The 57671-nt window shown below is 32.5% G+C and carries 52 protein-coding genes (2 of these 52 cut by a window edge); 20 read left to right on the top strand and 32 right to left on the bottom strand.

The annotated features are described in order from the left end of the window. From era to PTA89_RS04755, 14 genes are all read left to right on the top strand, one after another. On the top strand, window positions 1-538 hold the 3' portion of the coding sequence (gene era / locus PTA89_RS04820; protein WP_069469267.1) for a GTPase Era. It extends 365 nt beyond the left edge of the window; only the last 538 of its 903 coding nucleotides appear in the window; the start codon falls outside the window, past its left edge; it ends in the stop codon at window positions 536-538. A gap of 66 nt (window positions 539-604) precedes the next feature. Then, the gene (gene recO, locus PTA89_RS04815) at window positions 605-1387 is read left to right on the top strand and encodes a DNA repair protein RecO (RefSeq protein WP_034983167.1); all 783 of its coding nucleotides are present in this window, start codon (window positions 605-607) and stop codon (window positions 1385-1387) included. A 169-nt stretch (window positions 1388-1556) separates the two neighbouring features. Beyond that, the gene (locus PTA89_RS04810) at window positions 1557-1706 is read left to right on the top strand and encodes a teichoic acid D-Ala incorporation-associated protein DltX (RefSeq protein WP_003706303.1); all 150 of its coding nucleotides are present in this window, start codon (window positions 1557-1559) and stop codon (window positions 1704-1706) included. Window positions 1707-1721: 15 nt separating this feature from the next. Next, window positions 1722-3248, top strand: a complete 1527-nt coding sequence (dltA, locus tag PTA89_RS04805) for a D-alanine--poly(phosphoribitol) ligase subunit DltA (RefSeq protein ID WP_160993532.1) — start codon at window positions 1722-1724, stop codon at window positions 3246-3248. Further along, a complete protein-coding gene (gene dltB / locus PTA89_RS04800) occupies window positions 3248-4450 on the top strand; it encodes a D-alanyl-lipoteichoic acid biosynthesis protein DltB (RefSeq protein WP_014568414.1) in 1203 nt (400 codons plus the stop codon). Before dltA ends, dltB begins: the two co-directional genes overlap by 1 nt. 20 nt (window positions 4451-4470) lie before the next feature. Then, window positions 4471-4698, top strand: a complete 228-nt coding sequence (gene dltC, locus PTA89_RS04795; RefSeq protein ID WP_003701982.1) for a D-alanine--poly(phosphoribitol) ligase subunit 2 — start codon at window positions 4471-4473, stop codon at window positions 4696-4698. 2 nt (window positions 4699-4700) lie between these two features. Then, on the top strand, window positions 4701-5975 hold the full coding sequence (gene dltD / locus PTA89_RS04790; RefSeq protein ID WP_087251208.1) for a D-alanyl-lipoteichoic acid biosynthesis protein DltD: 1275 nt from the start codon (window positions 4701-4703) through the stop codon (window positions 5973-5975). 80 nt (window positions 5976-6055) lie between these two features. Next, window positions 6056-6469, top strand: a complete 414-nt coding sequence (locus PTA89_RS04785) for an arsenate reductase ArsC (protein WP_081534558.1) — start codon at window positions 6056-6058, stop codon at window positions 6467-6469. A 258-nt stretch (window positions 6470-6727) separates the two neighbouring features. After that, complete coding sequence (gene rpsA / locus PTA89_RS04780) at window positions 6728-7921, top strand: 30S ribosomal protein S1 (RefSeq protein WP_276489508.1); 1194 nt, start codon at window positions 6728-6730, stop codon at window positions 7919-7921. Between the two features lie 85 nt (window positions 7922-8006). After that, window positions 8007-9317, top strand: a complete 1311-nt coding sequence (gene der / locus PTA89_RS04775; protein ID WP_003710150.1) for a ribosome biogenesis GTPase Der — start codon at window positions 8007-8009, stop codon at window positions 9315-9317. 120 nt (window positions 9318-9437) lie between these two features. After that, on the top strand, window positions 9438-9713 hold the full coding sequence (locus tag PTA89_RS04770; RefSeq protein WP_003701976.1) for an HU family DNA-binding protein: 276 nt from the start codon (window positions 9438-9440) through the stop codon (window positions 9711-9713). Between the two features lie 370 nt (window positions 9714-10083). Beyond that, on the top strand, window positions 10084-10689 hold the full coding sequence (locus PTA89_RS04765) for a GNAT family N-acetyltransferase (RefSeq protein ID WP_276489507.1): 606 nt from the start codon (window positions 10084-10086) through the stop codon (window positions 10687-10689). A gap of 92 nt (window positions 10690-10781) precedes the next feature. Further along, the gene (locus PTA89_RS04760; protein WP_324177006.1) at window positions 10782-11678 is read left to right on the top strand and encodes an ABC transporter ATP-binding protein; all 897 of its coding nucleotides are present in this window, start codon (window positions 10782-10784) and stop codon (window positions 11676-11678) included. Beyond that, the gene (locus PTA89_RS04755; RefSeq protein WP_081559540.1) at window positions 11662-12870 is read left to right on the top strand and encodes an ABC transporter permease; all 1209 of its coding nucleotides are present in this window, start codon (window positions 11662-11664) and stop codon (window positions 12868-12870) included. Before PTA89_RS04760 ends, PTA89_RS04755 begins: the two co-directional genes overlap by 17 nt. Before the next feature lie 38 nt (window positions 12871-12908). On the opposite strand, the gene PTA89_RS04750 is transcribed toward PTA89_RS04755, so the two are convergent. Both PTA89_RS04750 and PTA89_RS04745 read right to left on the bottom strand, forming a co-directional pair. After that, entirely contained in the window at window positions 12909-13808 is a 900-nt protein-coding gene (locus tag PTA89_RS04750) for a DMT family transporter (RefSeq protein ID WP_003704634.1), read from the bottom strand. Window positions 13809-13952: 144 nt separating this feature from the next. After that, window positions 13953-14792: a metallophosphoesterase gene (locus PTA89_RS04745; protein WP_324177005.1), complete on the bottom strand. Its 840-nt coding sequence runs from the start codon at window positions 14790-14792 to the stop codon at window positions 13953-13955. Between the two features lie 122 nt (window positions 14793-14914). On the opposite strand from PTA89_RS04745, the gene glyA reads away from it, so the two are divergent. Continuing rightward, on the top strand, window positions 14915-16168 hold the full coding sequence (glyA, locus tag PTA89_RS04740) for a serine hydroxymethyltransferase (protein ID WP_003704645.1): 1254 nt from the start codon (window positions 14915-14917) through the stop codon (window positions 16166-16168). A 58-nt stretch (window positions 16169-16226) separates the two neighbouring features. Next, window positions 16227-16676, top strand: a complete 450-nt coding sequence (locus PTA89_RS04735) for an ASCH domain-containing protein (RefSeq protein WP_003706289.1) — start codon at window positions 16227-16229, stop codon at window positions 16674-16676. A 224-nt stretch (window positions 16677-16900) separates the two neighbouring features. Here PTA89_RS04735 and lepB read toward each other — a convergent pair whose 3' ends face one another. The 3 genes from lepB to PTA89_RS04720 form a co-directional block, all read right to left on the bottom strand. Continuing rightward, the gene (lepB, locus tag PTA89_RS04730; protein ID WP_324177004.1) at window positions 16901-17488 is read right to left on the bottom strand and encodes a signal peptidase I; all 588 of its coding nucleotides are present in this window, start codon (window positions 17486-17488) and stop codon (window positions 16901-16903) included. Window positions 17489-17630: 142 nt separating this feature from the next. Beyond that, window positions 17631-18503 carry a DegV family protein gene (locus PTA89_RS04725; protein ID WP_223657354.1) on the bottom strand — a complete coding sequence of 291 codons (873 nt, stop codon included), beginning with the start codon at window positions 18501-18503 and terminating at the stop codon, window positions 17631-17633. Between the two features lie 98 nt (window positions 18504-18601). Then, complete coding sequence (locus tag PTA89_RS04720; protein ID WP_003700220.1) at window positions 18602-19033, bottom strand: MarR family winged helix-turn-helix transcriptional regulator; 432 nt, start codon at window positions 19031-19033, stop codon at window positions 18602-18604. A 186-nt stretch (window positions 19034-19219) separates the two neighbouring features. Between PTA89_RS04720 and PTA89_RS04715 the strand changes: the two genes are divergently transcribed. Beyond that, window positions 19220-20908 carry an NFACT RNA binding domain-containing protein gene (locus tag PTA89_RS04715; protein ID WP_223688787.1) on the top strand — a complete coding sequence of 563 codons (1689 nt, stop codon included), beginning with the start codon at window positions 19220-19222 and terminating at the stop codon, window positions 20906-20908. Between the two features lie 45 nt (window positions 20909-20953). Here the strand turns inward: PTA89_RS04715 and parC are convergent, their stop codons facing one another. Both parC and parE read right to left on the bottom strand, forming a co-directional pair. Continuing rightward, window positions 20954-23380, bottom strand: a complete 2427-nt coding sequence (gene parC / locus PTA89_RS04710; protein ID WP_223688786.1) for a DNA topoisomerase IV subunit A — start codon at window positions 23378-23380, stop codon at window positions 20954-20956. A 24-nt stretch (window positions 23381-23404) separates the two neighbouring features. After that, a complete protein-coding gene (gene parE / locus PTA89_RS04705; protein ID WP_223688785.1) occupies window positions 23405-25426 on the bottom strand; it encodes a DNA topoisomerase IV subunit B in 2022 nt (673 codons plus the stop codon). Window positions 25427-25591: 165 nt separating this feature from the next. Between parE and plsY the strand changes: the two genes are divergently transcribed. After that, on the top strand, window positions 25592-26212 hold the full coding sequence (plsY, locus tag PTA89_RS04700) for a glycerol-3-phosphate 1-O-acyltransferase PlsY (protein WP_003703540.1): 621 nt from the start codon (window positions 25592-25594) through the stop codon (window positions 26210-26212). 106 nt (window positions 26213-26318) lie between these two features. Then, complete coding sequence (locus tag PTA89_RS04695) at window positions 26319-26690, top strand: DUF1304 domain-containing protein (protein WP_003710137.1); 372 nt, start codon at window positions 26319-26321, stop codon at window positions 26688-26690. Between the two features lie 92 nt (window positions 26691-26782). Here the strand turns inward: PTA89_RS04695 and PTA89_RS04690 are convergent, their stop codons facing one another. From PTA89_RS04690 to dnaE, 4 genes are all read right to left on the bottom strand, one after another. Further along, window positions 26783-27067, bottom strand: coding sequence for a hypothetical protein (locus PTA89_RS04690; RefSeq protein WP_081559526.1), 285 nt, complete (start codon window positions 27065-27067; stop codon window positions 26783-26785). A gap of 183 nt (window positions 27068-27250) precedes the next feature. After that, entirely contained in the window at window positions 27251-29011 is a 1761-nt protein-coding gene (gene pyk / locus PTA89_RS04685; protein ID WP_003700208.1) for a pyruvate kinase, read from the bottom strand. Between the two features lie 89 nt (window positions 29012-29100). Beyond that, window positions 29101-30063 (bottom strand): 6-phosphofructokinase, encoded by a 963-nt coding sequence (gene pfkA / locus PTA89_RS04680; protein ID WP_003706276.1) that lies wholly within the window; start codon window positions 30061-30063, stop codon window positions 29101-29103. A gap of 166 nt (window positions 30064-30229) precedes the next feature. Beyond that, window positions 30230-33523, bottom strand: a complete 3294-nt coding sequence (gene dnaE / locus PTA89_RS04675; protein WP_324177003.1) for a DNA polymerase III subunit alpha — start codon at window positions 33521-33523, stop codon at window positions 30230-30232. 148 nt (window positions 33524-33671) lie between these two features. On the opposite strand from dnaE, the gene PTA89_RS04670 reads away from it, so the two are divergent. Further along, window positions 33672-33857, top strand: coding sequence for a YjzD family protein (locus tag PTA89_RS04670; protein ID WP_003700204.1), 186 nt, complete (start codon window positions 33672-33674; stop codon window positions 33855-33857). 49 nt (window positions 33858-33906) lie between these two features. Here the strand turns inward: PTA89_RS04670 and clpB are convergent, their stop codons facing one another. The 21 genes from clpB to PTA89_RS04565 all read right to left on the bottom strand — a co-directional run. Further along, window positions 33907-36498, bottom strand: a complete 2592-nt coding sequence (clpB, locus tag PTA89_RS04665; protein ID WP_003707792.1) for an ATP-dependent chaperone ClpB — start codon at window positions 36496-36498, stop codon at window positions 33907-33909. A gap of 124 nt (window positions 36499-36622) precedes the next feature. Further along, window positions 36623-37750: a tRNA 2-thiouridine(34) synthase MnmA gene (gene mnmA / locus PTA89_RS04660; RefSeq protein WP_003707794.1), complete on the bottom strand. Its 1128-nt coding sequence runs from the start codon at window positions 37748-37750 to the stop codon at window positions 36623-36625. A 112-nt stretch (window positions 37751-37862) separates the two neighbouring features. Then, window positions 37863-38204, bottom strand: a complete 342-nt coding sequence (locus PTA89_RS04655; RefSeq protein WP_003700201.1) for a DUF1831 domain-containing protein — start codon at window positions 38202-38204, stop codon at window positions 37863-37865. A 12-nt stretch (window positions 38205-38216) separates the two neighbouring features. Continuing rightward, window positions 38217-39359, bottom strand: coding sequence for a cysteine desulfurase family protein (locus PTA89_RS04650; RefSeq protein ID WP_324177002.1), 1143 nt, complete (start codon window positions 39357-39359; stop codon window positions 38217-38219). 15 nt (window positions 39360-39374) lie between these two features. Beyond that, a complete protein-coding gene (locus PTA89_RS04645) occupies window positions 39375-40061 on the bottom strand; it encodes a 5'-methylthioadenosine/adenosylhomocysteine nucleosidase (protein ID WP_011476002.1) in 687 nt (228 codons plus the stop codon). Window positions 40062-40081: 20 nt separating this feature from the next. Continuing rightward, window positions 40082-40303 (bottom strand): hypothetical protein, encoded by a 222-nt coding sequence (locus PTA89_RS04640; RefSeq protein WP_081561453.1) that lies wholly within the window; start codon window positions 40301-40303, stop codon window positions 40082-40084. Between the two features lie 9 nt (window positions 40304-40312). Further along, on the bottom strand, window positions 40313-40849 hold the full coding sequence (locus PTA89_RS04635) for an NUDIX hydrolase (RefSeq protein ID WP_003704380.1): 537 nt from the start codon (window positions 40847-40849) through the stop codon (window positions 40313-40315). Window positions 40850-40860: 11 nt separating this feature from the next. Then, the gene (gene dapF, locus PTA89_RS04630) at window positions 40861-41838 is read right to left on the bottom strand and encodes a diaminopimelate epimerase (protein ID WP_003706268.1); all 978 of its coding nucleotides are present in this window, start codon (window positions 41836-41838) and stop codon (window positions 40861-40863) included. 133 nt (window positions 41839-41971) lie between these two features. Continuing rightward, window positions 41972-43339: a Na+/H+ antiporter NhaC family protein gene (locus PTA89_RS04625; protein WP_034982512.1), complete on the bottom strand. Its 1368-nt coding sequence runs from the start codon at window positions 43337-43339 to the stop codon at window positions 41972-41974. 359 nt (window positions 43340-43698) lie between these two features. Then, window positions 43699-44616: a magnesium transporter CorA family protein gene (locus PTA89_RS04620; RefSeq protein WP_014568398.1), complete on the bottom strand. Its 918-nt coding sequence runs from the start codon at window positions 44614-44616 to the stop codon at window positions 43699-43701. 131 nt (window positions 44617-44747) lie between these two features. Beyond that, complete coding sequence (gene aspS / locus PTA89_RS04615; protein ID WP_003707804.1) at window positions 44748-46520, bottom strand: aspartate--tRNA ligase; 1773 nt, start codon at window positions 46518-46520, stop codon at window positions 44748-44750. A gap of 2 nt (window positions 46521-46522) precedes the next feature. Next, window positions 46523-47818, bottom strand: coding sequence for a histidine--tRNA ligase (gene hisS, locus PTA89_RS04610; RefSeq protein WP_003707806.1), 1296 nt, complete (start codon window positions 47816-47818; stop codon window positions 46523-46525). Window positions 47819-48200: 382 nt separating this feature from the next. Further along, complete coding sequence (locus PTA89_RS04605) at window positions 48201-49457, bottom strand: tetratricopeptide repeat protein (RefSeq protein WP_003707807.1); 1257 nt, start codon at window positions 49455-49457, stop codon at window positions 48201-48203. Between the two features lie 81 nt (window positions 49458-49538). Then, window positions 49539-50471, bottom strand: a complete 933-nt coding sequence (locus PTA89_RS04600) for a DMT family transporter (RefSeq protein WP_003704348.1) — start codon at window positions 50469-50471, stop codon at window positions 49539-49541. A 100-nt stretch (window positions 50472-50571) separates the two neighbouring features. Beyond that, on the bottom strand, window positions 50572-51228 hold the full coding sequence (locus tag PTA89_RS04595) for a DNA alkylation repair protein (protein ID WP_081530426.1): 657 nt from the start codon (window positions 51226-51228) through the stop codon (window positions 50572-50574). 55 nt (window positions 51229-51283) lie between these two features. Continuing rightward, entirely contained in the window at window positions 51284-52525 is a 1242-nt protein-coding gene (gene pepT, locus PTA89_RS04590) for a peptidase T (protein WP_324177001.1), read from the bottom strand. A gap of 18 nt (window positions 52526-52543) precedes the next feature. Then, window positions 52544-53356 (bottom strand): Nif3-like dinuclear metal center hexameric protein, encoded by an 813-nt coding sequence (locus PTA89_RS04585; protein ID WP_049163518.1) that lies wholly within the window; start codon window positions 53354-53356, stop codon window positions 52544-52546. Beyond that, window positions 53349-54047 (bottom strand): tRNA (adenine(22)-N(1))-methyltransferase, encoded by a 699-nt coding sequence (locus tag PTA89_RS04580; protein ID WP_003706254.1) that lies wholly within the window; start codon window positions 54045-54047, stop codon window positions 53349-53351. The genes PTA89_RS04585 and PTA89_RS04580 overlap by 8 nt, the downstream gene beginning before the upstream one ends. Before the next feature lie 132 nt (window positions 54048-54179). Then, window positions 54180-55529 carry an MFS transporter gene (locus PTA89_RS04575; protein ID WP_324177000.1) on the bottom strand — a complete coding sequence of 450 codons (1350 nt, stop codon included), beginning with the start codon at window positions 55527-55529 and terminating at the stop codon, window positions 54180-54182. 430 nt (window positions 55530-55959) lie between these two features. Next, on the bottom strand, window positions 55960-56208 hold the full coding sequence (locus tag PTA89_RS04570) for a hypothetical protein (RefSeq protein ID WP_324176999.1): 249 nt from the start codon (window positions 56206-56208) through the stop codon (window positions 55960-55962). Between the two features lie 163 nt (window positions 56209-56371). After that, window positions 56372-57671 carry the 3' end of an SEC10/PgrA surface exclusion domain-containing protein gene (locus PTA89_RS04565; protein ID WP_324176998.1) on the bottom strand. Its footprint extends 2153 nt past the window's final position, so the window shows 1300 of its 3453 coding nt (coding positions 2154-3453); its start codon lies off the right edge, out of view; it ends in the stop codon at window positions 56372-56374.

Here is a 57671-nt window from a genome sequence, read left to right as displayed (position 1 = left end):
AAATAAGATTGATCAAATTCATCCAGATAAGTTATTACAAATAATGGATGACTATCGTAATACTTTGGACTATGCAGAAGTATTTCCTATTTCTGCTTTGGAAGGAAATAACTGCCCAGAATTAATTGAATCTTTGGTAAATACTTTACCTGAAGGTCCACAGTACTATCCTGCTGATCAAATTACTGATCATCCTGAAAGATTTATCGCTGGTGAGTTGATTCGTGAAAAAGTCTTAGAATTAACGCGTGAAGAAGTCCCACACTCAGTAGCTGTTGTTGTAGATAGAATCCATCGCGAAGATGATGAAAAAGTTTTAGTTCAGGCTACAATTGTAGTGGAAAGAAACAGTCAAAAGGGTATTATCATCGGAAAAGGTGGTAAGATGCTTAAACAAATTGGTGTTAAAGCACGTAAAGATATTGAATTAATGCTTGGTGATAAAGTCTATTTAGAATTATGGGTTAAAGTACAACCCAATTGGAAAGATAGACAAGTAGATTTACAAGCACTTGGCTATAAACAAGATGATTATTAATAATTAACATAATAAAGCGTTGAAGAAAATCTTCTTCGCTTTTTTTGTAAGTAGGTGCATGAAAATATGATTTACAAGAATGTGGAATTTTCGGCAATTGTTACTAAAAGAAAAAATTATCGCGAACGAGATATGCTTGTTACTATGTTTACTGATAAGTATGGATTTAAAACTTTCTTTGTTAGAGGTGTTAGAAAGCGTGGATTTAAATTGGGAGCAGCAATTTTGCCATTTACGCATGGAACATACATAGGAAGTATTAATAGTGAAGGACTATCTTTTATAACAGCAACAAAGGGTATTGATCAATTTCAAAGTATTAACCAGGATATTATTTTAAATGCCTATGCAACTTATATTTTAGAACTTGTTAAAGCTGCTTTTGAAGATTCTATTGATGTAACCAACACTTTATGGTTTGAGAAAGTATTGAAAGCTTTAAGTTTAATCAATGATGGATTTGATGCTCAAATTATTACTAATATTATAGAAGTTCAATTATTAGGGAAATTTGGTGTACAACCTAATTGGCGATCTTGCGTTATTTGCGGAGAGACTCAGAGCCAGTTTGATTATTCTGAAAGTTATGGTGGTATTCTATGCCGAAAACACTGGTATATGGATAAGAACAGGTTAAATTTAGATCAAAGGACAATGTATTATTTACGCAAATTTAGTATTGTAGATTTAAACTATCTTAACTCAATTAAAGTTAATGAAGATACTAAAAAAAGGTTAAAATTAACATTAAATGAGATTTATGATAACCAAGTAGGTATCTATGTAAAAGCACGAAGTTTCATTGATAAAATGATGAAAGTTGAGAATGATTTATTGAGAAAAGATTAAGTTAACAATTATCAATTGATTGTTAATATTATAAATTATATTCTATAAACATAAGATAATTTTAAGAATTATAGTATTGTAATATTTATGTAAAAGTTGTAATCTTATTAGTTGAAAAGACAAAAGTCAAAATTTGTCTTATCTTTAATTCTAGGGAGGTATGAGGGGAATGCGAGAGAGATTAGGAGAGCTAATGCAAAAAGATGCAGTTAAATTTGTAGGTAGAACCATCTTTTACTTTTTAATTTTAGCAGCATTAGTTTACCTATACAGTTATAGTGGTATCGATCAACCACACTTCATCTATAACGAATTTTAGTTAGGAGATATATTAATGAATATTATTAAAAAGATTGATAATTGGGGAACTACCTCTCCCAATAAAATCGCCTATGACTATCTAGGCACCACAAATACTTATGCTGATTTAAAAAATTATTCTGATAAATTAGCTACATATTTAAATCAGTTAAACTTAGATACTAAAAATCCAATTATGGTTTTTGGTGGACAAGATTTTAATATGATTGCTACATTTTTAGGAATTGTTAAAGCTGGTTATGCTTATATTCCTGTTGATACACATTCACCAGTAGAAAGACTAAATGTTATCAATGACATCGCTAAACCAGCTGCATGTATTGCTGTTGAAGAACTTCCTGAAGGTTTTAACGGCCTTGAAAGTTTACCTATTGTAGATCAAGCTAAGTTAGAAGATATCTTCTCAAATGGCAACGTAGTAATAAATGAAGAAAAATATGTTAGTGGAGATGATAATTTCTATATTATCTTCACATCTGGAACAACTGGTGTACCTAAGGGTGTACAAATTAGTCATGATAATTTGCTAAGTTTCTTAGATTGGATGGAAAAAGACTTTGGAATTAAAGAAGATGTAAACTGCATTTCTCAACCTCCATATTCCTTTGATTTATCAGTGATGGACTTATATCCAACTCTTACTAGAGGTGGAAAATTATCAGTTCTTCCCAAAGAAACAACTGATAATTTTAAAGAATTATTTGCTACTTTACCAAAGTTGCATGCTAATGAATGGGTTTCAACACCTTCTTTCATGGATCTATGCTTGTTAAATCCAGCATTTAATGAAGAAAATTTACCAGAATTGACACATTTTCTGTTCTGTGGTGAAGAATTAACTCATCAAACAGCACAAAACTTGCATACACGTTTCCCTAATGGACATATTTTTAATACTTACGGTCCAACTGAAACGACAGTCGCTGTTACACAAGTTGAGATAACAGAACAAGTTTTAGATGATTATCCACGTTTACCAATTGGTGTAACAAAAGACGATACAAAGATTGTATTGCTAGATGATAACTTAAAAGAAGTTGCTACAGGAGAAGCTGGAGAAATTGTTATTTTAGGACCAAGCGTATCTAAGGGATATATCAATAATCCTGAAAAAACTCAAACTGCATTTATTGACTTCCAAGGTCAAAAAGCTTATCGCACTGGAGATTTAGGGCAATTTGATGATAATGGTCAATTGTTATACAAGGGTCGTATCGATTTCCAAATTAAATTACATGGATTCCGTATCGAACTTGAAGATGTTGATCATCATCTCGATAGAGTTAGCTTGGTCTCTCAAGCAACAACTGTTCCAAAATACGATAAAAATCATAAAGTTCAACAATTGATTGCTTATGTCGTAGCTAAAGAAAATAATTTTGAAGATGAATTCAAATTAACTCAAGCAATCAAAAAAGAATTAAATGAAACAATGATGAGCTATATGATGCCTCAAAGATTTATCTATGTAGATTCATTGCCATTAACAAATAATGGTAAAATCGATCGTAAGTCTTTAATGAAAGAGGTCAATAAATAATGTTAAATTTGCAACCATATCAAAATCCAACTTATTTTGGTTACTTAGCAGTTGCTTTATTACCAATAATGATAGGCATATTATATGGTCGTCGCTTTAGATGGTATGAAACTCTGGTAACACTTGCTTTTCTAGTATTAACCTTTGGCGGTGATAAATGGTGGCAAGGGTTAATGTTGATCTGTTACATCATTTATGAAATGATACTAACTTTTGGTTATTTCAATTATCGAAAAAAGAAAAATAGTGGTGTTATCTTTGTTTTAGCAGTTATTTTATCTATTTTGCCATTAGTTATTGTAAAAATAACACCTGCAATAGATGCAGGTAAGGAATCGATCATTGGATTTTTAGGTATTAGTTACTTAACCTTTAAAACTGTTGGTATGATTATGGAAATCAGAGATGGAATTATCAAAGAATTAGGGTTATGGGAAACATTGCATTTTCTTTTATTTTTCCCAACAATCTCTTCAGGTCCTATTGATCGTTTTAGAAGATTTAAAAAGGATTACGATGCCGTTCCAGAAAGAGATAAATACCTATCACTTTTAGAAAAAGGTGTGCATTATATCTTTTTAGGATTCCTATATAAATTCTTGTTAGCTTATTTCTGGGGATCATACTTATTACCAATAGTAAGAATTCACGCTTTAGGACATGGTGGCATTTCTTGGTGGTTAGTTGCTTATACTTATGTATATTCCATGGACTTATTCTTTGACTTTGCAGGATACAGTTTATTTGCAGTTGGTACAAGTTACATCATGGGATACGAGACTCCAATGAACTTTAATCAACCATTTAAATCTAAGAATATTAAAGATTTCTGGAATAGATGGCATATGACTTTATCATTTTGGTTCCGTGATTACATTTATATGAGACTAGTTTTCTTCATGATGAAGAATAAACTTGTTAAAAGTAGAATAGCAATGGCTAACATTGGCTACTTAACTTTATTCTTAATTATGGGATTCTGGCATGGTGTAACTTGGTACTATATTGTTTATGGTATTTTCCATGCGTGTGCAATCATTATTAATGATGCTTGGCTAAGATTTAAAAAGAAACATCGTAAGTCAATTCCAAGTAATAAATTCACTGAATACTTTGCAATGTTCTTAACATTCAATGTTGTTTGTTTTAGTTTCTTGATTTTCTCAGGATTTTTAAATGAACTATTTTTTATGAATAAATAATTTGAAAGAGGTTTTTAAAAATGAAAGATACAGTTTTAGATATTTTAGAAGACTTAACAGGTAGTGACGAAGTAAAGAAAGACTTAGATGTAAACTTGTTTGAAACAGGTTTATTAGATTCAATGGCAACTGTTCAATTGTTGTTAGAATTGCAAACACAATTAGGTGTTGATGTACCTGTTTCTGAATTTGAACGTAGTGAATGGGATACACCTAATAAAATTATTGCAAAGGTTGAAAATAACTAATCATGAAGAAAAAACTATTTCTAATATTTGGACCACTAGTATTAGCAGCAGTCTTATTGGCAGTAGTTTTAGTAATACCATTTAATTTTACCAAACCAGATTCTGAAGAAATTCATGAAGCTTCTTTATCACAATCAAATAATATTTTCAAAGGAACTGCTGTAAAAAAAGTAGCCTTTGAACAAAATTATGTACCTTTTATGGGTTCTTCAGAATTATCCCGTATGGATGCCTTCCATCCAGCATCAATGGCTTTGAGATATCATCGAGATTATCAACCATTTTTACTGGGAGCAGCTGGTTCACAATCATTAACACAATTCTGGGGAATGCAAGGTGTTAATAATGAACTAAAAAATAAAAAAGTTGTTTTTATTATTTCTCCACAATGGTTTGTTAAGCAAGGGATAAATCCTGCTGCTTTCTCTATGTACTATTCAAATTTAGAAGCTGTTACTTGGTTAAGACAAGCAAATAATTCTAAAATGGATAGATATGCTGCGCAAAGATTGTTAAAAATACAAAAAAATCATTCAGATTCTTTTTTGAAAGATTGTATTGAACAAATTGCTAATGGTAAAAAACTTTCAGCTACTCAAAAAACTTATCTTGATTTGAAATATAATCAGTTAACTCATGAAGATCAATTTTTCTCAACTCTTTCTTTAAAAAATAGGGTTAAGAAAATTAAGAAAGCTAGTAAGAAACTACCAGCTAAAGAAGACAACGCAGAGCTTGAATCTTTAGCAACTAAGTTAGGTGAGAAAGCAACTACTAACAATGATTTTGGTATTTCTAATAAGTTTTGGAATCGAAAGCTAAAAGATAAGTATAAACGTTTAAAGGGTGAACAAAGTAACTTTGACTACGTATCTTCACCAGAATTTGGAGATTTCCAATTGGTATTGAACCAATTCGCTGAAAATAATAATGATGTTCTCTTTATAATCCCACCAGTTAATGAAAAATGGTCTAACTATACAGGATTATCAAAGAGTATGCTTCGTCAATTTGATAAGAAAGTTACTTACCAATTACGTGAACAAGGATTTAATAATATCCTTGATTTAAGTAATGATGGCGGCAAGCCATACTTTATGCAAGATACTATCCACTTAGGTTGGCATGGTTGGTTAACCGTGGATAAATCAGTTAAACCATTTTTAGATGGTAAAGATAAAGTTAATAAGAATAATAATTACAAAATTAATAACTATTTCTACAGTGATCAATGGCAAAAAGCTGAAGGTCAAGAATTAAACAATATTATTAAATAATAAAAATTGGAGGATTTGAATAAACTATTTCAAGTTCTCTATTTTTTATTGTAAAATATTATTGAAAGGTGGTATTTACTATGAAGAAACCTAAAGTAGCATTTATATGTGTTCATAATTCTTGTCGTAGTCAAATAGCAGAAGCTTTAGGTAAATATCTCGCTGCAGATGTTTTTGAAAGTTTTTCTGCTGGAACTGAGACAGTACCTCAAATTAACCAGGATGCAGTTCGTTTAATAAAGGAAATATATCAAATTGATATGGAAGAAACACAGTCTTCCAAGTTATTATCTGAGCTACCACAAGTAGATATAATAATTACAATGGGCTGCAATGTTGATTGTCCCGTAATACCATGCAAATACAGGGAAGATTGGGGACTAGATGATCCTACTGGTAAAGAGGATGCTGAATTTCTAAAAACAATCCACCTTATCCATGATAATATACTTAATTTATCAGAAAGAATTTCCAAAAATGAATTTTTTAGTTAAATAATAACAGATTGTATATACTCAATGTGTGAAATTTTTATAAAGATATGACTGATATTAATTAATAATCTAATGTATCAATTTTGTTTTAAAATTATTAAATTTTATATTTTTCAAATTACAAGATAGTGATATAATAATAAGTAAAGATGTTTTGTGGTATCAAAACGTCACAAATCGTGTATTTTGACTGGAATTTACTATTAATTTAAGTTAAAATAACATGTATAGTTATAGTCGTTAAGGAGGACATTGTCCATGAGTGAAACAGAAGCAAACTTATTAGAAGAAGCTTTGAACAGCGTTAAAGAAGTTAAAGTTGGAGACGTTGTTAAAGGTGAAGTATTAACAATTGATGAATCTAACCAAGTTATCGTTGGTATCGAAAACACTGGTGTAGAAGGTGTTGTACCTGTACGTGAATTAAGCGTAAATGCTGATAAAGTTGCTGACACATACAAAGCTGGTGACATGTTAGATTTAGTTGTTATTGCTCGCATTGGGTCAGATAAAGAAGGTGGAAGCTACTTATTGTCTCAACGTCGTTTAGAAGCACGTAGAGTGTGGAACGAAATTGAAGATAAGTTCAAAGCTGGCGAAACTATCAAGGCTCCTGTTACACAAGTTGTAAAGGGTGGTTTAGTTGTTGATGCTGGTGTTCGTGGTTTTGTACCTGCATCAATGGTATCTGACCACTTTGTTGAAGATTTAAACCAATTTAAAGGTCAAGAACTTGAACTTAAGATTGTTGAAATCGAACCAAGTGATAACCGCTTAATCTTATCTCGTAAAGAATTAGTACAAGCTGAACGTAAAGCTAAGCGTCAAGCTGTTATGGAAAAACTTGTTGCTGGTGACGTAGTTGAAGGTAAGGTAGCTCGTTTAACAAACTTTGGTGCATTTATTGACCTTGGTGGTGTTGATGGTTTAGTTCACGTTTCTGAAATTTCTTACGAACGTGTAAACAAACCTGCTGATGCATTGAAAGTTGGACAAGAAGTTAAAGTTAAGGTTCTTTCTGTAGACGCAGAAAAAGGTAGAATTTCTCTATCTATCAAACAAACATTACCTGAACCATGGGAACAAGTTCCTGAACAAGTTGCTGAAGGTGACGTTCTTGAAGGTACAGTTAAGCGTCTTACAAGTTTCGGTGCATTTGTTGAAGTATTACCAGGTGTTGAAGGTTTAGTACACATTTCTCAAATCTCACATAAGCACATTGCTACACCTAACGAAGTATTAACTTCTGGCGAAAAAGTTCAAGTTAAAGTATTGAGCGTTGACGCAGCAGATCATCGTCTAGCTTTATCTATTAAAGCATTACAAGAAAAACCAGCAGTTGAAAAGAAAGAAGCAGCTCCTAAGAAGGAAGAAAAAGTAGAAATTCCTGAAGAAGATACAGGATTTACTTTAGGTGACATTGTTGGTGACCAATTAAAAGACGAACAATAATTTGTTAAAAATTAACTTTTAACTTAGAGAGTGGAATTACTTTCCGCTCTTTTTTAATGATTATAGAATATAGGAGGCGAATTAGATGGTAAATCCAGTAGTAGCAATTGTTGGTAGACCTAACGTTGGAAAATCAACAATTTTTAATCGATTAGCCGGGGAGAGAATTTCTATTGTTGAAGATACACCTGGTGTTACAAGAGATAGAATTTATGCTCGTACTGAATGGTTAGGACATCCTTTCAACTTAATTGATACAGGTGGTATCGATATTGGTGATGAACCATTTTTAACTCAAATTACTGAGCAAGCAGAAATCGCAATCGAAGAAGCTGATGTAATTATCTTTGTAGTTAGTGTTAAAGAAGGAGTTACAGATGCAGACGAAAAGGTTGCAAGGATTTTATATCGTACCGATAAACCAGTAGTTCTAGCCGTTAATAAGGTAGATAATCCTGAATTAAGAGCTGATATTTACGACTTTTACTCACTTGGTTTTGGTGAACCAATTCCAGTTGCTGGTACTCACGGTATTGGTACTGGTGATTTACTTGATAAAATTATTAAAGAATTTCCTAAAGATGCAACTAACGAAGAAGATGATTCCATTAAATTTAGTTTTATTGGACGTCCAAATGTTGGTAAATCTTCATTAGTTAATGCTATTTTAGGTGAAAATCGAGTTATTGTTTCAAATATTGAAGGTACAACTCGAGATGCAATTGATACTCGCTTTGAAACTGAAGATGGTACAAAGTATACTATGATTGATACAGCTGGTATTCGAAAGAAAGGTAAAGTTTACGAAAATACTGAAAAATATTCAGTTTTACGTGCTATGCGTGCTATTGATAGATCTGATGTGGTATGTGTGGTATTAAATGCTGAAGAAGGTATTCGTGAACAAGATAAACACGTAGCTGGATATGCTCATGAAGCTGGACGAGCAATTGTTATTGTTGTTAATAAATGGGATACTTTGAAAAAAGACAACAAAACAATGTCTGACTTTGAAAATCTTATTAGACAAGAATTCCAATATCTAAGTTATGCTCCAATTGTTTTTGTATCTGCTAAAACAAAGCAACGACTTGATAAACTTCCTGAGTTAATTAAGCGTGTAAATGATAATCATGAACAACGTATCTCATCTGCTGTTCTAAATGATGTTGTAATGGATGCAATTGCACATAATCCAACACCAACAGATAATGGTAAGAGATTAAGAATTTACTATGCAACTCAAGTAGCAATTAAGCCACCTACATTTGTAATTTTCGTAAATGATCCAGAATTAATGCATTTTTCATATGAACGATTCTTAGAAAATCAAATTCGTGAAGCTTTTGACTTTGAAGGTACTCCAATTCATATCATTGAACGCAGAAGAAAATAATTATTATTATACAAATAATTCAAAAACATTGATATCATAGGCTTTCTATGCTATCCTAGTAAAGGATACTAAATTACATTTTGTGATTTGAGTATGACATTCTCTGAGGAGGTGGAATACATGGCAAACAAAGCAGCATTGATTGAACGCGTTGCAGAAAAGACAGGTTTAACTAAGAAAGATGCAACAGTTGCTGTTGACGCAGTTTTTGAAACAATTCAAGACGCATTAGTTGACGGTGAAAAAGTACAATTAATCGGTTTTGGTAACTTTGAAGTACGTGAACGTGCAGCTCGTAAGGGTCGCAACCCACAAACAGGAGAAGAAATCGAAATTCCAGCAAGCAAAGTTCCTGCATTTAAGCCAGGTAAATCTTTGAAAGACGCTGTTAAATAAGATTAAATAAGAAACAGGTAATGATTTTTAACTCATTACCTGTTTTTTTATATAATATTTACTTTTTAGAATCATAATTATTATCCTTAATGCGCACAGTCACTTGACTTGGTTGATTTATACGAGTATTCCATACCAAAATTCCTAAAACGACACTAGTCATAAGTAATAATACAAAGCCTAATAAATTAAGTAGCATATTAATCATCCCTTTCTTGCTATAAGTATAGCATATATAAAAATTGTAAACAAAGTATAGTCAAAATTAAAAGAATTCCTAAAGAAATTAAATAAAAGTATTTCTTATTCTTGAATTAAAAACGTTATCAATGTTAGAGTAATATTATTCAAGGGTAAGGAGAGATTTATAATGATAAAAATTCGTCCATTAAATGAGTCTGATGAAGGTGATATAGCCCAGATATTGAATAAGACTTGGAATTTTGATGGCGAGAATGATGAACTACTAGAAAGTAGAATGTATTTTCTAGAATGTATGACTAATGCAAGTTACGCTCGTGTTGCTACAGTTAATGGAAAGGTTGCTGGAGTTCTTATAGCAGCAAATTTACAAAAAGAACATCGCAATTGGAACGTAATTATGCGTAGTATCTGGCTAAAAATAAAGCAATTTTTTATTACTCAAGAAGAAGTTGTGCAAAATTGGGAAGGTGAAGAGCAAATTTTACAAACACTAGAAGAAAAACTTCCCAAGAATTATGATGCTGAATTGAATTTATTTGTTGTCAGTCCAGAATTTCGTGGATATGGTATAGGTAGCAAGTTATATCGTCAGTTTGAAATATACTTGAAGAAACAACACTTAAAATCCTACTTTTTGCATACAGATACTGGTTGTGCATATAAATTTTATGAACATAAAGGATTAAAACGAAAAGCTATGAAGAAATCATCTTGTTTTTATGCAATAAAAGATCATAAGCCTGTAACTTTCTTCATCTATGGTAATGTATAATATGTTTAAAAAGTTTTCTTTGATTAGAAAACTTTTTTTATTTATTTACATCTATTTTTAGAGTAAAATTTAACTTAAGGAGGTATTAAAATATGCTTAAAATCACTAATCTTAACAAAAGTTTTGGTAGCAAAAATGTATTAAAAAACATTTCATTTTCTGCTCCTGCTGGTAAGATAACTGGATTTATTGGCAAAAACGGTTCAGGAAAAACGACAACCTTCCATTCTATTCTAAATTTTATAGATTACAGTGGTAATATTACTTTCAATGATAAACGTATTGACGAAAATAGTTATGCTAATATCGGATATTTACCGGAAGAACGCAGCCTAATGCCTAAATTAACGGTTTATTCCCAGGTTAAATATTTAGCAAATTTAAAGGGTATGTCTACTGCTGAAGTAAAATCTGAACTACCAAAATGGTTAGATAGACTTCAAGTGGTTGGTAAAATGAACGATAAAATTAAAAGTCTATCAAAAGGAAATCAACAAAAAATTCAGTTAATTGTAACATTAATACATAAACCTGATCTAATTATTCTAGATGAACCATTCAGTGGCTTAGATCCAGTTAATACAGATTTGTTAAAGCAAGTAATTTTTGCTGAACAAGCACGTGGAGCAACAATTATTTTTTCTGATCATTCTATGAATAATGTTGAAGAACTTTGCGATAACGTAATTATGATAAATAATGGCCTTAAAGTTCTAGACGGCTCGATTCAAAATGTTAGAGAAAGTTTTGGATTAACAAGAATTTTCGTACGAACTCCAATGACTGAAACAGAACTAGCAAGTTTACCACATGTTATTTCTGTAAATCTAACCAAAAATGGAAGTTATCGTTTAGTAATTGATGATGAACAAGCAGGAAAAGAATTGTATTCTTTATTAACTAAAGGTGAATACATCAGAACTTTCAATCAAGAAGCACCTACTTTAGATGAAATTTTTAAAATGAAAGCAGGTGAGACTATTGCATAAATTATTATTAGTAGCTAAAGAAACTTATATTCGTCAAGTTAAATCATGGTCGTTTTTATTCTTAGTATTGTCTCCATTCATTTTTATTGGTTTATCAGCAACTATTAGCTACTTTGGCGCAAAGATGACACCTGATGATCAAATTGCTATTGTTTCCACTGATAAAACGATACAGTCTCAATTAAAGCATCATGATACATTTACTTGGAAATATAAGTCAGTTGATGACGCTAAGAAAGCTATGAAAGATGACAAAATAGTTGGCTACTTTTATATTAAATCTGATAGCCAGAAAATCTCTGCCAATTACTACGGAAATGATGAAATGTCTTCTACTGATGAAGTTAAAATTAGGCAGATTCTTCAAAGTAAACAAGCTACTTTAAACATTATTAATGCTGGGCTTGATAAGCAGCAACTTCAACAGCTAAGTATTCAGCCTCAATATAAAAAGCACATAGCAAAAAAAGCAGTTAATAAAAAAACAGTTCAATCTATTTCATATATGATACTAAGTTTCTTAATGTACATAGTTATCCTTACTTATGCAGCAACTACAGCTCAAGAGATCGCTGCTGAAAAGGGAACTAAAATTATGGAAGTTATTTTTTCAAGTATGTCAGCAACTAAATACTTCTATGGTAAAATTTTAGGTATTTTAGGAGTTATTTTAACTCATATAGGAATTTACTTACTTGGTGGAATAGCTATCTACCCATTTATTATCAATTTAGACATGGTATCTAAGTTCAAAGATATGATTGGAGATATCTTATTAAATCTTGTTTCTGTCAATCTAATATATGTTGTTTTGGGAATTGTTATCTATACTATCTTAGCTGCATTCTTTGGTGCTTTAGTAGTTAGAGTTGAAGATACAAGTAAAGCAATTCAACCAATTACTATTCTAATCATTGTATCTTTCTTGAGTTCAATGGTATTTATTAATAATCCTTCAAGTATGATCGTAAAAGTATTATCTTATGTACCATTCCTATCATCATTCTTTATGCCAATTAGAGTAATTGATAATAGTGTATCTATTGTAGAAATCGGCATTTCTTTAGTAATTCTATTTGCTATAACAGCTCTAATGACTAGTTATATTAGTAAAATATATTTTGGATTGATTCTTCAAAGTGATGATGTAGGAATCTGGAAGAATTTTAAACGAGGATTGAAATTTAAATAGTAAAAAAAGACATTTTCGATAAAAAGAAAATGTCTTTTTTACTGGATTTTTCCTTTTGGTTGCCAGTTTAATAAGATAACAGCCAAAATTATTAAAACTGAACCTATCATATCAGCTAAATAGAAATGCATATTAAAAACTAAAATAGAACCAATTGTGGCTGAAATAGGTTCAAAGGCATCTAACATACTTGCAGTTGTTGCCTTAACATAGCGTAAAGCACTAGTAAATAATTGAAATGGAATAATCGTTCCAATTACTAATACACATAATAATGGCACAATAGCTTGTGGTGCTAAAATGCTAGCACTAACGTGAGGATGGATAATAAATAATCCGACTCCTGCAATTAGTAATCCCCAGCCTGTGACGGCAGTTGGAGAAAATTCATGAATTAATGACTTGGGAATCAGAGTATTAGTGGCTACTCCAATCGCTGACAAAAGCCCCCAAAACAAAACTTGTGGAGTTATTGCTAAATGATTTATATTTCCATGTGTAGCAAGAATAAATACACCAATAAATGCAATAATTGTACAAATAACTTCAATTCTTCTAGGTGCTTGACGCTTTACAATTGTTAAGTAGAACAGTATAAAGAAAGGACCTATAAACTGAAGAATAGTAGCTATTGAAGCATCACCGTATTTTATAGCTTCAAAATAACAGTATTGAACTGGAATTAAACCTAATAGCCCAAACATGATAATTGTAAAGCTACTTTTTTTGGTTTTCCAAATTTCCATAGGCTTATCTTTATTTAACCAACTGAAAAATAATATCACTAAACCACTTATAATCATTCTTATTTGACTTACAAATATAGGTGTATTACTTCTATCCAGGTTAAAAATGAATTTAGCAAAAATCCCAGATATTCCCCAGAAAGTACAGGAAATAATAATCATTATCGTCCAAAATTTCTTTTTATTTTCCATGGATAAAAATTTCCTTCCTAAAAACATACTCACTTATTATACACGGAAAATACTTGAATAAACAGTTAAAATTTAATTAACTAAATATTATTTCAAATATAAATTAGTATCTCGAAATACTTTCGAGCTAGTTCATCATTCATTTTAGATATTAATAATATTCATGCGATACTTCCATTGATCCATAAAAGTATCTTTTTGCCATTCATGATATTTGCGTTTTTTCTTTCTTACACCAACAGCTTGGTTAAGATAGGTCGCACCCGCTATTTGGAAAGGTTCATGCCAACCGTGTACATGTCCATAAAATACATATTTAATTTCAGGATAATCTTGAATTAACTTGCCTAAATGTTGACTACCTAAAAGAGAATTTACCATTTTAAAAATACGAATTTCTTTGTCACTCTTTAAAGTAGCAGGTTTTGACCATAAAGCTTTACTATTAGGTACAAAATGCGTTACAAATATCACTTTCTTTTTAGCTTGTTTGGCTAATTCAAATTGTTGTCTAGATTGCTGTAAAACTAATTGCTCACGCTCATTATCCGATATTGGTTGGTTTATACCAGCATCAATCCAATAAGTATTTTTCCAACGCTTAATCTCATCCTCGGTCAAAGTAGGGGAGAAACTATAATCATACCATCCATTGTTTCCAATGATACGCCAATCAGTATTAGGAATATCAATGTAAGCATTATGCAGATAAAAATCAGAGATATTATTATTTTCTAGTCCTGCAAAGGTTATGTTTTTCAGCATGTCATGATTACCAGCAATAAAATAAGCTTTCCCAGTAATTAAGGTATTTAATTTTTCAAAATAGCTCTTTGTCTTTTGAAAATCATTAAACATATCTCCAGCAAAAAGATAATATTCCACATTCTGTTCGTTTAAATAATTAGCTTGTAAGGACACAATTTCATCAGGATCTTGTCGATTTACATCTAAATGATTATCACTAGAAATTGCAATTTTCATAATTCCCATTCTCCTATTTGAATAATAGCTAGATTATAGGTGTAATTTAGATAAAAAGCAAATGATAATATATAATTTTTATGCTAAAATTAACTTATCAAGTTAAGAAGGGGGATTGCCGCATGGATTTTAAGAAATTAGACCCTGAATTATGGCAAGCCATTGCAAACGAAGAACAACGTCAACAAAACAACATAGAGTTAATTGCTTCTGAAAATATTGTTTCAAAGAACGTTTTAGACGCTCAAGGAAGTGTATTGACTAATAAATATGCTGAAGGCTATCCTGGACGCCGTTATTATGGCGGATGTCAATTTATTGATGTTGTAGAAAATTTAGCAATCGATCGTGCAAAACAACTTTTTGGTGCTAAATATGTTAATGTTCAACCTCATTCAGGTTCTCAAGCAAACGCTGCTGCTTATATGAGTTTGGTAGAGCCTGGCGATACCATCATGGGCATGGACTTAGCTGCTGGTGGTCATTTAACTCATGGTTCTCCAGTTAACTTTAGTGGAAAGACATATAATTTTGTTAGTTATGGTGTCGATAAAAAGACTGAAATGCTAGACTACGATGAAATTGCTAGATTAGCACGTGAACATCAGCCTAAATTAATTGTTGCAGGAGCCAGTGCTTACTCTCGAATTATTGATTTCTCTAAATTCAGAGAAATTGCTGATGAAGTAGGGGCAAAATTAATGGTTGATATGGCTCATATTGCTGGTTTAGTTGCGGTCGGTCTTCATCCAAATCCTGTTCCTTATGCTGATATTACAACAACTACTACACATAAGACACTCCGTGGTCCACGTGGAGGAATGATTTTAACTAATGATGAAAATTTAGCTAAAAAAATAAACAGTAATGTTTTCCCAGGAACTCAAGGAGGGCCATTGGAACATGTTATAGCTGGTAAAGCAGCTGCTTTTGGTGAGGCATTAACACCTGAATTCAAAGAATATGGTGAACAAATTATCAGAAATACTCAAGAAATGGCACTATGCTTTGCTGATAATGAAAAAGCTCGCTTAGTATCTAACGGTTCAGATAATCATCTTTTACTATTAGATGTTAGAAACTTTGGTTTAAATGGTAAAGAAGCTGAAAAATTACTTGATCAAGTAAATATTACGGTTAATAAAAATTCAATTCCATTTGAAACACTTAGTCCATTCAAAACAAGTGGTATTCGTATAGGTACACCAGCAATTACTAGTCGTGGCTTTAATGAGGAAGATTCATATCAAGTTGCTAAGTTAATTCTTACAGTTCTTGAAAATAAAGATGATGAACAGGTCTTAGCTGATGTAAAACGTCAAGTTAAAGAATTGACAGATGCACATCCAATTTATGCTGAAGATTCAATTAGATAATTAATTAAAGAGATGTACGTTATTCCAATGTACATCTTTATTTATAAGGAGAAAAACAATGAATAGCAGTTTAATAGAAAAATTTTGGACAGATTTTTGTAATAATCATGGTATTAGCCAATCTAGTCATTATGAGGCATATAGCTTTGGTGATCCAGAATCAGCTGATTATATAGCTGATTTAGTCAAAAATGGCATAAAAACAGCAACATCTTCAGCACTAGAATTATATGAAGAAAATGAACGAATCCCACAAGTTGGCGATTATAATGTAATTCTTGATAGTCAAAATTTACCAATTTGCGTTACACAGACTAAAGTTGTTGAAATTGTACCATTTAATCAAATTATGGTTGAACATGCATATCATGAAGGCGAAGGAAATCGTTCATATGAATATTGGCATAATGCGCATGTAAAGTTTTTTAATGCAGAATTTAAATCTGCTAACAAAGTTTTTACAGATTCTTCGCCAATTGTTTGTGAAGTTTTTGAACTCATAAAATAAATTATACTGTTAATTTTGCTTAATTGACGCTATTTTTAGCGTAATTTCAATAAATACTTGAAATTAGCTAATTACATAATAATAGGGGCTCCCTGTTATTTTTTTGTTTGTCTAGTTTACATAATATACATTATCGAAAGTGCAATTAAAAGAAAAAAGGTCCCCCGAAACCGCCCCAGATAAAAAATAACGATTTTCAAACTAGAAAATCGTTATCCATAAAATTAATCATTTTTATCATACGAATTTATCAAATCTTTTTTGTCATTCCAAAACGGAACTTTTGCAACACCATTAACTTTATCTTTAGGAACAAATCCATAATAACGACTGTCATTTGAAACAGCTCGATTATCGCCTAAGACAAAATATGAATTTTTAGGAACTGTAATTATTTTTCCTGTACCCAATGCTACACCTTGTTCTTCAACAGCAGCTTCTTGAATGTTTAATGTACCTTGTTTTTGCTGTTTCTTAGATATGTAGCTTTGAGATTCTTTTTTACCATTTACATATAATGTACCGTCATTCTTGTATTCTACCTTATCTCCAGGTAAAGCGATAACTCTTTTAACATAACGTGCGTTTTTAGCAACATCTGGACGTTTATCTACCCCATACGCATCAAATACAATCACTGAATCTCGTTTTATTTTAGCATGATGAATTTCCATAACTAATTCTTTGTCTTGTAAATTAGGAAACATCGAGATACCGTCTACTCGAACAACTGTAAATACAAAAGTTTTTATTAGTAATCCAACTAATAAGCTGATTGCGATGGGAAGAACCCAACCTTTCAATATTTTCACTTCTAACTCACCTTTCTGTTTTAACGTTAATCTGATACCTAGAGTATATCGTATTAATAAAAAAGTTCATATAACTTAAAACATAATTTAATCTTTTTATGATATATAAAAAAGCTAAAGCATCCGCTCTAGCTTTCGAATATTAAAAATCTAATTTTTCAATATCTTTCATCCAACCTAAAGCAAGCGCCTTTTCACCTAAATGAGTTCCGATAACTGGTCCAAAGTAACTAACGTCAATTGGATAATCCGGATATTTCTCTTGTAATTTAGCTTTCCATTCCATAGCCATTTCTTCGTTATTAGCATGAAAAACTATTAGTCTCAAAGGATAAGAACGATCTTTGATATTTTCTTCAAATAAGTCCTCTACACGCTTTAAAGCACGCTTAGTTGAGCGAACTTTATCAAAAGCTACAATTTTATCTGATTCATCATCAAAAGTTAAGATTGGTTTTATTTTTAAAACACTACCAATAAAAGCTGAAGCATTTGATAAACGTCCACCACGAACCAAATTTTGCAAATCATCAACAACAAAATATTCTTTAATTGTACTTCGTAGTGATTCTAAAGTTGAAATAATTTCATCAACATCTTTCCTAGCTTGTGCCATCTTAGCAGCAGCAATAGCAAGATTTCCCATCAAACGAACTGTAATTTTCGAATCAAATGGTATTACATCAATATTTGTAACTTGCTCTCTGATATTTTCAATTGTTTGAACCAGGCCAGAAATTGTTCCGGCCAAATGAATACTAATTACAGCATCATAACCTTCATTTCCTAATGATGTATATAAATTAATAAGTTCTCCGATTGCAGGTTGAGATGTACTTGGAAATGATTCTGAAGTTTTTAACTTGCTGTAAAATTCTTCTGTGGTAATATCAATACCTTCATTATAAACCTTGTTATCTATAATAAATGGAATAGGAACAACTTTAATTCCATATTGTTCTGCCACTTCAGGTTCTAAATAAGCTGTACTATCAGTAACAACAGCGATTTTCATAAAGTGTACACCTACTTTTTTTATAATAACATTTATTATCATACCATAGATTATATCTACTTACTATCTAGGATAAGATAAATTTTAAAAATACCTAATTAATTAATTTGTTGTAAGCGTGTTGCTAATCTATTTAGTAAGATTTTTAGCAAGTTATCTTCTTCATCTGTCCAATGTTCAAAAATTTGTTGATTTAATTCTTCAAATTTTTGATTCATTTTATCTAAACTTGCTTGTCCTGCCTCATTTAGTGAATATGAGGATGCTGGACGAGAACGAATCTTTTCTTCTGTTCTTATTACTTCTTTTTTAATTAAACGCTTGGCATCAAGTCTAGATAATTGTCGACTCAATGTAGATACATCTAAATTAGTATTTTCAGCTAAAAGTTGTTGTGTATTGTAGCCTTCAACAATTAATCTTAATAGTTGCCATTCAGCTACCGTTAAATTAACTTGTTTAGCTCTTTTTTGTAATAAAGCTTGATAACTTTTACTTACTATCAAAAGGTTCTCTTTTGTACTCTTCATAGTCCTAACCTCACTTCACAGTAATCCTGTAAAATATTATGCTACATAGATTAGTAAATTTCAAATGTTTTTTGGTACTATCAAAAAATATTTGAAAATATAAAATGCAAAGTACATGCAAAAAATGAATATCTGGTATAATATCAATATTAGTGTGAATACCAAATTAGAACGGAGCTGATATCATTGACTTTTGATGGTTTATTCACTCATGCAATGATTCATGAATTAAATCAAACTTTACAAAATGGTAGAGTTACTAAAATATCTCAACCTTATCCAAATGAGGTAATTTTAACAATTAGAGCTAATAGGACTAATTATCCTGTGCTACTATCTGCTAATCCTCGTTATGCTAGATTTCAAATTACACAAATCCCTTATACTAATCCAGCAGTTCCAACTAATTTTACTATGATGTTAAGAAAATACTTGGAAGGTGCAAAATTGCTAAAAATTAAGCAATTAGATAATGATAGAGTTGTATATTTTGAATTTCTAACTCGTAATGAATTAGGAGATAAACTTCCTTTACTATTAAGTGCTGAAATCATGGGAAGGTATAGCAATGTCATTTTAATCAATCAATCAACAAATAAGATTATTGATACTATCAAACATGTTGGAATGGATCAAAATAGATATCGAACTTTATTGCCAGGTGCTACTTATCGTCAACCACCTACCCAAAATAAAGAGAATCCTTTTGAACAAGATTCAAATACATTTGAAGAACTTATACAAAAATACCCTAATCGCGAAGTTTTAGCTGACAACTTATTAAAGCAATATCAAGGTATTTCTAGAGATAATGCACTTGCTTTAGCAGATAAATTGCATTCTTCAAATAATTTTGTCCAGGCTTTCAATGATTTTCTTGCAATGACAGAAGATCCTATTCCTACAATGAATGGTAATAACTTCTCGATTTTTGCTGATAATCCTAACGATAAAAAATTTACTACTTTAAGTGAAATGTTGGATGTTTTCTATCATACTAAAGCTAATAGAGATAGAGTACAGCAACAAGGTGGACAATTACTACACGTTATTAGAAAAAATCTACAGCGAAATAAGAAAAAGTTAAAAAAACTCTCTAATGAATTAAAAGCTACAGAAAATGCTGATGAGTATCGTATTAAAGGAGAAGTTTTAACAACGTATTTATATCAAATTAAACGTGGTATGACTAAAATAACTCTTCCTAATTTTTATGATAATAATAAAGAAATTACAATCTCATTATCTAACCAACTGTCCCCTTCTCAAAATGCACAAAAATACTTCAAAAAGTATCAAAAACTTAAGAATGCTGTTACTTTTGTTAATGAGCAAATAGAACTTACTAAAAAAGAAGTTGCTTATCTAGAAGAAATACAAACTCAAATAGAATTAGCAACTCCTGCTGATTTAAATGATATTAAAACGGAGTTACAACAAGAAGGTTATATTAAGAAAAAGCAACAAAAAAGTAAGCATAGTAGTAGAGTAAAAATTAATAAGCCTGAATCTTTTATAGCAAGCGATGGAACTGAGATTCTAGTTGGTAAAAATAATTTGCAAAACGAAAAACTCACTTTGCATACTGCTAAAAAGACTGATATTTGGTTACATGCAAAAAATATTCCTGGCTCTCATGTTATTATAAAGTCTAATAATCCTAGCGATGAAACTTTATTTGAGGCAGCGATGTTAGCAGCGTACTTTTCTAAATTTAGAAGTTCTGCTAATGTTCCTATCGACTATGTTCAAGTTAAAAATATTCGTAAACCTAATGGAAGTAAACCTGGATTTGTTATTTATGAAGGACAAAAAACGTTGACTGTTACGCCAACTGAAGACTTTGTATTAGAACTTAGACAAAACAAAAAGTAGGAATTATTATTCCAAAATTCTAATTGGGATAATAATCCTACTTTTTTAATCTTCAATAATTTTAGTATAAATATTTTCAATTGTATCAGTTTCAGCATCAACTACAAATGATCCATTCGAATATCTATCATTTAATTGGTGATCTTCAGGTTTTACAGTTTCTTGCTTACCATCTGACAATAATAATACTAATTCTTGGTTTATTTGAACTAATTCAGCAAAAATTATACGATGTGGCTTAGTTTTTAATTCTCTTAAAATTTGAACACCACGTCTTGCTCTTGTAGTCAATGGTACGTCAGCTACTTTCATCTTCTTATAACTGCCACGTTGAGTTATAATAGAAACTTCGTCACTTTCAGATACTAAAATAACATTTGCTAATGTATCATCTCTTAAATCCATGCATTTTACACCAGCAGCTAAAGCTCCATTAGTAGGGACTTCATCTAGACTATATCTCAATCCATATCCTGTATAGGATGCACAAAAGACTTGAGATTTATCAGATTCAACTTGGGACACTGAAATCACTTCATCAACATCAGTCTTTAATTTAATATATCGACTAGCACGTGTCTTATATGTTCGTCCTGGTTTTAAATCAGCCAATTTTACTTGTTTTATATAGCCCTCTTTTGTAGCTATTAAGAACTTTGCATCTTGATCTATATTTTCAAAAACAAAAGCATTTAAAACATACTCGTCATTTCCTAAACCTACAGTTTGAGATAAATGTTCTCCTGTGTCTTTCCAACGAGATTCTATAACTTCATGAATAGGACGATAAATTAGGTTACCTTTATTAGTGAAAATAAATAAATGTGATAAAGTATTAACAACACTTTGTAAAATTGGATAGTCTTCATCTTTTAAGCCATTCTCATCATTATCAGATGCATTGAATGATCGAAGCGATGAACGTTTAACATAACCATCATGGGAAACGAGTAGCATTACATCTTCTTGAGCAACCATTACTTCAGTTTCGATCTTCAATGATGAAATTTCATCTTGAATGACAGTTAAGCGTTCTGAACCATATTTCTTATTAATAGCATTTAATTCCTTACGAATTACTTTATCAAGTTCTTTTGGATTAGCAAGGATATTTTCAAAATTAGTAATAGCTTTTTGCAATTCTTCTGCTTCTTTTTGAAGTGCAGTAACATCAGTATTTGTTAACCTATATAATTGTAAAGAAACAATTGCTTCTGCTTGAGCTTCAGTAAATGAAAATTCAGATACCAAATTCTTTTTAGCATCAGACTTATTCTTAGATGCACGAATTGTTTTAATAACATCATCTAGAATAGATAAAGCCTTAATTAATCCTTTAACTATATGTTCTCTAGCTTTAGCTTTTTCCAAATCGAATTTTGTTCTTCTAGTTGTTACTTCACGTTGATGTTCTAAATAAGCTTCTAAAATTGTTTTTAGCCCTACATGTTCAGGTCGCTTATTGTTGATTGCTACCATATTAAAGTTATAGGAAACTTGTAAATCTGTATTCTTAAATAGATAGTTTAGAATACCTTGTGCATTGGCATTTTTCTTTAACTCAATTACTACTCGAAGACCTTCTCTATCACTTTCGTCCCTTACTTCAGAAATACCTTCTACTTTTTTCAATATTCTCAATTCATCAATTCGTTTAACTAAAGCTGATTTATTAACTTCATATGGAATTTCAGTAACAATAATTTGCTGCTTATTGCCTCTGATATCTTCAATCTTAGTTTTTGAACGTAAAACCGCTCTACCACGTCCTGTTTCATAAGCTTTTTTAATTCCATCTATACCTTGCAAAATACCACCGGTTGGGAAATCCGGTCCTTTAATAAATTGCATTAAATCGTCTAGGCTAGCATTAGGATGATTTATCAAATAAATTGCAGCTTCAATTGTTTCACTCAAATTATGAGGAGGAATTTCAGTTGCGTAACCAGCAGAAATTCCTGTAGCCCCATTTACTAACAAATTAGGGAAACGTGCTGGCAAGACGGTTGGTTCGTATTCTGTATCATCGAAATTAAGTACCATATCGACAGTTTTTTTATCAATATCTTGCAACATTTCAGAAGCAATTTGAGATAATCTAGCTTCTGTATAACGCATAGCAGCTGGAGAGTCTCCGTCCATAGAACCGTTATTTCCGTGCATTTCAATTAATGGTTCACGTAATTTCCAACTTTGACTCAAACGAACCATAGCTTCATAAATAGAGGTATCACCATGAGGGTGGAAATTACCCATAACATTACCTACAGACTTAGCAGATTTTCTAAATGCTTTGTCATGAGTATTTCCATCTTCGTTCATTGCAAATAAAATACGTCTTTGAACCGGTTTTAGTCCGTCACGAATATCAGGTAAAGCACGTTCCTGAATAATATATTTAGAATATCTACCAAAACGCTCTCCCATAACAGCTTCTAGTGATAATTCTTGAATTTTTCTTTCAGTCGGCATTAATTACCACGCTCCTTACCGTTTTTAATAATCATTTTTATCAAATAAAGCCTCTGTATCCTTTAACTTATCGTCAGAAATTTCGCCATGAGCTCCTTCAGCGACAACTGTATCTAACAAGCTTCCATCTTCTTCTAAAGTAAATTTAACATTTTTTTCAATCCACTTACGACGAGGTTCTACTTTATCACCCATTAGAGTTGTAACACGTTTTTCAGCTATTGTATCATCATCTATTCTCACACGAACCAACGTTCTTGTTTCCGGATTCATAGTTGTTTCCCAAAGCTGATCAGCGTTCATTTCTCCTAACCCTTTATATCTTTGTAAAGTGTATCCTTTTTTAAGTTCTTTAGTAGCACTTTCTAATTCAGCATCAGTCCATGCATACTTAATAACGCGCTTTTTCTTAACAGTTTTTTCAATCTTATATAATGGTGGTAATGCGATGTATATTCTCCCGGCATTAATCATTGGTCGCATATACTTATAGAAGAACGTTAATAACAATGTCTGGATATGTGCACCATCAGTATCAGCATCAGTCATGATAATAACTTTATCATAATTTGCATCATCAATGTTAAACTCTGCACCTACTCCAGCGCCAATAGTATAAATCATGGTATTGATTTCTTCATTCTTCATGATATCTTGTAATTTGGCTTTTTGTGTATTTAATACTTTTCCTCGTAATGGTAGAATTGCTTGGAATTTTCTATCTCTTCCTTGTTTTGCTGAACCACCAGCAGAATCACCTTCGACTAGGAACAATTCATTACGTTTAGCATTCTTAGATTGCGCAGGGGTTAACTTACCCGATAATAGGCGTTCACTTTTACGTCTCTTTTTGCCATTTCTACTTTCATCACGTGCTTTACGAGCTGCTTCACGTGCTTCGCGTGCCTTAATAGATTTTCGAACTAACTCTTGGGCAAAATCACCATTTTCCATTAAGAAATAACCTAATTGCTCATTAACAACACTATCAACAATTTGACGAGCTTCAGGAGTTCCTAATTTTCCTTTAGTTTGTCCTTCAAACTGTAGTAATTCTTCAGGAATACGAACAGAAACAACTGCTGAAAGACCTTCACGAACATCACTACCTTCAAGATTCTTATCTTTGTCTTTAAGAAGGTTAATTTTTCTAGCATATTCATTAAAAGCTTTAGTCCATGCAGCTTTCATTCCCGCTTCGTGTGTACCACCATCTTTAGTACGAACATTATTAACAAATGACATTATAGTTTCAGAATATCCATCATTATATTGGCCTGCAACTTCAACTTCGATACCATCTTTTTTACCTTCAAAGTACATGACAGGACCTAATACATCTTTATCTTCATTTAAATATTCTACGAATTCTTTAATTCCTTCCGCATATAAGAATTCTTCTTCAGTATATGGATCGGTTCTTTCATCTGTTAAAGTAATCTTTACACCCTTTAATAAGAAAGCAGATTCTCTTAATCTTTCTGCTAAAGTATTAAAATTATATTTTGTTGTTGAAAAAATATTAGCATCAGGTTTAAAAGTTACTTTTGTACCACTTTTACGTTTAGCTTTACCAATTTTACGTAAAGTTCCTACAGGTTGCCCACCGTTAACAAAATCTTCTTCATATTCAATGCCATCTCGAACAGTATTTACAGTTAACTTTGAGGAGAGTGCGTTAACGACAGAAGCACCAACGCCGTGTAATCCGCCTGAAGTTTTATAGTCGCCTTGGCCAAATTTACCACCTGCATGTAAAACAGTAAAAATTACTTCTACTGTTGGAATTCCCATTGAATGCATTCCAACTGGCATTCCACGTCCGTTATCGACTACTGTTATTGAATCATCTTTATGAATAATAACGTTAATTTCTTTGCCATAACCAGATAGTGCTTCATCAACTGCGTTATCAAATATTTCATATACTAAGTGATGTAATCCACGTGAATCTGTAGAGCCTATATACATCCCAGGACGCTTTCTAACAGCTTCTAGGCCTTTTAGAACTTGAATTGAGTCATCATTATAATTATTCTTTGGCATGCTCTTCTCCTTTCTGACTTTAAAAGTCACGTCTTTAATATCATATCGCATTTTTCTATCTCATATCAAGCAATTATATGGATAAATTTTAATTTTAATTAATGAAAAATAGTTTCTTTAATGTTAATATAGTGTATGAGTGACTACTTTAGGAGGAATTTTTTAGTGGATATAAAAATTATCTTAATGCTTATTATAGGATACCTTTTAGGATCTATTCCATCTGGTGTTTGGATAGGAAAGATATTTTATAATAAAGATATTCGTAACTATGGTAGTGGTAACATGGGTACTACTAATACCTTTAGAGTTCTGGGAAAGAAAGCTGGTATCGTTGTATTATTAATGGACATGTTAAAAGGAACTATAACAGCTTGTTTACCATTTATTTTCCACGTAAATGTTAGTGTGCTATTGATTGGATTATCTGCAATTTTAGGTCATGTATTTCCTATTTTTGCTGGATTCAGAGGTGGTAAGGCAGTTGCTACAAGTGTAGGTGTATTACTTGTATATAATCCTTTATTCTTCACAATTGCATGGGCCATTTTTATCATTACTTTATATATTAGTAGTATGGTAAGTGTTGCTAGTATGTTAGGCTTTACACTTGTTTCTATCATTTCCTTATTTTTCAATGATCGAGTTTTAACAATCGTAGCTATTGTATTAACTATATTCGTTTTTGCTAGACATTGGAAAAATATTGAAAGAATTAAAAATGGAACTGAAAATATGGTTCCTTTCGGTTTAGGATATCGAAGACGACAAAAAAATACAAAATAAACCTTTGGAATGAAAAATCTTTATTTCCAAAGGTTTTTAATTTGCAATGATATCATTCTTTTCGCTATACTAGTAATGTTACATAATTTTAAAGGAGGAAAATTTAATGAGTATTTTTTCTACTATCTTAGCCTCTTTAGTTGCTTTAGAAGCTTTATACATCATGCAGTTAGAAATGTTTGCCTCTAAAGAAAAATTAGAAAATGTCTTTGGATTAAGTAAAGAATACTTATCAATGGAAGAAACTAGAGTTTCAATGAAAAACCAAGGTCTATACAATGGGTTTATTGGTGTTGGTTTGCTATTCTCTCGCTTCTTTTTCCCTGTAAATTCTCAATTTATAGGTACTACAATGTTTGTTATCTTTGTTATTATTGCCGCAATTTATGGATGGCTTAGTGCTAAAAATATCAAAATTCTACTTTTGCAAGGTACACCAGCAATATTAGCTTTATTATCATTAATTATTTTTAAATAATACATTTTCAACAAAAAAATGCTGCAGCTTACTAATTCAAATCGTAAACTACAGCATCTTTTTATTTTAATATCACTTTGAAATTCATACAATTATTTCTCAATTATTTCCTTTGTTACTCTGACAACTTCATTTCCTTGTTGATAAGATAACCTCAACAATACTACATTTTCTCCCTTCGAAGAGTGATATTCATATTTAAATTCTAACAACTTTAATTTAATACTCTTACTACTTTTAATTGTTGGATGTAGATTTTTATCTAAAGTTAGCGTCACATCATCGAAAATATATTCCTTTATACCCAGTTTAGTACTTTTATCAGGTAATTCTCCTCCACGAAGCCACTCTTCTGTTTCTTTCTCGCTATATTCCATACTACTTATACCTCATTTCATTTCTTTCTTAAGTACATTATAATATCGAAATACAACTGTTGTACCTTGTTTTTTGATAAAAATAAAAAGTAGCCCATTTCGTAAAAACGAAATGAGCTACTCAATTATATTTTTAATAAAATCTCACAAGTTGCGAAACTCTAAAATCTTATCGTAACAGGATTAAAGAGCGTTTGATGCACCATGGTATACAATACCACGACGGCTATCAACTGTTACAACTTCACCGCTCTTGATCAATGATGTTGCATCCTTAGCACCAACAACTACAGGAATACCCATAGAGATACCTACTACAGCTGCATGAGATGTTAAACCACCATTTTCAACGATTAAAGCAGATGATTTTTCAATAGCTGGTAAGTAATCTTTGTCAGTTGTCTTTGTTACAAGGATTCCACCTTCAACAGCGTTCTTGTTTGCTTCATCAGCAGATGTTGCAACAACTGTCTTACCGATAACAGTTTCATCACCAACACCTTGACCTGAAACTAACTTAGAACCAATTAATTGGATCTTCATGATGTTTGTAGTACCCTTTTCACCTACAGGAACACCAGCAACGATTAAGATCAAGTCGCCTTCCTTAGCTAAACCAGCCTTCTTAGCTTCTTCTGTAGCTAATTGGAACATTTCATCAGTTGATGAAGGAGCATCAGCCAATACAGGTTGTACACCCCAGTTAACTGTTAAACCACGACGTGTACGGTCATCAAATGTAACAGCTAAAATGTCAGCATTTGGACGGTACTTAGAAATCATACGTGCTGTATGACCAGATTTTGTAGCAGCAACAATTGTCTTAATGTTCAAGTTTTCTGCTGTTTCAGCAACTGAACGACCAATTGCTTCTGTAACATCTGTCTTATCAAATGCATCTAATGTCAATGCTTTATGTTGACGTAATGCATTTTCAGACTTGATGTCGATACGTGCCATTGTAGCAACAGATTCTACAGGGTAGTCACCATTTGCAGATTCACCAGAAAGCATTGTTGCATCTGTACCATCAAATACAGCGTTAGCAACGTCAGAAGCTTCAGCACGTGTAGGACGTGGGTTTTCTTGCATAGAATCAAGCATTTGTGTAGCTGTAATAACTGGCTTACCAGCTAAGTTACACTTCTTGATTAATGATTTTTGTACCAATGGAACATTTTCAGCTGGGATTTCAACACCCATGTCACCACGAGCAATCATCAAACCATCAGAGACTTTCAAGATTTCATCAAAGTTGTTGATACCTTCTTGAGATTCAATCTTAGGGAAGATTTGTACATGTTCCATGTGCTTTTCTTCAAGTAATTCACGAATATCTAAGATATCTTGTGGCTTACGTACGAAGGAAGCAGCAATGTAGTTAATGTCTTGGTCTAAACCAAAGCGGATATCATCAGAGTCTTTTTCTGTAATACCAGGTAAGTTGATAGAAACACCAGGAGCATTAACACCTTTACGAGAACCAAGTGTACCTTCGTTTAATACTTTACATACAAGTTCTTTGTTTGCATCGTCTTTCTTTTCGATTTGCATATCAATCAAACCGTCGTCAAACAATACATGTCCACCTTCGTGAACGTCATCGTATAAACCAGGGTATGTTACAGCGATTTTTTCTTTTGTACCTTCAATAGAATCGTCCATAGAAATACGTACTTCATCACCGATTGCAAAATGAATCTTGCCTTCTTTTTGAACAGTTGTACGGATTTCTGCACCCTTTGTATCTAATAAGAAACCTACTGTTTTACCAGTAATTTTTTCAGCTTCATGAACTAAATTCATGCGGCCTAAGTGTTCTTCATGATCACCGTGTGAGAAATTAAAACGGAAAACATTTGCACCTGCTTCGATTAACTTAACAATTGTATCTAGGTCAGAACTAGCTGGTCCAAGGGTACTTACGATCTTGGTCTTTTTCATGAATAAAACCTCTCCTTTGAAAATATTAAAAGATGACTTTCATGTCTATCTTTGCCGAAAGTTAAAATAAATACTTTATCGATACAAAATTAGAAACGAACACGATCATTCAAATCTTGTAATGATACATCTGTTTGATGTTTGTGATTTTCAAGTGTATCAATGATATCAGTTGCAACCAATTGATTATCATGAATACCAATAGCTAAACCACCCTTACCTTCAAGTAATAAGCGAATAGCATAATCACCAAGTCTTGTAGCTAAAACACGATCTTTAACAGTTGGGCTACCACCACGTTGGATATGTCCCAAAGTAATAGCACGACTATCAAAATCACCGTATTGATCAAGCTTTTCTTTGAATTCAGCAGCGCCCATTACGCCTTCTGCTAAAACAATTAAGCCATGATCTTTACCGTTTTTACGGTTTTCGGAAATTTTATTTGCGATAGCTTCAATATCGTATTCACGTTCAGGAATAACAATTGCATCTGCACCAGTAGCAATACCAGACCATAATGCAATATCACCTGCGCCACGACCCATAACTTCAACAACGAATACACGTTGGTGTGAAGTTGCAGTATCGTTGATACGATCTAATGCTTCCATTGCAACATTAGCAGCAGTATCGAAACCAATTGTAAAGTCTGTACCTGGAATATCATTATCAATAGTTCCTGGTACACCAATTGAGTTGTATCCGTGCATAGTTAATTTTTCTGCGCCATGGTATGAACCATCGCCACCGATAACAACCAATGCTTCAATACCAAATTTCTTTAATTGTTCGATACCTTTCAATTGTGTTTCTGTTTCTGCAAATTCTGGGAAACGTGCAGAATATAAGATAGTACCACCACGATTGATAATTTCATCAAGTTTTGTAGATTCCATCTTAAAGATGTTACCTTCTACAAGTCCTTTATATCCGTAGTTGATACCGTAAGCTTCAAGACCTGCATTCATTGCAGAACGAGCAATCGCACGTACAGCTGCATTCATACCAGCTGCATCGCCACCACTAGTTAAAATACCAATGCGTTTCATTTTTTCACCTCAAGTATATATTTCAGTAGAACTACATTCTCCACAAGTAATATTACCACTTTTATAAGCAATTGTCTTGTAAAAATATGAAAAATTAAGTAAAAATTCTGATTTTTTTGTAAAAAAGCCGTCAAAACCAACAATTTTTTTGAAAAAGTAACTTAATTTATTTCAAAACTACATTTTCAACTCCTAACAACTCTACAAGTCTATTGTAAACTATTTTATCCTTTGATAGCCATAATTTTTTATTAAGAAGTTTCTTTTTCCCCGATTTTTCATCAACTATAATAACAGGTACATTACCACTATTTTGGAGCATTAACTTTTCAAGATTTCTCCTTTTACTTGTATCGAAGGCTTTTGATAAGCGTAGATAATAAGTTTTTATTCTTACATCGTTTGCTAACATCGCTTTACTAATTGTTATGGCCAATCCTCTTGTTGTATCAACTCTACCTTCAATCAAGATTATATTTCCATCTTCCAAAACTGATGAAAATCTCTTATATGCATTAGGGAAAAACGTTAAATCCATGTTTCCAGTTTGATCTGCTGCAGTTACAAACGCCATTTGAGAACCATTTTTAGTTCTAATGATTTTTATAACTTTTATCTGCAAAATCATTGAAACATACTTATCTTTATTAGACTCATTTATTTGAGAAACTCTAGTTGAATTGGTTAAATAGATTAACTCTGTATATTTTTCGACTGGATGGCCTGATAAATAAGCCCCTAGATAATAATTCTCTTTTTCTAAGAGTTCATCATTTGAAATCTCTATCTTTTCTACAGTCATTTTCTTGGGTGCTAACATTGAAAATAGTTCAACATTATTTCCACTAAGTTCAATATTGCTTAATAAGCGTGGTAACATCGCCAACAATTCTTTTCTAGATTGACCAAATGTATCAAAGACACCTGAATAAATTAAAATCTCTATTAATTCTCTTTTTAAGTATCTTTTATTGATTCTTTGCAAGAAATCCTCCATGTTTTTGAAAATACCACTTCGTTTTCTTTCTTGCAAAATATCTTGAAGAAAGTTCTTTCTCAATGACTTAATACAACTTAAACCAAAGTAGATTTCCCCATTACGTAAGATATATAGAGATTGACTAATATTGATGTCTGGATGATGAACTTTTACTCCCTTATTCTTAGCTTCTAAAACATAATCTTTAGTTTTACGTGGATTTCCAATTACTGAATTTAATAAAGCTGCAAAGAAAGCTGCTGGATAATGTGCTTTTATATATGCTAATTCAAATGACATTTTTGAATAAGCAACTGCATGTGACCGGTTAAAACCATAATCTCCAAATTCCATGATGTAAGCATACACTTTTTTAGCAACTTCATGCGTGTATCCTTTTTTCATCGCACCATTAATAAACATAACTTCCATTCGCGAGATGATATCATGTTTCTTTTTACTCATCGCTCTTCTAAGCAAATCCGCTTGTCCTAAAGTAAAGCCTCCCATAGTAGAAGCAACTTGCATAACTTGTTCTTGGTAAACCATAATTCCATAAGTTTGCTTCAAAATACCTTCCAGTTCTTTTGAAGGATAAGTTATTGGTCTTTCACCATGCTTTCTTGCAATAAATTCGTCAATATTTTGAATAGGTCCTGGACGATATAAGGCATTTACCGCTGCTACATCTTCAAATGAAGTAGGCTTTAATTTTGTTAGTACCCCTCTGATACCAGCTGATTCAAATTGAAAAATACCACTTGTTTCTGCATTTTGATAGATCTTTAAAGTTTCAGGATCATCCAAATTAATTTTTCTTATATCAAAATCAATATGATAACCCTTTTTTATTAGTGTAATTGTATTTTCCAAAATTGATAAATTTCTCAATCCTAGAAAATCCATTTTTAACAATCCAACTTCTTCAACTTGATTTTTAGCAAATTGACTCATTAAAATACCATCGCCACCAATCTGAACTGGTACGTGATCTACTAAATCATCATCACTTAAGATAATCCCAGCTGCATGTGTAGAATAATGTCGTGGTAGTCCTTCAAGTGCAATGGCTGTTTCGAATAATAGTCGATTCTTAGAGTTATCTGCAACTAAGTTCTTCAAAGATTGGCTACTAGCATACGCTTCTTTTAGAGTAATTCCATATTCTTTAGGTATCGCCTTACTCCACGCATCTACTTCATAAGTTTTTAAATCAAATACCCTAGCAACATCGCGCAATACCTGTTTTGTTTTTAATGTTCCAAAGGTTATGATCTGTGCCATATGTTGCTGCCCATATTTCTGATGTAAGTATTCAATGATAGTATCTCTTTTTATATCAGGAATATCTAAGTCAATATCTGGCATTTGAGCACGTTCTTCATTCAAAAAACGTTCAAAAATCAAGTCATACTTAATAGGATCAATATCAGTAATATATAAGGTATATGAAACTAAAGAACCAGCTGCTGATCCTCTACCTGGACCGGTTAAAATATTATTTTCATGAGCAAAATTTGTCACGTCCCAAACAATTAAGAAGTAATCATCAAATCCCATGCGATGAATAACTGATAATTCATAATCTAATCTATTTTGATATTCTTCTTGGTTCTTTATATTTTCTTCCGCTATTCTTTTAGCTAATCCTTCTTGACATAATTTTCTTAAGAAATCTTCTGAATTTAAGCCATTAGTTTCTTTAAAATGGGGTAACTGTGTTTTAGGAAAGTTTAATGTTAAGTTACATTGAGCAATCACATTAATTGCATTTTGATATGCACTACTTAAATAATCTGTACCTAAGCGCTCATATTCCTCAGGTGTATGTAGATAATTTCCATCATTTTTAAAATTCCAATTCGGATTAACATTTTCACCAGTTCCTATGGCTTGTAATACCTTAGTACTAAAATAATCACGTTCTTTTAAGTATTTAACTGGTGTTAATAAAATCGTCTCTAATTGTAACTTCTCAGCAGCCATTAAATCATTATTTATAGCATCTCTATCATTAGGATTAACACCATAATAAATTGTCTCGGCAGCTGACACTAATGTTTGTAATTCTGTCACTTGATCACTTATTATGTCATTTACCGTTAGATACGATGGATTCAATACAACAATTACATCCTGTAAATACTCTGTAATATCTGCTAATTTAAAAATATTTTTATAGTTCTCATCTACTGCAGTTAGTCTCTTTGAAGAAATATTCATCAAATTTTGATAACCATTACTGTTCTTAGCAATAAAAATATACTCATCATCGCTAGATTGTAATGTAATACCAATAATTGGCTTAATTCCTGCTTTAACACATTCATGATAGAAGTCCAAAACGCCATACATTGAATTTATATCTGTCAATACCAGAGCACTGTATCCCAATTCTTTTCCTAACTTTACATACTCTGAAATTCTCAATGGACTTTGCAACAAACTATATGAACTTAAAACTTGTAAGGGAGCATACATATAATATCTCTCCTTTCCTACAAAATACAATTTCATTATACTTAAAAGATATCAACTTTACAAAATTATAGATAAGATACACAAATATTACATGTAAGTTCTTTAAAATTGTGATAGAATAACTTAGTATAGATATGAGGTGTTGAAAATGGGTAAACAACTTACAGTCCTATTTTGGGGCTTTATCTATGGTGAAGTTATTGGTTATATCATTTCTGCTTTAACTGGTGTTCAATTTGACTGGTTAGCAAGTGGTGTAATTTGCATGATTGGTGGTTTAATCGGTATTAACTGCTTGAACTACTTTATCAGCGATAAAAAAGCTTCAAAATAGTTTATATCAAACAAAAAGTGTGTGAACGTAAAATTCACACACTTTTTTATTATGCTTGAGTTATAAATTTTAATTGGTTATCTACTAAAGTTACCGTCACTTTAGAATGAGGTAGAATTTTCCCAGCGATTATTTCCTTAGCTAGCGGCGTTTCAACGTTATTAGTTATAAATCTTTGCAATGGTCTTGCACCATAAGCTGGGTTATATCCTTCTTTAGCAATCCACTTCTGAGCATCTTCATCAATACCTAACGTAATCTCTTGACTTTCTAACCTGTCTGACAATTGATGAATGAATTTTTCAACAATCTTTTGTACAGAATCCATTGTTAATGGTGTAAACATCAAAATATCATCAATACGGTTTAAAAATTCTGGTTTGAAATGTGCCTGTGTTAGTTGCATAACTTTCTTCTTTATTTCAGGAGAAATTGTACCATCTGTAGAATTATTTTCTAGCAAGAACTCTGAACCTAAATTAGATGTCATGATTAAAATTGTGTTCTTAAAGTTAACCGTTCTTCCTTGACCATCAGTTAAGCGTCCATCATCTAGAACCTGTAATAAAATGTTGAAAACATCTGGATGAGCTTTTTCAACTTCATCTAACAAAATAATAGTATAAGGATTGCGACGAACAGCTTCTGTAAGTTGTCCACCTTCTTCGTATCCTACATAACCAGGAGCAGCACCAACTAATCTTGAAACTGAATATTTTTCCATATATTCTGACATATCTATTCTTACCATATGGCTTTCAGAATCAAATAAATTCTCTGCTAAAGCCTTAGCTAGTTCTGTTTTACCAACACCTGTTGGTCCCAAGAACAAGAAAGATCCCAGTGGCTTGTTAGGATTTTGCAAACCAGCTCTAGATCTTAAGACTGCATCAGAGACTGCATCTACAGCTTCATCTTGGCCTATTACACGCTTATGCAAATTATCTGCTAAATGTAAAAGTTTTTCACGTTCTCCTTCAACCAATTTACTAATTGGAATACCAGTCATTCTACTAATTACTTCTGCAATTTCCTTATCAGTGACAGACTCTTCAACCATCCATTCTTTAGGACGTTCACTATTTTCCAATTGTTGTAGTTCTTTTTCTAGTTGTGGAATCGTTGCATGTTGTAACTTAGCAGCCTTTTCTAAATCGTAATTATTTTCAGCTTCTTCTAATTGATGACGAGCTTTATCTAATTCAGATTTCTTATCAGATACTTTTTGGATGTCTAGTTTTTCATCTTCCCAACGTTGACGAAGTTTATTAGCTTTTTCACGTAAATTGGATAATTCGGCTTGTAACTCCTCTAAGCGTTTCTTAGATGCAGCATCTGTTTCTTTCTTCAAAGCAGCTTCTTCAACTTCCTCACGCATTAACTCGCGAGTTACTTGATCTAATTCATTAGGAACGGAATTCATTTCTACACGTATTTCAGCACAAGCTTCATCGATTAAATCAAGGGCTTTATCTGGTAAAAATCTATCCGTAATATAGCGATTGGATAGAGTTGCAGCTGCTACTAAAGCATTATCATGAATACGAACTCCGTGATGAATTTCATAACGTTCTTTTAAGCCACGCAAAATGGAAATTGTATCTTCAACAGTTGGCTCCTTAACAAGTACTTTTTGGAAACGTCTTTCAAGAGCTTTATCTTTTTCAATATATTCTCGGTATTCATCCAAAGTAGTGGCACCAATTAAATGTAATTCGCCTCTAGCTAACATTGGCTTCAATAAGTTTCCAGCATCCATCGAACCTTCAGTCTTACCTGCTCCAACTATATTATGAATTTCATCAATGAAAAGTAGGATCTTTCCTTCGCTTTTCTTCACTTCTTTTAATACATTCTTTAATCGTTCTTCAAATTCTCCACGATATTTAGCTCCAGCAATTAAGGAACCCATATCCAAAGAAATTATAGTCTTATCTTTTAGGTTATCTGGAACATCATTTCGAACAATTCTCTGTGCTAGTCCTTCAACAATAGCCGTTTTACCAACACCAGGTTCACCTATCAAAACTGGATTATTCTTAGCTTTTCTTGATAAAATTCGAATAACATCGCGAATTTCTTCATCACGTCCAATAATAGGATCTTGATTACCATTTCTAACTTCTTTGTTTAAATTTACTCCGTACTTTTCAAGTGATTTATAGCCTTTTTCCTGATCTTGACTTGTCACTCTTTCTCCTCCTCGATAATCAGCTACAACCTTGCCTAACTGATTTTTTGTTAATCCAGTTTGCTTTAAATATTCTGTTAAGGGATTGTACTCTAACTCCATTAAAGCTAACATTAAGGTATCTACAGAAACATAAGTATCTTGATTGCCTTTAGCTATTTCTTGTGCTTTTTGCAATAATGAAAAAAGTTGCTGACTTATTGATTGTCCATATTGAACATTACCACCTTCAACAACACTAACTTTATCTAATTCGCCATCAATAAAGTTTTCGAAGGCCTGTATGTCTAAACCTGCTTTTTTATAAATCTCGGCAGCTATTTCTCCAGGTTGGACTAACACTTTAAATAATTCATTAATTCCAATTTCTTGATGCTTTCGGTTAATTGCCACCTTTTGCGCTTCTGCCAAACTTTTTTGAACTTCAGTTGTATAATTTTCGTTATCCATACTTATCAGTCCTTATAATATATTTCATCTCCTATATTATATCATCTTTTTTAAACTTTGACTAAGTTTGACCTTTTATTTAAAAATAAAGAGGATCACTTAATAGCAATCCTCTTTATCAAAATTATACGTATTGTAATAATTTACTTTCCTTATATGCGTGGTCAATAGTTCCACTACCTAGACATTCTTCACCATCATAAAATACAACTTCTTGTCCAGGAGTAATAGCACGTACAGGTTCGTCAAAAATAACTTCAACCTTTGTACGATCTTCATTAAATTTAACTGTAACGCCTGTGTCCTTTTGGCGATAACGGAACTTAGCTGTACAATGGAATTCATCACCGCGATCAGAAATATCGTCAACAAAACTTAACTTTGAAGCATCTAAACTATTAGCATATAAATGTTCATTGTGGTAGCCTTGTCCTACTAATAAAGTATTTGTCTTCAAATTTTTACCGATAACAAACCATGGTTCATTACTCTTGCCATCGCCACCAATACCTAAGCCTTTACGTTGACCAATAGTATAGTTCATCAAGCCAAAATGATTTCCCTTTACTTCACCGTCAAGAGTTACCATTTCACCTGGTTGAGCAGGTAAGAACTCACCTAAGAATTTACTAAAGTTACGTTCACCGATAAAGCAAATTCCAGTTGAATCTTTCTTTTTAGCAGTTGCTAAACCTGCTTCTTCAGCAATTCTTCTCACTTCTGATTTTTGTAAGTGTCCAATTGGGAACATTACTTTTTGTAATTGTTCTTGTGAAAGCTGACTCAAGAAATAAGTTTGATCCTTGTTATCATCTGCTCCACGTAGTAAATGCACTCTGCCATCTTCATCACGACGCAATTGTGCATAGTGTCCCATTGCAATATAATCTGCATCAATAGACATTGCGTAATCTAAGAAAGCTTTAAACTTAACTTCTTTATTACACATAATATCAGGATTTGGAGTACGTCCATTTTTATATTCATCAAGGAAATATGTGAATACTCTATCCCAATATTCCTTTTCAAAGTTAACTGAGTAATAAGGAATACCAATTTGACTAGCAACTTTAGCTACGTCTTGATAGTCTTCTGTTACTGTACAGACACCACTATCATTCTTATCATCCCAGTTTTTCATAAATACACCAACAACGTCATATCCTTGTTGTTTCAATAAGTAAGCAGAAACTGAAGAATCAACTCCACCACTCATTCCTACAACGACACGAATTTGACTCTTGTCTTTCACAAAAAATCACCATCATTTCAATATATTCTGAATTTCACGATTTGAAGGTCGTTTTTGTTCAGTAAGCTACATTATAGCTATTATTACCATTAATATCAAGCATAAATACATCCTAAACTTCTTCTAGGATTTTCCTTTCCTTTAAATCATTAATGATAAATTCTAATTGTTCAATATTACCTTGGTTGTCATTACCTTTAAAAATATTTACTTCGCGCATTCCATTAGCTGTTAAAGTAACCATCTTAAAGTTCTTCATGTCAGCTTGAATTGCGACTTTTAATTTATATCCTTGATTGAAAGGAGAATATGGATCTAATGAACGTTCTAATTGAAATTTACCACCCTTAGACTCTATAAAGCCTGCATCGCGTAGTGGAAATCTCTTAACATTAGTAGAAAGTTTGTATGTCTTTGTATCTCCTAATATTTTTGCTGTTGTGCCATATGCCATAATAAATCCCCTCTATTTCTTAATAATTTTTACTAACGTCTTAATCAAGTAATCAATGTCCTCACTAGTATTATTGATTCCAAAACTAAAACGTAAGGATTCAGCAACTCTTGGACTATCTTCACCATACATTGCTGCTAAAACATGAGAAGGTTCCAATGAGCCAGCTGTACATGCTGAACCAGCAGCTGCTGAAATCCCACTTAAATCAAGGTTAGTTAGTAAACTATCACTAGCAAAGCCTTTAAACCAGATACTAATAATTTGAGGTAATTGATTTTCTTCAAGATGCCCATTAATCTCAAAGTCAATTCCATTTTCCTTTAATCCATCCACCAATTGATGTTTAAAAGATAAGTATTTTTGGCGATGTTCTTCTTTTACTTCTGCTGGTAATAAACCAACAGCTTCTGCAAAACCTGCAATTGCTGGTACATTCTCAGTTCCTGCACGACGCTTTAATTCTTGATCGCCACCTTTGATTAAGGATGGAAAATTAATTCCATCTCTGCGATATAGAAATCCTAACATTTTAGGGCCATTCAATTTATGTGCAGACACTGATAATAAATCAACTTTTAAATCTTGAACATCTATATCAAGTGCACCATAAGTTTGAACTGAATCTGTATGGAACCAAGCATTAGTTGGGGCTACAATTTCACCTATTTCTTTAATAGGGAGATGACTTCCAACTTCATTATTTCCCATCATAATAGATACTAAAATTGTATCTGATCTAATAGCTTGTTTTAGATCATCTAAATTAATTTGACCATACTCATCAACTGGAAGATAAGTAACTTCAAAGCCTTCTTGTTCTAAATAAGCCATTGGTTTTAGAACTGCTTCATGTTCAATTGCTGTAGTAATCAAATGACGACCTTCATTTTTTCTAGCCATTGCTGTTTGGATAATAGCAGTGTTGTCACTTTCTGTACCGCCACTAGTAAATACAATTTCATTGTCATTTTTAGCGTTAATTGACTCAGCTATTACGTGACGACTATTATCTAAGATAGCACGTGCTTGACGACCATAATAATTTACGGCAGAAGCGTTGCCGAAAGTATTGGTCATAGTTTCAGTCATCTTCTCAACAACTTTTGTAGCCATTGGAGTTGTGCCTGCATTATCTAAGTAAATATACTTCAACTTTCTCACCTTACATTATTTTTTTAAAAAGTTTAAAATCATATTTGCTGATTTTTTACCAGCTTCTATGATAAATTCATCAAAGCTTTGTCCAGCATCTTCATCACCGACATCAGACATCGCGCGAATGATTAAGAATGGCACTGAGAATTGATAAGCAACTTGAGCGATTGCTGCTCCTTCCATTTCACAAGACAAAGCATCTGGATAAATTTCTTTAATTGCTGCAATTTTTTCGCTAGAAGATACAAATTGATCACCAGTAACAATTAATCCTTCTTTAGCCACTAAATTAGATTCTTTGGCTGCTTTAGATATTGCTTCTAATAAATCTTTATCTGCAGTATAAATTTGAGGTTGTTGTGGTAATTGTCCTGGTTTATAACCAAAAGCAGTTGCATCTGCATCATGGTAAGCAGCACCTGTAGAAAGAACCACATCACCAACATGTAATCCTTCGCCAATACCACCAGCAGAACCAGAATTGATGACAGCATCTACTTTATAATTAGCAATTAACAAACCAGTTGTCACACCAGCTTGAACTTTACCAATTCCGGAGCGAGTAAGTACTACTTCTTTTCCGTTGATCGTACCACTGTAAAAATCAATTCCACCAATTGTATCTTGTTTTTTATCTTCTAATTGTGCCACTAAAGATTTTATTTCTTCTTCCATTGCACAAATTATTCCATACTTCATTAAAAAAATTCATTCCTTTACTAAAAATTAATGAAAAACATTATCAAGTATACTATAATAATTGCCAAAATTAACCCCGCAATTATCATATTTAGTCTTGCTTTTAATCGGTTTTTCTTATAATTTTCTTCATTTGATTCGCGTAGTTTCCTAGAACCTGTTCGACTTAGACCTTCTAATTCAGAATCTTCCTGAACATCATCTACTTTATTACTACGCCTTAATTGTGGCTTTTCGTCCATTTTCCACCTCTATTGCATTAATTTCCAGTACATAACTGCAATTAATGTTTTACTGTCACAGATTAAGCCTTCCGCAATTGCTTGTTCTACTTCAGGTAGGGATAATTCTACTAATTCAAGAAATTCATCACTATCTTGTGGTAGTTCATCCTTAACTGGTTTTAGATTTACAGCATGATACATGTACATCTTTTCATCTGCAAAACCTGGCGATGTATAGAAAGTATTGATAAATTCTAATTTATCAGCTTCAAAGCGAGTTTCTTCATTTAATTCTCTAACTGCCGTTACATTTGGATCCTCACCAGGTTCTATTTTACCAGCAGGTACTTCCAGAGTTACCTGGCCTAAAGGTGCTCGCCATTGTTTGATGAATACCATTTTATTTTCGTCAGTAATTGCAATAATTGCAACAGCACCTTGATGACGGATAATTTCTCGTTTGGCTTCTTTACCATTTGGGAGTTCTACCGTTTCAATATCTAAATCAATTATTTTACCATCAAAAACATGTTCTACTTTTTTTACTTTTTCTTCAAATTCCATAATTTTTCCTTCTATCTGTGAAGTTGAGCAATAAATGCCTCATAAGCTGCTTGCTCACCAGTTTCATTCCATGTGAAATTATCAAAGTTACCATTGATTGCATCTGCTTGAGAAATATTAACCTTAGCCACTTCTGTCGCATTACCAATCAATGACATCCAATAGTCACCATTTTCGCGTTTATGAACCATTGTTCTTACCATACCACCAGGATTAATAACTGTAATCAACTTTTCAAAGTCAATTTGGTCAGAATGTAGTAGGACATACATCAAACTTGAAGCTGACATCGCTGTACCACACGCATTTGTAAAACCTACCCCACGTTCAAATGTACGAACAAAGATCTTGCCTGGTTCTAGAATTTCAACAAAACTTACATTTACACCATCAGGGAAAATTGGATTATTTCCGTTATTTAAATAACTAGCAATTCTTCCTAATTCTTCACCCATCAATGTTTCATGATCAACAAATGCAATCAAATGTGGATTAGGAACTGCTACTGCAGAAAATTTAATTGTTTCTGATAACTCTGGAATATAATCATCAATTAATTTTTCTTTGCCTACATGCATTAGTAAATCTTGTGCATCAAAACTAACTGGTGAAATTTCTGCATCAAATGCTGGAACCTTTTCTGCTAGTTTATCAGCTTTCTTCACTTCAAGATCAGCATGCATCGTTTGAATTTTAAATTCTGCTAAATTTTTCTTTTCGCTTAAGTAGCGAGCAACAGTTCTAATACCATTTCCACACATACTTGCTTCACTACCATCAGCATTTATAACACGCATTCTGCCATCTGTGCCTTCATGACCAGCTTGGACATATAAGACACCGTCAGCACCACCATGTAATCCTGTATCGCGATCACAAACCTTTTGTGCTAATTGGATAAGTTCTTCTTCTGTTAAAGGCTCTTCAAGATTATCTTCATCAAGAATGAAAAAATCATTACCAGAACCATGTACTTTAAGCATTTCCATTCTACTTTCCTCCATAAAATGTGCATTTTAAGTTTATCATACCAAACTTTACGTTAATTTGCGAAAGAAAAACCATCTATTATTAGTTTGAAACTAACTATAGACGGCTATCAGAATTATATATTATATAAAATTAATTTTCTTTCTTCATCTTTAAACCAATTCCAGTATATCCACTAATCACTGAAAGAATTGGTGATAGTAATGCAAATAAAGTAAATGGTAAGAATTCTAGTACTGGAACCCCTAAGGTTGAGGCTGCAAAAGATCCTGCAACACCCCAAGGAATAAGGTAGTTGATTACACTACCACCATCTTCCAAGACACGTCCAAGTGCTAATGGGGCTAAACCTACCCTATCAAATGCATCCTTAAATGCTCTACCTGGAAGAATAACAGATAGGTATTGTTCCCCAACAAAAAGATTTATTCCAATTCCTGCAAGGATAGTACTTAGAACCAATTTTCCTGGTCTATTTAATCTTTGAATTAGTGGTTCCATCGCAGTTTGAATGATTCCTAATTCCATTAGTAAACCACCAAGTGCTAATGTTGTTATAATCAAAGAAACAGTTCCCATCATGTTAGAGATTCCACCTCTAGTCAGCAATGCATTTACTGCTTCATTCTTAGTATGAGCTACATATCCTGTTTCCATTAAAGCAGCTAAGCCTTTTAGTGAGATATGAGGATCATTTACTAAAATAATTCCGGTTGAAACAGCAATATTTATAAATAAAGTTGGAATTGCCGGGATTTTAAACCATGCACATAAAAACATTAAGATTACAGGAATAGCAGCAACCCATGAAATTGAGAAGTTTTGACTAAGAATTTTCATAGTTGCATCTATTTTAGCAAAGTCAGGTTCTGTTTTCCCTTGACCAATAAATACAAAAACTACTAAAGAAATTAATAAAGCTGGAATCGTAGTCCACATTAAATTTTTGATATGAGCAAATAAATCTGTTCCAGAAATTGCTGAAGCTAAGTTAGTTGAGTCAGATAGTGGCGATGTCTTATCACCGAATATCGCACCAGATAAAATTGCTCCTGCAACTAATGCTGGGTTCATGTTCATTGTGATTCCCATTCCAAAAAGAGCAATTCCAATTGTAGAAATCGTTGTAAATCCACTCCCGATTGAAGCACCAACTAAAGCACATACAAGGAAAACAGAAGGTACAAAGAACTTAACGCTTATTAATTTAAAACCAACAACCATTAATGCTGGGATAATTCCTGCTTTAATCCACACAGCTATTAGGATCCCAATTAGTATAAAAATAAAGATTGGGATCAATGCAGTACTGATACCTTCTTTAATTCCTTGGTGAATTTTTTCCCAGTCAGCACCATGTAGTTTAGCAATTAAAATTAAAATTGCAATAACTGTTAATACAGGAGTTTCTGGAGATAGGCCTTGATTTACTCCACCTGCTAAAATAATTAGTAATAATAGTAAAATTCCTACTGACTCTTTTAAACTAAATTTTTTCATTTTACATTCCTCCATTAGTAACTAAATTAAATTATTAATCTAGCTTCCAATATCGGATAATGCCTCCGCAATTTTTGTTGCACATTTCGATCAATCCTTCCATAAAAAAATCCCAGTCATACAATAATGTATAACTGGGACGATCTAAATAACCGTGGTACCACCCACATTGAACTATTAAAGTTCCACTCCATGTAGGCAATAACGGTCCTACTAACCGAACTTATATGTATTTCGAACATTCAATCCTGACTAATTCGCATCACCCATTAGCTTTCTGACACCCAGATTAAGGTCTAATTAAATCATTAATAAGATAAAGTTAGTTTAACATAGATAAATTTCTTGTCAAATATTTTTTAAATAAAATCGTTCTTTTTCAAGTAGAGATATAATCCACCCATCAATAAAAAGTTAACGAAAACTACCAAAATCCAGTCAAATCCGTTATTTAAAATTGGTAATTTAACGTTCATTCCAAAGAAACCTGTAATAATGGTTGGAATAGTTAAAATCAAGGACCATACTGTTAAGAACTTCATTGTATCGTTCAAGTTATTATTCAAGATATTATTTGATGTCTTAGAAATTTTTTCTGTCACTTCATTAGAAATTTCAACCGTTCTTGAGGCCTGCTCAGCTTCAATCAAAACATCATCTAATCTTTCTTGAGCTGACTTAGTAATTTGCCAAGACATCGGTGTGTTCTTCAAATCTTCTAGCATCATCAAATTAGTTCTAGCACTACTTGAAACAAAGACTAAACTTCTTTCCATTTGTGCTAATTCCAATAAATCTTTGTTTTTAATTTTAGTATTCAATCTTCTATCTAACTCATTTAATTGATGATTCAACTGTGTTAATGCTCGTTGGAAATATTGAGTTACATGAAGTAAGAATAGCATGATAAATTCCGTAGCATCTTGCGCTTCATGAGCGCGTTCTTCTTTAAACTCTTCAAATATATCCTCAGTAGCATTAGTGTGGAAAGTATATACTGTAGTTCCTTGTAATAGAAAAATTAGAGGACGAGTCGTAAAATGATCAGATTTTTCTTCTGGCCAAACAGGAACATCGTATACTATTAATTCACTATGAGTTAAACTATCATGATCATAGTGAGGACGTTCATTTCTATCGGCAACATATGAGATAATAGTCGGCGTAAAATGAAACCTTTTTTTCAATTTTACAATATCGTTATCATCAATATTTTTAATATCGTACCAACTATAATTTAATGGTGACTTCCCATTTATTTCTTGACGCGTTATCATTCTCTCACCTCATCTTTTTATATATCTAAATACCATACTTGATAATATTACCTTACTATTATGTTTACTACAAGTAATTATTGAAAAAAGAGCATGAATCTGAACATCGTCAAATTCATACTCTTAATTAATTATTCATCTTCTTCAGGGACATCTGTCTTCAAGTATAGTTCATCCAATTGTTTTGGAGCTACAGTACTTGGAGCATGTGTCAATGGTTCAGAAGCTTTGGAATTCTTAGGGAATGCGATAACTTCACGAATATTATCTTTACCTGCAAGTAACATCGCAAATCTATCTAAACCTAAAGCTAAACCACCATGTGGAGGGAAACCAAAGTCTAATGCATCCATGAACCAACCAAATTGTTCTTCTGCTTTTTCTTTTGTGAATCCTAAAGCCTTAAACATCGCTTCTTGAATATCACGTCTGTGGATACGGATTGATCCACCACCCAATTCATAACCATTAAGTACAATATCATAACTTTGAGCATGACATTTGTGAGGATCAGTTTCTAATAAATCTAAATCTTCTTCATTAGGCATTGTAAATGGATGGTGTGCAGCGATATATCTATTAAACTCTTCACTATATTCAAATAATGGCCAGTCTACAACCCAGATAAATGCAAATTCATCTTTATTAATCATATCCATTTCTTTAGCAATTGCTACACGCAAGTAACCTAAAGAATCTGCTACTACTTTACGGTTAGATGCTACGAATAAAATCAAGTCTCCACTCTTAGCTTCTGCTGCTGCTTTAATGTCTTCAGCTCTTTCAGTAAAGAATTTAGCAATTGGTCCAGTTAACCCATCATCAGTAACTTTTACCCAAGCTAATCCTTTAGCTCCAAAACGCTTAATGTATTCTTGCTTTTCTTCAATTTGTTTACGTGAATACTTGTCAGCACCACCTGGAACAGTGATAGCTTTTACTTGACCACCATTTTCAAGTGTCATATCAAAGACTTTGAAACCAGCATTTTGAACTGCACCAGACATATCTTTTAATTCCATACCAAATCTAATATCTGGCTTGTCAGAACCAAATCTGTCCATTGCTTCATTCCAAGTAATTCTTTGAATTGGTGTCTTGATATCAACATCTAAAGTTTCCTTCATAACACGCTTCAATAATCCTTCTGTCATTTCTTGAATTTCTTCAGCAGACATAAAGGAAGTTTCAATATCAATTTGTGTAAATTCAGGTTGACGGTCACCACGTAAATCTTCATCGCGGAAGCAACGTGCAATTTGGTAATAACGATCATAACCTGCACCCATTAATAATTGCTTGAACAATTGTGGTGATTGTGGTAAAGCATAGAAATGACCTGGATATACACGTGAAGGTACAAGGTAATCACGTGCACCTTCTGGAGTTGAACGTGTCAAATATGGTGTTTCAATATCTAAAAAGTGATTTTCATCCAAGTAGCTATGAACAGTTTGAGTAATACGATTACGTATCATCAAAGCTTTTTGCATTTCTGGACGACGTAAATCAAGATAACGATATTGTAAACGTAAATCATCTGATGCATTAATATCATCTGCAATATCAAACGGAGTTGTCTTGGCCTTGTTTAAAATTTCAATATCTGAAACTTCAACTTCAACTTTACCTGTTCTCATGTTAGGGTTAATAGCTTTTTCTCCTCTAGCCACTACTTTACCCTTAACTTCAATGACATATTCACTACGTAATTGTTCAGCAACCTTTAAAGCTTCAGGATTGAATTCTTGGCTAAATACCAATTGAACAATCCCTTCAATATCACGTAAGTCAATAAAAATTAAGTTACCTAAATTTCTACGCTTTTGTACCCAACCTTTTAGGCAAACTTCTTGATCAAGATATTTTTCATCAACTAATCCTGCATAAGTTGTTCTTCTCATTCTTATTCCCCTTCTACTGCTAATTTTTCTAGACTTGCAAAATCATTTTCTACATCCGCAAGTTTTACAGAAATTTCATTACCATTTTCCATAAATTTGAGATTTGCTTCTTGTTCTTGAAGCTCAGTTTCACCGATAGTTAAAGTGAATCTTGCATTTAAACGGTTTGCAGACTTAAATTGTCCTTTAGGTTTTCGATTAAGGTAATCTCTGTCTGCTGTAAATCCTTGATGGCGAAGATTTTGAACTAATTTCAAAGTTACTGCATTAGTTACATCGCCAATTCCTACTACATAAACATCTAGTGGATTTTCAATTGGTAAAGCATCTTCTTCTGCATCTAAGATTAATAGTAATCTTTCAACACCTAATCCAAAACCGACACCTGGTGTTTGTGGGCCACCTAATTGTTCTACTAAGCCACTGTAATGACCACCAGCACAAACTGTAGTCCATTTACCATTGAATGCTTTGGAGTCACTCATAATTTCAAAAATAGTATGGTTGTAGTAGTCTAAACCACGTACCATGTTACTATCGATTACGTATTCAATACCTAAATCATTCAATAGACTCTTTACAGTTTCAAAATGTTTTTGTGCATCTTCTGTTAAGTAATCTAAAATAGAAGGTGCATTAGCAACAATTTCTTTATCCTTTTCATCTTTACTATCTAGTACACGTAAAGGATTCTTATGTAATCTTTCCTTGGAATCGTCTGATAATTCAGCTTCAAATGGTTCTAGATAGTCAATTAAAGCTTGACGATAGTTGTTACGAGTTTCAAGATCTCCTAATGTGTTTACAGCTACACGTAAACTATTTAAGCCAAAACTCTTTAGTAAATCTACTGCCATTGCCATAACTTCAACATCTAATGTTGGATTATCAACACCAAATGCTTCTACACCGATTTGATGGAATTCACGTAAACGACCAGATTGTGGACGTTCATAACGGAACATAGGTCCCATATAATAAGTTTTGAATGGTTTTTGAACTTCTGGACCATATAATTTATTTTCTACAAAACTTCTTACAACCCCAGCTGTTCCTTCTGGACGTAGAGTTATATGACGATCACCTTTATCGTAGAAATCATACATTTCTTTAGTAACGATATCTGAAGTTTCACCAGATGTGCGTGAAAAAACTTCGAAGCTTTCGAAAATTGGTGTTCTCATTTCTTCATAGCGATATTTTTTAAACAATTCTCGAGCTTTTTCTTCTACATATTGCCATTTTGCAGATTCGCTTGGCAAAATATCAGCTGTTCCTTTAGGACGTTGATACTTCATTAAAATTTCCTCCCTTATTAAACCGAAAAGCACCCCTGTTATCTACCCGGTTTGATAGACAACAAGGGTGCTAGTTGCACGGTACCACCTTGATTTTATGCTCTCTAGCGTTAACGCGGCTAACGATATACATTACATATATACCTAAAAAGTGTCTTTCTCTAAAAATCATAGCTGGAATTTTCACCAATCATCCATTCTCTGTCAACGATTGTTTAGATACTCTTCTTTCATTCGGCTTTAAATCTAAATTAGAGAATACTGACAAAAATTAATTTTGTCAATATCTATAGTCATAATTATTAATTAATACCGGTATATTATAACATAGAAACAATGACTTTTATATCCTAAAATCATAATCGTTAGTACAAAACTTTACCTAATATAACAATTCATCTTGTAATTCTAACATTTCACTATCATTAGGTTGACTTACTAGATATTCATCAACGAACATCTTAGCTTTTTGTCTATTGCCAGCATTACGATAAAAAATTGCAGCATCTTTTAAGAATTCTAACGATGAAATTTGTTCAGAAGCCGCATCATAATACTTAATGGCATCATCATAGTTATCTAAATTAGCATATGAACGACCTAAGTTCCAATATAGTTGAGGGTCGATTTCATCTTGATCTAGATAATCTGTTAGTAATTCAATATTTTGTTCGAATTTTCCATACTCAATAAGTAAATTACTCAACATAATTACAATTGTTAAATTATCAGGTTCCTGATCTAAGGCTATTAGTAAATAACGCTCAGCTTCATCACGTTGACCTAATTTAGCAGCTAACTCACTAGCCTTTTGATACAACTTTATATTGTATTCATCTACTGCAATTCCCTCTTGTAAGGTTGTTAATGCCTTTTGAAGTTGACCTTCTTTTTCATAAGCTACCGCTAAATATGAGTAAGTTGTAGCATAATCTGGAGAAGTATCTCTTAACTTTTCAAAACTACTGATTGCATCTTCAATATGTCCCAATTCATATTGAGTAATTCCTAATTGGAACTGTGTATCATCGTCTCTTTCTTCGCTATGAATTTGTTCTAAGTATGCCAAGGCTTTTTCAAATTGCCCTGATAAAGCATACGACATTCCCAATCTCTGTACCAAATTTACTTGTGAAATTGAGAAATTACCTTGCTTGATAAGATCTAAGTAAATAGGAATTGCTTGTTTGTATTGTTTGATATTGTAATACAATTCTGCTAAGGCAAAACGTATAATTTCTTCATCTGGAGCTAGATCTAATGCTTGTAATAATTTTTGTTCACTTACTTCAAACATTCCTTGTGTTTGATATAAATCTGCTGAAACTAATAAAGCTTGAAGATATGCTTCAGAATCAGGTGTAATACTACTTAAATATTCTAAAGCTTCATCATCTTCACCTTCACTAATGGCGATGTCTGCTAAAGCTGTTTTTAAACTATCTTCGTCAGGATAACGTTCCAATAGGGTTTGATAGGCACGTTTGGCCATATTAGAAAATCCCAAAGAATATAATTCTTCTGCCAAACTATATATCATATCATCTGAATCTTTTCTTAAAGACCAGCCAAAATGTTTACGTGCTTCTTCATAATTTCCTTTTTCAATTTCATCTAATACCTTTTCAGCATAAGTCATTAATACACGTACCCCTTTCAAAATTGTCGAATAAAATTATAGCATAAATCCTACAAAAAAAGTGTAGATTTACTCTACACTTTAAAATTCATCTTCACGATAATTGATTTTTTCCATATTTCGACGGCCACGTTGCAAAATATAAATTGCAACAATTACCAAGATAATACCTACTATTTCTACCCAGTTCATTTCTAATCCTAAGAAAATCACACTTAAGATTGAAGTTGTTACTGGCTGTAAGGCATCCATAATACTAATAACATCAGAAGGAGCAAATCTAGAACTATATAAAAGTAATCCAAATGGAATGATTGTTCCTACTAAAATAACAGTGGAAATAGATAAGACCACAGTTGATGTAATGTGTGGTGTGTTTATCCAAACTGGATGGTATAAATTGAATAACACTCCAGCGATGAATGTACCCCAGCCCAATACTACCAATGGTGGATTATCTTGAGCAATTGGTCTAGGTAAAACAACATAGAAAGCAGCAGTAATACCTGAACCTAGTCCCCATAAAAATGAATTCATTGGGATAGACATTTGGGTTAAATCACCCTTTGTAATTGCCAGTAAAACACCCAACAGTGAAATGATAAATGCTATCAAGTCTGTTGATAAAGGTCTTTGATGTTTAATAAAAATACCACCTAGAACTATAAAAAGTGGACTTAAGTATTGTAAGATTGTTGCTGCAGAAGCATTACCACTTTGGATTGCTAAGTAGAATGTCAATAAGTTTGCCATTAACCCTAAAGTTGCATAAGCAAACAAGTGACCAAAACTTTTCCATGTTGAAAATACATTAAATGTTTTCTTACCATATAAAATAAAACTAATTATTAGAAGAATGGTTCCTGAACCTAATGTACGTGTCGAAAGGAACCAATCTGTCGGAATATGTTGATTCTGTGAGATAAATTGGATTGTGGTCCCTGAAATACCCCATGTTGCTGAAGCGACAGCTGACCAGAAGATACCCTTCATAACTTTAGATGAAGACTTCATAAAATAATCACCTCATAAATTGTTATAACTAATTAATTATATAGTAAGAAACTTATATTTTTCAATTATATTTCTCTAATTATATTAACTTTTTTATCATTTATTCAAGGTATTTACTAGCTTCTCTAATGCTTAAAGTACTTAATCCAGGGTTATATTTAGCAATAAAATTCTTAACCCAATCCGTATTTTTCTTAGAATAATCTCTTAACGCCCAACCTATTGCTTTATTAATAAAAAACTCATTATTATTTAAGTTATTAATTAATATCTTCTCTAGAAGTACAGTATCGGTTTTATCTTTTCTACCTCGTTGATGATTAATTGCAATTCTTCTAAACCAAATATCATCGCTCACAGACCATTTAAGCATTAAGTCATTAACCCTTGAATCATTAATATTGCCGATAACAGTATCTAAACTATCTATCGTGTCCCACCACTGTTTAGTTTCAATAAAAGGTCTAATTTTATCGATATCATCAAAAACTAAAAACTTTTGCAACGCTTTAAGGTAATCACACACAAAATATTGGAATTCTCGATAATCATTATTCCAGCATTCATTTAACAATTGCCAATCTATACTTTCAGCTTTCTTTGCTTCTCTTATAATATCCTTATATATACTCCTACGCTCAGGTGTTTTTATCCCATAAAAATCAAATTGGTTGCGCATGTATTTTACCATATGTAAAGCATTATCTAGATTTCTATGTTTTTCAAATTCATTTTCAACCCATTGAACACTTGCCATGATTTTTCTCCTTAAAAAAATCTACCAGACCGAAATCTGATAGATTCATACTCAATTATTTTGCTAACAACTTAACGATTTCTAAAATTACATCTGTAGCTTTTTCCATTACTTGTGTAGATACATATTCATAACGTCCATGCATATTTTCGCCACCAGCAAAAAGATTTGGTGTTGGCAATCCCATGAATGAAATCTTGGAACCATCTGTACCACCACGAACTGGATAAATTTCAGGAGTTATTCCTAAATCTTCCATAGCTTCCTTAGCAATGTCAACTGCTGTCATGTCTTTTTCTAATACTTCACGCATATTGTAGTATTGGTCTTGTAAATCAATAACTACACGTTCTTCACCTAGTTCAGTATTCATTCTTTCGGCGATGTCTAACATCAATTGCTTACGTTCTTCAAAATGCTTTCTATCATGATCACGAATGATGTAAGTTGTATGTGCTTCTTCAACAAATCCATCAAATTTAAATAAATGGAAGAATCCTTCTCTGCCTTCAGTCTTTTCTGGAACTTCATCTGCTGGAAGTGAGTTTTGATAATTAATTGCTAATTGAATAGCATTTACCATTACATTCTTAGCAGTACCTGTGTGAACATCTTTTCCTTTAAATGTCAACTTAGCTTGAGCAGCATTGAAAGTTTCATATTCTAATTCACCCAAAGGACCACCGTCTACTGTGTAGGCAATATCAGCACCGAAGTCTTCAACATTGAAATTATCAGCACCTGTACCAATTTCTTCATCAGGACCAAAACCAACTTTAATTTCGCCGTGTTTAATTTCTGGATGTGCTTGCAAATATTCCATTGCAGACATAATTTCGGCTACACCAGATTTATCATCAGCACCCAATAAAGTTGAACCATCTGTTGTTATCAAATCATGACCTTTATAATTCTTTAGGTTAGGAAATTCTGCTGTTGTTAACACAAAATTACCTGCTTCATCTAACTTAATATCAGATTCTCCATCGTAGTTTTCTACTATTTGAGGTTGAACATTATGTGCATTAAAGTCTGCAGTATCAACGTGAGAAATAAAACCTACTACTTTAGTATTAGCATCATCTTCTAAATTACTTGGTAAAGTAGCAAATACATATCCACTTTCATCAGAAATATGAACATTTTGTAGTCCTAATCCTTTAAGCTCATTAGCAAGTTCCTTAATAAATTCAACTTGTGTTTGAGTTGAAGGGATTGTTGTTGAATCTTCATTTGAACGAGTTTCTGTTTTTACATATTTCAAAAATCTAGTAACTAAATTTTCATATTTTGCCATTTTCGACACACCTTTCGCTTAAATGAACTGAAATGGATCAGTATTTAATTTGGATTGATAAATATCGATTTTCCAATCATTCTCATTATTCCACTTTTTGAATTTATCTGTCAACTTTGGTTTGCAAATAGACTCAATGTGATGTCCTGCATCAACCACTGTTAAGCCTGCAGCAATCATATCATGACCGGTATGGTATGAGATATCACCTGTGACGTATGCATCTGCCTTATGTAGTAAAGCAGCGTTAAAGAACCGACCACCACTACCACCAAGAACTGCTACACGTTTAACTGGCTTTTGGTTGTCTGCTGCTATTAAACGTAAGCCACGTAAATTTAATACTTTCTTGCAATATTCTGCAAATTCCATAGCTGTTAAACTATCTTTTAACTCTCCTACGCGGCCCATAGAATATTTTTCGTTTGAAACAGGATCTACCTTAGTAGGTAGTAAGAATTCTGTATTTTCTAATCCTAATTGTTCAGCTAACCAATCATTCATTCCACCATTAGCATTATCCAAGTTTGTATGCGCACCATACACTGTAATATCGTGTTTGATTAACTTAGCATACATCGCGTTTTGTGGAACATCTAAATCAAACTTCTTAACTGGAACGAACATTGCAGGATGATGTGCAAAAATAAAATCAACATTATTTTCAATAGCTTCATCGACAGTTTCAGGTCTTACATCTAAAGTCACCATCATTTTATGTACATCATTATGTAAAGAACCTAATTGCAAGCCAATTGGATCGCCATCTTCAGCGATTCTTTTAGGCGCAAATTCTTCAAATTTATTTACAATATCTATAACTTTAGTCATTTAATACACCTTCTATTAGTTTTACTTGTTCGTCTAGATATTCTAACTTAGCAACTGGCTTTTCCTTGGCTTTTTCCAGCTGAACTCTAACTGTTTCAATCTTATCCAATTCTTTTTGCCATTTATGCTTAAAGACTTCGTTCTTTTCTTTCATTAAGTAAGGCCCAAATTCTAATTCTTTAGCTGTCAACTCGGCCTTTGCATCAACAAATTCCGCTACGATAATTTCATAGATATGTCTGTCTTCTTCTAAAACATCTTCGGCAATTATTTGATAGTTGTTAGCTATTAACCATTCTCTGACATTTTTCTCACCTACATTAGGTTGTAAAACTAAACGAGGATGATTAGCTAACTTAGCCTTTCCTTCTTCTAGAATCTGACAAATTAACGGACCACCCATACCACAGATTGTAACTACGTTAATCTCATCTGAAAGTTCAACTGCAGCTAGTCCATCAGCCAAACGAACATCTACTATCTCTTGTAAGTTTTCTTTTTTAATTTCATTTTGAGCATTTTGAAAAGGTCCCTTAACAACTTCACCAGCAATTCCAAAGTTAATTTTACCTTTTAATGCTAGATATGCTGGTAAATAAGCATGATCAGAACCGATGTCCGCTAATCTACTATCTACAGGGACATATTCTGCCACTTTTTGTAAACGATATGATAATTTATTTCCGTCCATACGATACCCCTTAATCTAAATTCTATATATTAAGTATACCGGCTTTAAAAAGATATATCTATACTTACTGATATTTTCTTGCTTTTTACAACAAAAAAAGACTTGGCAGTTGAATTGCCAAATCTTCTGAATTTATTCTGTTACTTCATTTTCAAGAATTTCATTCTTTTTCATAAACTTAGGTGATGTTTCTGGTGCCCATACTAAGCAAATCATACTTCCTATAAATAGGACTAGAGCACATACTAACATCGCTAATTGAGAGCCACCCATATCAGTTAAAATAGGTAATAAGAATGTACCACATGCAGCTCCAATTCGACTGATAGCTATACAGATACCCATCCCTGTTGCACGAACCTTAACATCAAATAACTCTGAAGGATATGGATAATCCAATACCAATGATGAAGATAAGATCACAGAAAACAGAGAAAAGATACCTAATTTAGCCCACATTGATATATCTAAGAATACCATTGCAGCTAAAGCAATCGCTGAACTTAAAAAGCTGACAACTAAAAATGAGCGACGACTAATTTTGTTAAAAATCCAAATCCCAATAACTACACCAATTAACATACTTCCGTTATAAAGAATACCTGACATATCGGCATTAGTAACTCCCATACTCTTTAGCAAGATTGGTAAGAAAATACTTATACCAAAAAATGAGAATGCCTGACTAGCATAGAATAATCCACCAACTAATGTTTGACGACGATAGTTCTTACTAAAAAGATGTAGCCATGAAATGTTTTTAACTTTAATGGATAGAAGTCTTTCTGATAATCCCCATTTACTTCCTAAATTACGTTGAATTACTTTTTGAGCTTTAGCATTTTTACCACGACTTGCTAACCAACTTGGAGAAGCTGGAATCTTTGCAAATGAGCGGAATACAGCAGCTATTAATCCAAAAATAAATGATGAGGCAAAACTATACTTCCAACCTTGAGAAAATCCACCTAAATAAGAACCTATCAAGTACGCTAAAATGAAACCTATTGACCAGTAAATTAATAATCTACTTTGCTTTTTACCACTTTCACCAGTTGGTAACCATTCAATTAACAACGCATTGCCCACTGTATAATCAATAGCCATCATTAATCCTAAACCTAATCGCAAAAGAAAAATTAAAAATAAATTTGTTACAAATAGGTGTGCTAACGATAGGATTGTAAAAATGTACATGTTCAACATCAAAAGCCCTTTTCTTCCGACTTTATCAGCTAAACGTCCCATAAAAATACTACCGAATAACCCAATAAGACCACCAGCACCGATCAAACCAGTCCAAAAGTTAGTCAATGGTAAATATGATCCTGCTTGATCTAAAGCAATACCACTTATTCCAAGTGCATATCCACAAGCAATCTGTCCTAACAAGATTGAAATGTAGACACGCCAGTGAACATCTGAAAATGGTGCCTTCTTGTAATCCTTTTTACTTTGTAATTCTTTTTTGATATATTTCATAAATTAAATATAAGACATAGTGTACGAGTATGTCTTTCCGATTCCTCCTTGTTTCTTTAGATGTAAATTTAACATCTAAAGTTACAGCTGTTTTTATTTTACTCGAGCAATTCTGTATATCTACCGTATCATGATTTCTAAAACTATTGCAAATTTCTAGCATTATTTTTAATTTTATAAAATAAGTTTCTATATACAATATTGTCTTTACATAAGATAAATTACGTAATTATTAAGAAAACATTAAGATATATAGTTAGGTTTTGCTTAAATAAAAATTATTCATATCTAATGTATATTATTGGATAACTTGTAAGCGTGTAATTTATATAAAGAAGAGAAGCACTTTTACATACCTCTCTTGAAAAATTATTTAAAGTACTTTTCAAAATATTTTTTAAGTATCGACTATTACTCATTAAATGAAAGTTTATAGCACATAGTAAAGATATCCTAGTAGATGTTCCTTAATAGTTAGTATGACAAAATCCCCACCAAATATCAGTACCATTATCCCACCTATCAGAATAATTGCGATAAAACATGACAATTCATTGAGTAGGATGATCGAAATTATTGAATAAGGAGTCAATCCATTCTCTTCTTTAGATTTTTCTACAAAATCTTTGTAGCATAAATAAAATGAAAGGCCCAACAACTCAGCTATAAGTAAAGCCACAATACATGCTTTTATTATTATAAAATTCACTACTATCATCCTGACTTTTTTACTCAATCATAGCATACCTTGATAAAAATTTCTCACAATCATTTTAGCCACCTATTTTTTATCAATAAAAAAGGCAAGACTTCATAAAAATCCTGCCTAAATCATTATTTAATTAATCTTCTTTACGCTTACCTAAAGCACTTAAACCTAACAAGGAGCCTAGTCCAACTAAGATAGCACCAACAGTTGTGTTGTTGTTTTGCTTATCTCCAGTTTGTGGTAAAGCCTTAGCGTTTTCTTGCTTAACTGTATTTGCCATTCTGCGTGTAGTTGAAGTTTGAGTTAATGTTCCAACTAACTTACTTTGAGCGTCAAATACTTGGTTTCCTTTAACGGTGTAGCCAACCATGATATGACCTTTTTCATCAACAACTTTACCGTTTACTGTTTGAGCAAAGTATGTGTGTTCAGCCTTAGCTTGTGCTTGAGCCTTAGCTTGTTCTTCAGCATCTTTTACAGCTTGTTCTGCTGCCAAGTAGTCGTTGTAAGCTTTCATTGCCTTGTCGTAAGTAGCTTGAGCTTGGTTCTTATCATCATTTGCTTGAACTAGAGCTTCATTTGCTACATCAGCATTTGCTTGACTTTCTGCTAATGCTTTTTTAGCTTCATCTAATTTAGCTTGTGCAGAAGTTAAGTCTGCTTGTGCTTTTTGAACATCAGCTTTAGCTTGTGCTAAACGTTCTGGTAAGTTTTGTAGGTCAACTAAAGCTTGCTTAGCATTAGCTAAGTTTGTTTGTGCTTGAGTTAAGTCTGCTTGTAATTTAGCTAAAGTTTGCTTATCGCTGTCTAACTTAGATTGTGCAGAAGTTGCTACAGCTTTAGCTTCATCTAAGGCTTTTTGCTTAGTTGCAAGATCTGCTTTAGTTTGATCTAAAGTAGCTTGACGTTGACTTCTTGTTTCAGCTAAGTTTTGTAAAGCAACTACTAAATCAGATGATTTCTTGTTGTCATCAGCTAATTTTTGATTTGCTTTAGTTAAAGCATTCTGTGCTTGAACTCGTTGTGGCTTATATGCTTGTAAGTTCAACAAGTTAGCTTGTAACTTAGCTAAAGCACTTTGAGCATTAGCTAAATCTTGGTTAGTTTTATCAGCTTTAGCTTGTGCTTGAGCTGTAACTTGCTTAGCTTCATCTAAGGCTTTTTGCTTAGTTGCAAGGTCTGCTTTGGCATCGGCTAAAGCTTGAACCTTAGCTTTGATTGCATCATTTAAGTTGTTTAATTGTGCTTGCAAATCATCACGAGTCTTAGTATCTTGAGCTAACTTAGTATTAGCGTTATCTAAGGTACTTTGTGCTTGTGGTGTTTGAGCCTTATATGCCTTTAAGTTATTTAGTTCAGATGTTAAAGTATTAACCTTATTTTGAGCTGTTGCCAAAGCATTAGCTGTAGTATCAGCCTTAGCTTTTGCTTGA

Source organism: Ligilactobacillus salivarius (assembly GCF_035231985.1).
Taxonomy (GTDB): domain Bacteria; phylum Bacillota; class Bacilli; order Lactobacillales; family Lactobacillaceae; genus Ligilactobacillus; species Ligilactobacillus salivarius.
Note: the sequence above shows the minus strand (reverse complement) of the source record. Positions and strands in the feature narration are given on the sequence as shown.

What these genes read in the sequence shown, in the direction of transcription:
- hisS (WP_003707806.1), bottom strand. Translation starts at nt 47,818, where the DNA reads ATGAAGTATCAACGTCCTAAAGGAACAGCTGATATTTTGCCAAGCGAA.
- PTA89_RS04655 (WP_003700201.1), bottom strand. Translation starts at nt 38,204, where the DNA reads ATGGCATATGGCACAACAGCAAAAATATTAGGAGATACAAAGACATAC.
- PTA89_RS04670 (WP_003700204.1), top strand. Translation starts at nt 33,672, where the DNA reads ATGGGTAAACAACTTACAGTCCTATTTTGGGGCTTTATCTATGGTGAA.
- PTA89_RS04605 (WP_003707807.1), bottom strand. Translation starts at nt 49,457, where the DNA reads ATGACTTATGCTGAAAAGGTATTAGATGAAATTGAAAAAGGAAATTAT.
- PTA89_RS04810 (WP_003706303.1), top strand. Translation starts at nt 1,557, where the DNA reads ATGCGAGAGAGATTAGGAGAGCTAATGCAAAAAGATGCAGTTAAATTT.
- PTA89_RS04595 (WP_081530426.1), bottom strand. Translation starts at nt 51,228, where the DNA reads ATGGCAAGTGTTCAATGGGTTGAAAATGAATTTGAAAAACATAGAAAT.
- PTA89_RS04690 (WP_081559526.1), bottom strand. Translation starts at nt 27,067, where the DNA reads ATGGAATATAGCGAGAAAGAAACAGAAGAGTGGCTTCGTGGAGGAGAA.
- PTA89_RS04760 (WP_324177006.1), top strand. Translation starts at nt 10,782, where the DNA reads ATGCTTAAAATCACTAATCTTAACAAAAGTTTTGGTAGCAAAAATGTA.
- der (WP_003710150.1), top strand. Translation starts at nt 8,007, where the DNA reads ATGGTAAATCCAGTAGTAGCAATTGTTGGTAGACCTAACGTTGGAAAA.
- PTA89_RS04580 (WP_003706254.1), bottom strand. Translation starts at nt 54,047, where the DNA reads ATGGACGGAAATAAATTATCATATCGTTTACAAAAAGTGGCAGAATAT.
- dapF (WP_003706268.1), bottom strand. Translation starts at nt 41,838, where the DNA reads ATGGAAATGCTTAAAGTACATGGTTCTGGTAATGATTTTTTCATTCTT.
- clpB (WP_003707792.1), bottom strand. Translation starts at nt 36,498, where the DNA reads ATGGATAACGAAAATTATACAACTGAAGTTCAAAAAAGTTTGGCAGAA.
- dnaE (WP_324177003.1), bottom strand. Translation starts at nt 33,523, where the DNA reads ATGTATGCTCCCTTACAAGTTTTAAGTTCATATAGTTTGTTGCAAAGT.
- PTA89_RS04600 (WP_003704348.1), bottom strand. Translation starts at nt 50,471, where the DNA reads ATGAAGTCTTCATCTAAAGTTATGAAGGGTATCTTCTGGTCAGCTGTC.
- glyA (WP_003704645.1), top strand. Translation starts at nt 14,915, where the DNA reads ATGGATTTTAAGAAATTAGACCCTGAATTATGGCAAGCCATTGCAAAC.
- PTA89_RS04765 (WP_276489507.1), top strand. Translation starts at nt 10,084, where the DNA reads ATGATAAAAATTCGTCCATTAAATGAGTCTGATGAAGGTGATATAGCC.
- dltC (WP_003701982.1), top strand. Translation starts at nt 4,471, where the DNA reads ATGAAAGATACAGTTTTAGATATTTTAGAAGACTTAACAGGTAGTGAC.
- parE (WP_223688785.1), bottom strand. Translation starts at nt 25,426, where the DNA reads ATGCCAAAGAATAATTATAATGATGACTCAATTCAAGTTCTAAAAGGC.
- PTA89_RS04585 (WP_049163518.1), bottom strand. Translation starts at nt 53,356, where the DNA reads ATGACTAAAGTTATAGATATTGTAAATAAATTTGAAGAATTTGCGCCT.
- recO (WP_034983167.1), top strand. Translation starts at nt 605, where the DNA reads ATGATTTACAAGAATGTGGAATTTTCGGCAATTGTTACTAAAAGAAAA.
- dltA (WP_160993532.1), top strand. Translation starts at nt 1,722, where the DNA reads ATGAATATTATTAAAAAGATTGATAATTGGGGAACTACCTCTCCCAAT.
- PTA89_RS04735 (WP_003706289.1), top strand. Translation starts at nt 16,227, where the DNA reads ATGAATAGCAGTTTAATAGAAAAATTTTGGACAGATTTTTGTAATAAT.
- PTA89_RS04750 (WP_003704634.1), bottom strand. Translation starts at nt 13,808, where the DNA reads ATGGAAAATAAAAAGAAATTTTGGACGATAATGATTATTATTTCCTGT.
- pfkA (WP_003706276.1), bottom strand. Translation starts at nt 30,063, where the DNA reads ATGAAACGCATTGGTATTTTAACTAGTGGTGGCGATGCAGCTGGTATG.
- rpsA (WP_276489508.1), top strand. Translation starts at nt 6,728, where the DNA reads ATGAGTGAAACAGAAGCAAACTTATTAGAAGAAGCTTTGAACAGCGTT.
- parC (WP_223688786.1), bottom strand. Translation starts at nt 23,380, where the DNA reads ATGCCGACTGAAAGAAAAATTCAAGAATTATCACTAGAAGCTGTTATG.
- PTA89_RS04725 (WP_223657354.1), bottom strand. Translation starts at nt 18,503, where the DNA reads ATGAAAATCGCTGTTGTTACTGATAGTACAGCTTATTTAGAACCTGAA.
- PTA89_RS04770 (WP_003701976.1), top strand. Translation starts at nt 9,438, where the DNA reads ATGGCAAACAAAGCAGCATTGATTGAACGCGTTGCAGAAAAGACAGGT.
- PTA89_RS04640 (WP_081561453.1), bottom strand. Translation starts at nt 40,303, where the DNA reads ATGGACGAAAAGCCACAATTAAGGCGTAGTAATAAAGTAGATGATGTT.
- dltD (WP_087251208.1), top strand. Translation starts at nt 4,701, where the DNA reads ATGAAGAAAAAACTATTTCTAATATTTGGACCACTAGTATTAGCAGCA.
- PTA89_RS04745 (WP_324177005.1), bottom strand. Translation starts at nt 14,792, where the DNA reads ATGAAAATTGCAATTTCTAGTGATAATCATTTAGATGTAAATCGACAA.
- PTA89_RS04575 (WP_324177000.1), bottom strand. Translation starts at nt 55,529, where the DNA reads ATGAAATATATCAAAAAAGAATTACAAAGTAAAAAGGATTACAAGAAG.
- pyk (WP_003700208.1), bottom strand. Translation starts at nt 29,011, where the DNA reads ATGAAAAAGACCAAGATCGTAAGTACCCTTGGACCAGCTAGTTCTGAC.
- PTA89_RS04785 (WP_081534558.1), top strand. Translation starts at nt 6,056, where the DNA reads ATGAAGAAACCTAAAGTAGCATTTATATGTGTTCATAATTCTTGTCGT.
- PTA89_RS04620 (WP_014568398.1), bottom strand. Translation starts at nt 44,616, where the DNA reads ATGATAACGCGTCAAGAAATAAATGGGAAGTCACCATTAAATTATAGT.
- aspS (WP_003707804.1), bottom strand. Translation starts at nt 46,520, where the DNA reads ATGAGAAGAACAACTTATGCAGGATTAGTTGATGAAAAATATCTTGAT.
- PTA89_RS04695 (WP_003710137.1), top strand. Translation starts at nt 26,319, where the DNA reads ATGAGTATTTTTTCTACTATCTTAGCCTCTTTAGTTGCTTTAGAAGCT.
- PTA89_RS04645 (WP_011476002.1), bottom strand. Translation starts at nt 40,061, where the DNA reads ATGAAGTATGGAATAATTTGTGCAATGGAAGAAGAAATAAAATCTTTA.
- PTA89_RS04635 (WP_003704380.1), bottom strand. Translation starts at nt 40,849, where the DNA reads ATGGAATTTGAAGAAAAAGTAAAAAAAGTAGAACATGTTTTTGATGGT.
- PTA89_RS04625 (WP_034982512.1), bottom strand. Translation starts at nt 43,339, where the DNA reads ATGAAAAAATTTAGTTTAAAAGAGTCAGTAGGAATTTTACTATTATTA.
- dltB (WP_014568414.1), top strand. Translation starts at nt 3,248, where the DNA reads ATGTTAAATTTGCAACCATATCAAAATCCAACTTATTTTGGTTACTTA.
- pepT (WP_324177001.1), bottom strand. Translation starts at nt 52,525, where the DNA reads ATGGCAAAATATGAAAATTTAGTTACTAGATTTTTGAAATATGTAAAA.
- PTA89_RS04720 (WP_003700220.1), bottom strand. Translation starts at nt 19,033, where the DNA reads ATGAAGAGTACAAAAGAGAACCTTTTGATAGTAAGTAAAAGTTATCAA.